Annotated in this window: 59 protein-coding genes, 2 tRNA genes, 2 pseudogenes and 1 riboswitch (2 of these 64 cut by a window edge); of the genes and pseudogenes, 47 read left to right on the top strand and 16 right to left on the bottom strand. The window is 44.5% G+C overall.

Annotated features, from left to right (window positions below; translation table 11 throughout):
* Positions 1-27: the end of a hypothetical protein gene (locus H6G17_RS18280; RefSeq protein WP_192159532.1), read on the top strand. 330 nt of this gene lie to the left of the window's left edge; the window shows 27 of its 357 coding nt (coding positions 331-357); its start codon lies off the left edge, out of view; the stop codon is at positions 25-27.
* Between the two features lie 172 nt (positions 28-199).
* Here H6G17_RS18280 and H6G17_RS18275 read toward each other — a convergent pair whose 3' ends face one another.
* The 5 genes from H6G17_RS18275 to H6G17_RS18255 all read right to left on the bottom strand — a co-directional run bounded on the left by H6G17_RS18275 (position 200) and on the right by H6G17_RS18255 (position 5,098).
* Positions 200-673 (bottom strand): hypothetical protein, encoded by a 474-nt coding sequence (locus H6G17_RS18275; protein WP_192159530.1) that lies wholly within the window; start codon positions 671-673, stop codon positions 200-202.
* A 192-nt stretch (positions 674-865) separates the two neighbouring features.
* On the bottom strand, positions 866-3,415 hold the full coding sequence (locus tag H6G17_RS18270) for a DUF5906 domain-containing protein (protein ID WP_192159528.1): 2,550 nt from the start codon (positions 3,413-3,415) through the stop codon (positions 866-868).
* 90 nt (positions 3,416-3,505) lie between these two features.
* Positions 3,506-3,646, bottom strand: a complete 141-nt coding sequence (locus H6G17_RS18265) for a hypothetical protein (protein WP_192159527.1) — start codon at positions 3,644-3,646, stop codon at positions 3,506-3,508.
* A 72-nt stretch (positions 3,647-3,718) separates the two neighbouring features.
* A complete protein-coding gene (locus tag H6G17_RS18260) occupies positions 3,719-3,877 on the bottom strand; it encodes a hypothetical protein (RefSeq protein WP_192159526.1) in 159 nt (52 codons plus the stop codon).
* A 138-nt stretch (positions 3,878-4,015) separates the two neighbouring features.
* The gene (locus H6G17_RS18255; protein WP_192159524.1) at positions 4,016-5,098 is read right to left on the bottom strand and encodes a tyrosine-type recombinase/integrase; all 1,083 of its coding nucleotides are present in this window, start codon (positions 5,096-5,098) and stop codon (positions 4,016-4,018) included.
* A 20-nt stretch (positions 5,099-5,118) separates the two neighbouring features.
* Here H6G17_RS18255 and H6G17_RS18250 point away from each other — a divergent pair.
* The 4 genes from H6G17_RS18250 (at position 5,119) to H6G17_RS18240 (ending at position 6,850) form a co-directional block, all read left to right on the top strand.
* Positions 5,119-5,208 (top strand) — tRNA-Val (locus H6G17_RS18250).
* Positions 5,209-5,412: 204 nt separating this feature from the next.
* The gene (locus tag H6G17_RS32730) at positions 5,413-5,571 is read left to right on the top strand and encodes a hypothetical protein (protein WP_199316825.1); all 159 of its coding nucleotides are present in this window, start codon (positions 5,413-5,415) and stop codon (positions 5,569-5,571) included.
* 67 nt (positions 5,572-5,638) lie between these two features.
* Positions 5,639-5,878: a hypothetical protein gene (locus H6G17_RS32725; protein ID WP_199316824.1), complete on the top strand. Its 240-nt coding sequence runs from the start codon at positions 5,639-5,641 to the stop codon at positions 5,876-5,878.
* Positions 5,879-6,115: 237 nt separating this feature from the next.
* Entirely contained in the window at positions 6,116-6,850 is a 735-nt protein-coding gene (locus H6G17_RS18240) for a COG4280 domain-containing protein (protein ID WP_192159522.1), read from the top strand.
* Between the two features lie 301 nt (positions 6,851-7,151).
* Here H6G17_RS18240 and H6G17_RS18235 read toward each other — a convergent pair whose 3' ends face one another.
* On the bottom strand, positions 7,152-7,880 hold the full coding sequence (locus H6G17_RS18235; RefSeq protein ID WP_192159520.1) for a GDSL-type esterase/lipase family protein: 729 nt from the start codon (positions 7,878-7,880) through the stop codon (positions 7,152-7,154).
* 267 nt (positions 7,881-8,147) lie between these two features.
* On the opposite strand from H6G17_RS18235, the gene H6G17_RS18230 reads away from it, so the two are divergent.
* The 4 genes from H6G17_RS18230 to H6G17_RS18215 all read left to right on the top strand — a co-directional run bounded on the left by H6G17_RS18230 (position 8,148) and on the right by H6G17_RS18215 (position 12,478).
* Positions 8,148-8,918: a M48 family metallopeptidase gene (locus H6G17_RS18230; RefSeq protein WP_192159518.1), complete on the top strand. Its 771-nt coding sequence runs from the start codon at positions 8,148-8,150 to the stop codon at positions 8,916-8,918.
* Positions 8,919-9,061: 143 nt separating this feature from the next.
* Positions 9,062-10,681: an alpha-amylase family protein gene (locus tag H6G17_RS18225; RefSeq protein ID WP_192159516.1), complete on the top strand. Its 1,620-nt coding sequence runs from the start codon at positions 9,062-9,064 to the stop codon at positions 10,679-10,681.
* Positions 10,682-10,733: 52 nt separating this feature from the next.
* The gene (locus H6G17_RS18220; RefSeq protein ID WP_192159514.1) at positions 10,734-11,699 is read left to right on the top strand and encodes a TIGR03885 family FMN-dependent LLM class oxidoreductase; all 966 of its coding nucleotides are present in this window, start codon (positions 10,734-10,736) and stop codon (positions 11,697-11,699) included.
* A 146-nt stretch (positions 11,700-11,845) separates the two neighbouring features.
* Positions 11,846-12,478, top strand: a complete 633-nt coding sequence (locus tag H6G17_RS18215; protein WP_242038467.1) for a GUN4 domain-containing protein — start codon at positions 11,846-11,848, stop codon at positions 12,476-12,478.
* Here the strand turns inward: H6G17_RS18215 and H6G17_RS18210 are convergent.
* Both H6G17_RS18210 and H6G17_RS18205 read right to left on the bottom strand, forming a co-directional pair.
* Complete coding sequence (locus tag H6G17_RS18210; RefSeq protein ID WP_181245547.1) at positions 12,475-12,624, bottom strand: hypothetical protein; 150 nt, start codon at positions 12,622-12,624, stop codon at positions 12,475-12,477. The two genes, H6G17_RS18215 and H6G17_RS18210, sit on opposite strands and share 4 nt — an antisense overlap.
* A gap of 11 nt (positions 12,625-12,635) precedes the next feature.
* Positions 12,636-12,875 carry a hypothetical protein gene (locus H6G17_RS18205; protein ID WP_192159512.1) on the bottom strand — a complete coding sequence of 80 codons (240 nt, stop codon included), beginning with the start codon at positions 12,873-12,875 and terminating at the stop codon, positions 12,636-12,638.
* A 337-nt stretch (positions 12,876-13,212) separates the two neighbouring features.
* Here H6G17_RS18205 and glpK point away from each other — a divergent pair, with 337 nt between their 5' ends.
* The 3 genes from glpK (at position 13,213) to H6G17_RS18190 (ending at position 15,933) form a co-directional block, all read left to right on the top strand.
* Positions 13,213-14,721 carry a glycerol kinase GlpK gene (glpK, locus tag H6G17_RS18200; protein WP_192159510.1) on the top strand — a complete coding sequence of 503 codons (1,509 nt, stop codon included), beginning with the start codon at positions 13,213-13,215 and terminating at the stop codon, positions 14,719-14,721.
* 90 nt (positions 14,722-14,811) lie between these two features.
* A complete protein-coding gene (locus H6G17_RS18195) occupies positions 14,812-15,168 on the top strand; it encodes a DOPA 4,5-dioxygenase family protein (protein WP_192159508.1) in 357 nt (118 codons plus the stop codon).
* Between the two features lie 111 nt (positions 15,169-15,279).
* Positions 15,280-15,933 carry a cadmium resistance transporter gene (locus H6G17_RS18190; RefSeq protein WP_192159506.1) on the top strand — a complete coding sequence of 218 codons (654 nt, stop codon included), beginning with the start codon at positions 15,280-15,282 and terminating at the stop codon, positions 15,931-15,933.
* 21 nt (positions 15,934-15,954) lie between these two features.
* Here H6G17_RS18190 and pyrE read toward each other — a convergent pair whose 3' ends face one another.
* Complete coding sequence (pyrE, locus tag H6G17_RS18185) at positions 15,955-16,530, bottom strand: orotate phosphoribosyltransferase (protein ID WP_192159504.1); 576 nt, start codon at positions 16,528-16,530, stop codon at positions 15,955-15,957.
* A 213-nt stretch (positions 16,531-16,743) separates the two neighbouring features.
* On the opposite strand from pyrE, the gene H6G17_RS18180 reads away from it, so the two are divergent.
* A complete protein-coding gene (locus tag H6G17_RS18180; RefSeq protein ID WP_192159502.1) occupies positions 16,744-17,109 on the top strand; it encodes a hypothetical protein in 366 nt (121 codons plus the stop codon).
* 282 nt (positions 17,110-17,391) lie between these two features.
* Here H6G17_RS18180 and H6G17_RS18175 read toward each other — a convergent pair.
* Positions 17,392-17,464: transfer RNA gene (locus H6G17_RS18175), tRNA-Ile, on the bottom strand.
* 146 nt (positions 17,465-17,610) lie between these two features.
* Here H6G17_RS18175 and H6G17_RS18170 point away from each other — a divergent pair.
* Entirely contained in the window at positions 17,611-18,333 is a 723-nt protein-coding gene (locus tag H6G17_RS18170) for a hypothetical protein (protein WP_192159500.1), read from the top strand.
* A 254-nt stretch (positions 18,334-18,587) separates the two neighbouring features.
* Positions 18,588-19,985: a hemolysin family protein gene (locus H6G17_RS18165; protein ID WP_192159498.1), complete on the top strand. Its 1,398-nt coding sequence runs from the start codon at positions 18,588-18,590 to the stop codon at positions 19,983-19,985.
* A gap of 45 nt (positions 19,986-20,030) precedes the next feature.
* Here the strand turns inward: H6G17_RS18165 and queC are convergent, their stop codons facing one another.
* Entirely contained in the window at positions 20,031-20,726 is a 696-nt protein-coding gene (gene queC, locus H6G17_RS18160) for a 7-cyano-7-deazaguanine synthase QueC (protein WP_192159496.1), read from the bottom strand.
* Between the two features lie 391 nt (positions 20,727-21,117).
* Here queC and H6G17_RS18155 point away from each other — a divergent pair, with 391 nt between their 5' ends.
* From H6G17_RS18155 to H6G17_RS18105, 11 genes and pseudogenes are all read left to right on the top strand, one after another.
* Positions 21,118-22,176, top strand: coding sequence for a Gfo/Idh/MocA family oxidoreductase (locus H6G17_RS18155; RefSeq protein WP_039713297.1), 1,059 nt, complete (start codon positions 21,118-21,120; stop codon positions 22,174-22,176).
* A 466-nt stretch (positions 22,177-22,642) separates the two neighbouring features.
* Positions 22,643-22,969 carry a hypothetical protein gene (locus H6G17_RS18150; RefSeq protein WP_192159490.1) on the top strand — a complete coding sequence of 109 codons (327 nt, stop codon included), beginning with the start codon at positions 22,643-22,645 and terminating at the stop codon, positions 22,967-22,969.
* A 34-nt stretch (positions 22,970-23,003) separates the two neighbouring features.
* Positions 23,004-23,267 (top strand): hypothetical protein, encoded by a 264-nt coding sequence (locus tag H6G17_RS33150; RefSeq protein ID WP_206757165.1) that lies wholly within the window; start codon positions 23,004-23,006, stop codon positions 23,265-23,267.
* 107 nt (positions 23,268-23,374) lie between these two features.
* Positions 23,375-26,263 (top strand): glycerol-3-phosphate acyltransferase, encoded by a 2,889-nt coding sequence (locus tag H6G17_RS18140; RefSeq protein WP_192159544.1) that lies wholly within the window; start codon positions 23,375-23,377, stop codon positions 26,261-26,263.
* A gap of 673 nt (positions 26,264-26,936) precedes the next feature.
* Positions 26,937-28,283 carry a CmpA/NrtA family ABC transporter substrate-binding protein gene (locus tag H6G17_RS18135; protein ID WP_192159486.1) on the top strand — a complete coding sequence of 449 codons (1,347 nt, stop codon included), beginning with the start codon at positions 26,937-26,939 and terminating at the stop codon, positions 28,281-28,283.
* Positions 28,284-28,387: 104 nt separating this feature from the next.
* Entirely contained in the window at positions 28,388-29,224 is an 837-nt protein-coding gene (ntrB, locus tag H6G17_RS18130) for a nitrate ABC transporter permease (RefSeq protein ID WP_192159484.1), read from the top strand.
* A 93-nt stretch (positions 29,225-29,317) separates the two neighbouring features.
* Entirely contained in the window at positions 29,318-31,321 is a 2,004-nt protein-coding gene (locus tag H6G17_RS18125; RefSeq protein ID WP_192159482.1) for a nitrate ABC transporter ATP-binding protein, read from the top strand.
* Positions 31,322-31,472: 151 nt separating this feature from the next.
* Entirely contained in the window at positions 31,473-32,339 is an 867-nt protein-coding gene (locus H6G17_RS18120; RefSeq protein ID WP_015152992.1) for a nitrate ABC transporter ATP-binding protein, read from the top strand.
* Positions 32,340-33,051: 712 nt separating this feature from the next.
* Positions 33,052-33,252 (top strand): annotated as a pseudogene (locus tag H6G17_RS18115) (SulP family inorganic anion transporter); the annotation flags it as partial.
* Positions 33,253-33,404: 152 nt separating this feature from the next.
* On the top strand, positions 33,405-34,535 hold the full coding sequence (locus H6G17_RS18110) for a sodium-dependent bicarbonate transport family permease (protein ID WP_192159480.1): 1,131 nt from the start codon (positions 33,405-33,407) through the stop codon (positions 34,533-34,535).
* 97 nt (positions 34,536-34,632) lie between these two features.
* A complete protein-coding gene (locus H6G17_RS18105; RefSeq protein WP_039713291.1) occupies positions 34,633-34,965 on the top strand; it encodes a hypothetical protein in 333 nt (110 codons plus the stop codon).
* Positions 34,966-35,044: 79 nt separating this feature from the next.
* Here the strand turns inward: H6G17_RS18105 and H6G17_RS18100 are convergent.
* Positions 35,045-35,560 (bottom strand): annotated as a pseudogene (locus tag H6G17_RS18100) (hypothetical protein).
* Between H6G17_RS18100 and H6G17_RS18095 the strand changes: the two are divergent.
* The 11 genes from H6G17_RS18095 (at position 35,548) to H6G17_RS18045 (ending at position 42,592) form a co-directional block, all read left to right on the top strand.
* Positions 35,548-35,739, top strand: a complete 192-nt coding sequence (locus H6G17_RS18095; RefSeq protein WP_192159478.1) for a hypothetical protein — start codon at positions 35,548-35,550, stop codon at positions 35,737-35,739. The pseudogene H6G17_RS18100 and the gene H6G17_RS18095 sit on opposite strands and share 13 nt — an antisense overlap.
* Before the next feature lie 207 nt (positions 35,740-35,946).
* Positions 35,947-36,426, top strand: a complete 480-nt coding sequence (locus H6G17_RS18090) for a phosphate-starvation-inducible PsiE family protein (protein ID WP_192159476.1) — start codon at positions 35,947-35,949, stop codon at positions 36,424-36,426.
* Between the two features lie 301 nt (positions 36,427-36,727).
* On the top strand, positions 36,728-37,063 hold the full coding sequence (locus H6G17_RS18085; protein ID WP_192159474.1) for an NADH-quinone oxidoreductase subunit K: 336 nt from the start codon (positions 36,728-36,730) through the stop codon (positions 37,061-37,063).
* Positions 37,060-38,505: a cation:proton antiporter gene (locus H6G17_RS18080; RefSeq protein ID WP_192159472.1), complete on the top strand. Its 1,446-nt coding sequence runs from the start codon at positions 37,060-37,062 to the stop codon at positions 38,503-38,505. Before H6G17_RS18085 ends, H6G17_RS18080 begins: the two co-directional genes overlap by 4 nt.
* Positions 38,484-38,876: a Na+/H+ antiporter subunit E gene (locus H6G17_RS18075; RefSeq protein WP_192159470.1), complete on the top strand. Its 393-nt coding sequence runs from the start codon at positions 38,484-38,486 to the stop codon at positions 38,874-38,876. Before H6G17_RS18080 ends, H6G17_RS18075 begins: the two co-directional genes overlap by 22 nt.
* Positions 38,873-39,133: a hypothetical protein gene (locus H6G17_RS18070; RefSeq protein ID WP_192159468.1), complete on the top strand. Its 261-nt coding sequence runs from the start codon at positions 38,873-38,875 to the stop codon at positions 39,131-39,133. Before H6G17_RS18075 ends, H6G17_RS18070 begins: the two co-directional genes overlap by 4 nt.
* A gap of 13 nt (positions 39,134-39,146) precedes the next feature.
* Positions 39,147-39,428 carry a monovalent cation/H(+) antiporter subunit G gene (locus H6G17_RS18065; protein WP_192159542.1) on the top strand — a complete coding sequence of 94 codons (282 nt, stop codon included), beginning with the start codon at positions 39,147-39,149 and terminating at the stop codon, positions 39,426-39,428.
* The gene (locus H6G17_RS18060; protein ID WP_192159466.1) at positions 39,418-39,999 is read left to right on the top strand and encodes a DUF4040 domain-containing protein; all 582 of its coding nucleotides are present in this window, start codon (positions 39,418-39,420) and stop codon (positions 39,997-39,999) included. Before H6G17_RS18065 ends, H6G17_RS18060 begins: the two co-directional genes overlap by 11 nt.
* Positions 39,996-40,655: a Na(+)/H(+) antiporter subunit B gene (locus H6G17_RS18055; RefSeq protein ID WP_192159464.1), complete on the top strand. Its 660-nt coding sequence runs from the start codon at positions 39,996-39,998 to the stop codon at positions 40,653-40,655. Before H6G17_RS18060 ends, H6G17_RS18055 begins: the two co-directional genes overlap by 4 nt.
* Before the next feature lie 349 nt (positions 40,656-41,004).
* Entirely contained in the window at positions 41,005-41,880 is an 876-nt protein-coding gene (locus tag H6G17_RS18050) for a lipid kinase (RefSeq protein ID WP_192159540.1), read from the top strand.
* 106 nt (positions 41,881-41,986) lie between these two features.
* A complete protein-coding gene (locus H6G17_RS18045; RefSeq protein ID WP_192159462.1) occupies positions 41,987-42,592 on the top strand; it encodes an exopolysaccharide biosynthesis protein in 606 nt (201 codons plus the stop codon).
* Positions 42,593-42,721: 129 nt separating this feature from the next.
* On the opposite strand, the gene H6G17_RS18040 is transcribed toward H6G17_RS18045, so the two are convergent.
* Positions 42,722-44,173 (bottom strand): glycoside hydrolase family 13 protein, encoded by a 1,452-nt coding sequence (locus H6G17_RS18040; protein ID WP_192159461.1) that lies wholly within the window; start codon positions 44,171-44,173, stop codon positions 42,722-42,724.
* 428 nt (positions 44,174-44,601) lie between these two features.
* On the opposite strand from H6G17_RS18040, the gene H6G17_RS18035 reads away from it, so the two are divergent.
* Together H6G17_RS18035 and H6G17_RS18030 are read left to right on the top strand one after the other, a co-directional pair.
* The gene (locus tag H6G17_RS18035) at positions 44,602-45,903 is read left to right on the top strand and encodes a glucose-1-phosphate adenylyltransferase (protein ID WP_192159459.1); all 1,302 of its coding nucleotides are present in this window, start codon (positions 44,602-44,604) and stop codon (positions 45,901-45,903) included.
* Positions 45,904-45,923: 20 nt separating this feature from the next.
* Positions 45,924-46,505: an AAA family ATPase gene (locus H6G17_RS18030; protein ID WP_347276448.1), complete on the top strand. Its 582-nt coding sequence runs from the start codon at positions 45,924-45,926 to the stop codon at positions 46,503-46,505.
* Positions 46,506-46,546: 41 nt separating this feature from the next.
* Here the strand turns inward: H6G17_RS18030 and H6G17_RS18025 are convergent, their stop codons facing one another.
* Positions 46,547-46,861 carry a hypothetical protein gene (locus H6G17_RS18025; RefSeq protein ID WP_192159457.1) on the bottom strand — a complete coding sequence of 105 codons (315 nt, stop codon included), beginning with the start codon at positions 46,859-46,861 and terminating at the stop codon, positions 46,547-46,549.
* 39 nt (positions 46,862-46,900) lie between these two features.
* A riboswitch (Glutamine riboswitch) is annotated at positions 46,901-46,980 on the bottom strand.
* A gap of 358 nt (positions 46,981-47,338) precedes the next feature.
* On the opposite strand from H6G17_RS18025, the gene H6G17_RS18020 reads away from it, so the two are divergent.
* The 6 genes from H6G17_RS18020 (at position 47,339) to uraD (ending at position 51,671) form a co-directional block, all read left to right on the top strand.
* Positions 47,339-48,013 (top strand): amino acid ABC transporter permease, encoded by a 675-nt coding sequence (locus H6G17_RS18020; RefSeq protein ID WP_192159456.1) that lies wholly within the window; start codon positions 47,339-47,341, stop codon positions 48,011-48,013.
* A gap of 229 nt (positions 48,014-48,242) precedes the next feature.
* A complete protein-coding gene (locus tag H6G17_RS18015; RefSeq protein ID WP_192159454.1) occupies positions 48,243-48,896 on the top strand; it encodes an amino acid ABC transporter permease in 654 nt (217 codons plus the stop codon).
* Between the two features lie 51 nt (positions 48,897-48,947).
* The gene (locus tag H6G17_RS18010) at positions 48,948-49,832 is read left to right on the top strand and encodes a transporter substrate-binding domain-containing protein (RefSeq protein WP_192159452.1); all 885 of its coding nucleotides are present in this window, start codon (positions 48,948-48,950) and stop codon (positions 49,830-49,832) included.
* A gap of 36 nt (positions 49,833-49,868) precedes the next feature.
* Positions 49,869-50,657 (top strand): amino acid ABC transporter ATP-binding protein, encoded by a 789-nt coding sequence (locus H6G17_RS18005; protein WP_192159450.1) that lies wholly within the window; start codon positions 49,869-49,871, stop codon positions 50,655-50,657.
* A 62-nt stretch (positions 50,658-50,719) separates the two neighbouring features.
* A complete protein-coding gene (gene uraH / locus H6G17_RS18000) occupies positions 50,720-51,079 on the top strand; it encodes a hydroxyisourate hydrolase (protein WP_192159448.1) in 360 nt (119 codons plus the stop codon).
* Positions 51,080-51,170: 91 nt separating this feature from the next.
* The gene (gene uraD, locus H6G17_RS17995) at positions 51,171-51,671 is read left to right on the top strand and encodes a 2-oxo-4-hydroxy-4-carboxy-5-ureidoimidazoline decarboxylase (RefSeq protein ID WP_192159536.1); all 501 of its coding nucleotides are present in this window, start codon (positions 51,171-51,173) and stop codon (positions 51,669-51,671) included.
* 38 nt (positions 51,672-51,709) lie between these two features.
* Here the strand turns inward: uraD and H6G17_RS17990 are convergent, their stop codons facing one another.
* Positions 51,710-53,440, bottom strand: coding sequence for an iron uptake porin (locus tag H6G17_RS17990; RefSeq protein WP_192159444.1), 1,731 nt, complete (start codon positions 53,438-53,440; stop codon positions 51,710-51,712).
* 325 nt (positions 53,441-53,765) lie between these two features.
* Positions 53,766-54,041, bottom strand: a complete 276-nt coding sequence (locus tag H6G17_RS17985; RefSeq protein WP_192159442.1) for a hypothetical protein — start codon at positions 54,039-54,041, stop codon at positions 53,766-53,768.
* Positions 54,042-54,363: 322 nt separating this feature from the next.
* Here H6G17_RS17985 and H6G17_RS17980 point away from each other — a divergent pair, with 322 nt between their 5' ends.
* Positions 54,364-55,044 carry a hypothetical protein gene (locus H6G17_RS17980; protein ID WP_192159440.1) on the top strand — a complete coding sequence of 227 codons (681 nt, stop codon included), beginning with the start codon at positions 54,364-54,366 and terminating at the stop codon, positions 55,042-55,044.
* 501 nt (positions 55,045-55,545) lie between these two features.
* Positions 55,546-56,951, top strand: partial view of a nucleobase:cation symporter-2 family protein gene (locus H6G17_RS17975; RefSeq protein ID WP_192159438.1) — the 5' portion only. 46 nt of this gene lie beyond the right edge of the window; 1,406 of the gene's 1,452 nt are visible here — the first part of the coding sequence; its start codon is at positions 55,546-55,548; its stop codon lies beyond the right edge, outside the window.

Below are 56,951 nucleotides of genomic sequence, written 5' to 3'. Positions count from 1 at the left end.
AAGCGAAACAACGAGCATCTCAGCTAACCAATCTCAGCTTGAGAAATGTCCCGCTACAGCTATGTGCGGAATTCCGCAGATGTGGTGACGCAAAGGTGACGCAAAGGTGACGCAAAAAATCGGCTGCAAGCTAGACTAGGCGAGCATTACAGCCATTATGGTGACGCAAAATAAAAAGGTGACGCAAAATTTTGCAGCATCAGCCTTTTTTGTTTTTACTGTCGAAGAAGGGGTGAGGCATGATGTAGAACCAGTCTTTTTCGACAGGGAAGCCCAACCGCAACACTATGTAGATATCTCCCATAGCTGAGGAGATTATCTTGTCATCGCCAGGAAATGTCTTCAGCAATTGGTCCACTGTTAAGGGGTTGTGTTTGGTGCTGAGCAGTAACCTTTCGACCCTGGCTGTTTTGCGGAATGCCTCGAAGATTTCCAGCTTGTGTTTCTCCAAGCCAAGAAGCACCTTCTTGTTTGGAGCTTTCAACGACAGTACCCTGAAGCTACCGTCCAACTGCTCAAACCAATAAACAGTGATAGCGCCTGCCAACTCTGTTGCTTCCACATAACGTCTGGAGTCCCAACCCAAATGTTCTTTTGCTATCTCATAAGCCGAGGCAAAAGTTTCATCCTTGGTTATGTCCAACTCCGTCGCTCGGTAAGGTCGTTTAATCATGGAAAAACTCTTATTGCCCCTGTCTCAACTATAAATTGATTCGAGGGATGTTCGTGGAAATTTGCGTCACCATTTAGATTTGCATCACCAAAATGGCTAGAAAGCTCACACAGTAAAAGCCTTAGCGAAAAAATTTGCATCACTTTTGCATCACTTTTGCGTCACCTTTGCGTCATTAACTTTTGTAACACATCAGGTTAAACGTCCTTTAGGTTTGTAGGAGGAGGTATCATTAGCTGGAGCTACTCGGCGCAGTCCTTGAATGATAGCTCCTTGTTTGTTTTTATCCGACTTCTTGATTTGAGGGTTTAGTTCTTCTAATTTTGGTGCAAGGCATCTCGAAGCTTTCACATAATCAGGGCTTTGGTCGTGCCACCTCAGCACTTTTTTGCTGCTGTCCAGTTCGCAAATCCCCTGCTTGGCATACCATTCCAGCAGTGCTATCCAGATTTCGTTGAGCAAGATTTCTGCACCAGGCTCGACGACAAATCCACTGTCATCTAGGAACTGGTAGAGATGGTTGGAGTCATAACGTAGCTGCTGCATTTCATCTTGGATTGGGCAGTAGTCAATACCTTCATTCATCAACTCCAACAACGCCGCTAGCACTTTGTTTAAGAATGCTGGCATCACTTCTTTACAGAGAAATTCTCTATCATACTTAAATCTTGGGTCTGCTAGTAATTCTCCACGGCTGAGGTCTGGTCTGGTCTTAAAGACTTTCTCCAGCTTCAGGATTGCGTATCGCGACTCAATAGCTTCGCTTCCTCCAGTAACCTGCGGTAGTTTATTGAAGTTGAAAAAGAATATAGCTTTGGGGTTGAAGGCTTTGGCATCTACGTTCTTCCTTTCACATTGGAGCGGGTCGCCAGTAATCGCGGCTTTTAAACTCTCCAACCCGTCTATTCTTTGAAATCCGGTATTCTCACTACACCAATTAATTTTGGAGTGGATTAGTCCGCTCAAAGCAAAATACCTGCCCTGGTCATACTGCCTAAAGGCGCTCATAGAGAGCGAAGTCATACCTTGATTTCCGAACAACAATTCTACCATCGTTCTTAAGGTGTCCTTACCATTAGCTCCACCACCAACCAATAACAATGTTTTTACCGCTCTACCTTTGTATCTTCTTACAGTGTCGATGTCCAGTGCAGCAGCTACCGTTCGCAAGAATATCGACTTTTGTTTATCCTCTAGCGCAAGTAAAGCACGGTCGCATTCGGATTCGTCAGCATTCAGATTGCGCTCAAACAGCGGCTCATAAGTACAGTAGATAGTTGGAGTGTGCGGTATCAAGTCCCAATAAGCAACATTGTCTTCCCAATTGAGCTTTACATATCCATTGGTACAGTTTAGAATTCCATCGTCTACCTGGTTTGGGCTGACATATAAATGTATTGCGCTCCAGTCTTTTACTCTAGTTACTGCCGCTGGGCTAGCCAGCGGATACACCATCAAATCTTTTTTAGCATCATAGACAGCGTAGTTTCTACAGTAGTGACCTATTCTTTTCAGCTCTGAATCTAAATCAACCTTCTTGTAGTACTTGCCTGTCCAGCGATAAAAATCGCCTCCAAAATAAATTGTCGGGTCTTGGTTCCCCTCGTATAAATCTCGAAAAGCTTGTTCAACATGAGGAATTTCAACGCCGCTTTCACTCTTCTCTAAATCTTGGAGGTAGCCTTCAACTCGGTTCCTTATAGTTTTGGGTGACAGCGAAGAATCCCTTGGCTCTTTGCTGGCGCTTCTCCAAACATTTTCTAGTTCTGTTTCGTCTAGCTTGTCTTTGCCTTTGCATTTTTCCGAGAACTGCCTCAGCAGCTCCATCGGTTCATCTTCGTCATAGGAGTAATAATTATCCTCTAGCCAATCTGCAATAGCTTTGATTTCTACTGCGATTTTAAATGCAGTACCATTCCGTTCGCCCTCTTTAACTCCTTTGTCGAGTAGCTTGCGCGTGTTTCCTGGTAAGATTTGCCGGATGGGAATTATTATTCCATCGGTATCGCTGTCTTGTGTTTCCTCAACTTCGTTCTCTTCAGTAACCTCTCGATGTACACGAGGGGGTTTCTTCTGCTCCCTTGGCTTGATAGCCGAGCGCAGTTCATCGAATGTGTAAGTTTTATCGCTGACCTCGACAATTTTGGAAGGACTATAGATAAATCGATTAGCTTCTTGGTCGTAGGATACGTGGTAGCAGCCAGCTAACCGCATGAGCCTAGAGGGATTTTTACATTGCTTGTCCAATCCAAGTTGCTCAATTAAATCTAAAGTTAATTCTTTCCAATCTTCCGTACTAATATATTCGCTGGGGCTGAAGGCATAATACCCATGTAGTGATTTGCCACCGCTCCATACTGCTAATGTTAGTGGTAGTCCTAGTTGCGCCCACAATCTTTGCTGTTGCTCTAGTCCTTCAACTTCATCCGATTCACCAAAGAGAGCATGGCATCTTGTAACTGATTGGTCATCATGTGCGCGATTTGGAACAATATAAATTCCGTATCCTTTACATTGCAACTCTGCGATTTTGTCTAAGTTTATGTTCCCTGCTTGCATCTCAAATCTTTCAGCTTTGCTACCTTGGGGATGCTTTTTGCAGGTGATTGCTCTTAGAAAGACCGTTTCGTGTTTGTCGGTATAGCCTAGAGCTTTGAGGTGTGCGTGAATCTGCTGAATGTCTAGTTGTGAAGCTGTTACAGATTCTTTACATTCCGAAACATTACCTGTGTCTTGTGTCATAATTTTCCTAGTAGTAATCGAAAGTGATTGCTCGAACGTGAAATTTATTTTTCTTCTGAACCTCGCGTACCAGGCGGGGTTTATCAATTTTTATGACGGATTAAGGAGTGATTCAATTCGCTGCTCGATTTCTCTCCTTAAATCCTGCTCGTGTACTACGTGCCAAAAAGCCTGCTCCCAAGTGGTAGTTGGGTTAGGCTTTTCTACCGATGGTCGATTGTTCTCAGACATGATACATTTGAACTCCTAAGAAATTTTGATGGTGTGGGCAGGAGTTCACAGCTCTTGCCTATTTTTGCTTTGTTATGCTGGTTTGTTCGGGTTGTATTTCAGTGCTTTGGTCAGCAGAGATTCACAAGTATGTGCAAGCGACCATTGATTCTTGGCTGCTCGTTTTCTCAATAGTTCCATTACCTGTGGTTCGAGATAGATTGTCGTCCGTTCTTTAACTTGAGCTGACATAATTTTGCAGTTGAAATATAGAGGTAATTTACGTCACTTTATATCTATATTGTGGCATACAAAAACTAGATTTTTTGAGCCGCACTTTCAGGCAAACACTAATGCTTTCTATGTAAAAAGGCAGAAAAAGTATCAAACTCAAAACAATTCCGGTAATGAAGCTTGAGTAACTAAGCCTGTATAATGCCGATAAAGCACTTCTACGTTATGCCCTGTAATTGCAGCCGTTTCTACAGGCGTTAGACCATTCTGTAAGGCGTGAGAAACAAAAGTAGCTCTACAGTTGTTCGGTCTTCTGTAGCGCACTCCTGCTAACTTTAAAGTCTGTTTCCAAACTCTATTGGCGAAATTATCTTCATCTATTGGTCTGCTTGTTGGAGTTGTGAAAATTAGCTCGTTATGATTTTGGGTGCAATTGAAATTTAGTAATTCCCTGAGTCGTTCGTTGATGGGAATTATCCTGGCTTTGTAGCACTTAGCTGGTCTGTTCTCCCCATGCGTCAAACACTCACCTATCCAGATTCCTGACTCTGTTATGTGTTCCCACTTCAACGCTCTGGCTTCACCAGTCCGCACACCTGTTAGCAGTAAAAATTTTACAAATTGGACGTAGTGAGGGTTTACTATAAAAAGTGCCTCTAGAATTGCTTGCACCTCGGTCTTGGTGAATGGTGTTACTGGCATCTTGGGATGAGGCTTAATGCCTCTAATTGCTGCGTCTAAATATCTATTCTCAATTCCTTTCCACTCCAAGCAAGCACGTACAAGCCTTAGCCTTTCTTTTACGGCTTTGAGTTGACATTGCTTCTTGAGATATCCGATTAATTTAGCGATGTCAACTTCGCTCAAATTTGTTGCTAGTTTGTTTCCTATGCCACTATCAGTTATGTGTTTGGCTAAGGCGTGATATTTTCCTAGAGTCCTGCAATAGACTTGCGACTCCTTAAACACAATAAAACCTGCAAACAGACAGCTTAGAGTTGCTGCTGCTTCAGGTTTGTTTTTATAACGAGTTAGTGAGGGGTCGAAGCCGTTTGTAGCTAAATCAAATTCTACTTGCTTAGCTATCAGTGCTGCTTTTTTGCGGTTTTCTCGCGTGTCACTTAAACCTGGATGGAACGCTTTCTGTCTCCCATCTAAACTAAATCTTAGTCTAATGGCGTTGCCTACAACCTCAACGCTGCAAGTACCATGACAGGATTTCTTTCTCTTTTTCGCCACTTTTAGTACACCATAAGATAGGAGTAAAAGTAGCGGCATCACTTAGCTGGTAGGTGTTTCAGCCTACGTTGACATCGTAGAGGTCACTGGTTCGAATCCAGTTACGTCCATAAGCCGAAACTCCCTCCAGCAGAGGGTTTTGTCATTTCTATCCTTTGCAGTTGGAACGAACTCATTCTTAATAAGCAACGCCAAATTGGTTATTTTTAGGCATGGCTGGAGCCAAAATTGAGATAAGTTCGAGATACGAATTTCCAGAGTAATGAGGCAAGTCTCAGCAGTCATTGCTGCGGTTCCAATCTTTTATCAGTGCTATGCGAATTATGGAAAGCGATCGCCAAACCCTAAAATGGTTAAAAGCGATGAAAGCCAATGGTGCGAAAACTTACGACGGGAACTCGGCGATCGTCGAAGCTTTGGGACGAAGAGAGATTGCTTTAGGCTTAGTCAACAATTACCAAAGACGAGCCTAACTTTCCTGTAGCAATCCACCACACGCAGGGCGATGCAGGAGCGTTAATTAATGCCGCAGGCGTAACAGTGTTGCAAACGACCGACCAAAAAAACAATGCCCAGAAGTTTGTTGCTTATCTACTCAGTCAAGAAGCGCAACAATTTTTGACGCAACAATTTTACGAGTATCCGCTTGTACGGGAAATTCCAGTCTCCCAAAAACAAGTTCCCCTACAACAGCTGCAACCTCCCAAGATCGATCTCAGCCAATTATCCGATTTGAAAAGAACGTTGGGATTACTTCAGGAGGCGGGATTGTTGTACTGAAAATGTCTCTTACAGCGACGCTGCGGCTGCCTCTTTAGTGATGTTAGTAGTTTCTATAGGCTCGACGTTACTATTGTTATCTCAAACCAGTTGGAGAGAACTAATTACTGAAACCCCTATTTTAGGAAGTAGATTAGAGGAAAAGTCAAAAGTTAAAAGTCAAAAAATAGGAGACAGGAGAGGACAAGGAAACAGAGGAGCAATTACCAATTACCAATTACCACTACTCATTAAAATATGAATTGGGAAATATTTCTAGGAAGTTTTGCCGGAGCTTTTATTGAGTTCGTTGAAATTTTGGGAGTCGCGCTCGTTGTTGGTAGGGTAGCAGGTTGGCATAATGCGCTGCTGGGTACAATTGGCGGAATTAGTCTAACAGCGATCGCCTCCCTCGTTTTAGGCAAAAGTCTGACGCTCATTCCTCTCGATTTGCTCAAAATTGTCGCAGGAGGATTTTTAATCACCTTTGGACAAAAATGGACGCGATCGGTGGTGCGATATTATGGTGGTATCCTCAAACCAAAAGATGACGAAGACGAACAGTTAAAGCAACAACTACAGACAGAAGTATCATCGGGTTGGAATTGGTTGGCAATCGTCACAACTTTTAAAAGTGCGCTGCTGGAAACTTTGGAAGTTGCGATGGCGATTGTGGCGCTAGGCGTAGCGGCAGGAAAATGGTTAGATGCGATCGCGGGAGCGGGAACTGCGGGATTGGGATTGCTGGGATTTGCTTTTCTGCTGCGCCATCCCCTAAATCAAATTCCCGTGAAGCTAATGAAATTTTTCGCCGCCATATTGTTGATGGGATTTGGCATTTACTGGTTAGGGGAAGGACTAGATTTCCACTGGTATACGGGTAGCTTGGCAATGCTGTGGTTGCCTTTGGTTTGGGGTCTACTGATGGTTGCTGCGGCTTCAATTCTGCGCTGGCGGACGGGATTGCAGGAACAAGAAAAGGCGATCGGATAAATCTCACGCAAAGACGCAAAGTCGCCAAGGTTGCTTTGCGTCTTTGCGTCTTTGCGCGATCCAAATCCATATCTGTACTATTTTGCTAACTTCTCAAAATCGTAAAGTAACCTTATCTTAGTTTTCTCTTAATGAGTTAGTAGAAAGATGAACAAGGGAATCCGTGCAGATGAAACACTTGTTACGTGCAGCCCAAGCTGAGTATGTCAAATTGGAGAAACCTTTGACTGATGCAGAAGTAGGTAGTTGGACTCGATCTGAAGTTTAGGTGAAGGTAGCGTATTTACAATTAGTTTATCTGTTATACATACTTTTCTATAACATGCTTCCAAATCGAGTAAGCTTGACCGTTTAAATGCACTCCATCTAGCGTGTAACATTCCTTTAGTTGATGCTGTTCGTCCGAGAGATAAGAATATAAATCGACATAGGTGAGTGAATATTCTGTTGCTAGTTTTTGGAGAGCAGAATTTAATTGTAAGATCTCGCGATCGCTGACATTCAACCCAGATTTAGCCCGATTGATTGGCAAAACACTTTGAATAAATACTTCCGTATTAGGACTGCGATCGCAAATCTCAACGATAATCTTTTGATAATCTACCAAAATTTCTACTGCCGCTCGCTGGTAATGAATAAAATTGTTAATTCCAATCATTATGAAAATTTTGGCTGGCTGAGAACTCACAATGTCCTCAAGACGATTTAACACTCCCATAGTAGTATCGCCAGAGATACCGCGATTTTTAACATGAGGATTTTCTAACAACTCAGACCATTCGCATTCATCAGTAATACTATCTCCCAAAAACACAATATCTGAATTGAATATTGGTGCAAGTTGGAATTGACTAACTCTTTGCAAGTAATAGACCGGATTAGCAACTTGAAGACGAAGGCAATCGCGCTTCTTTTTAAGCCTTGAAAATTTAAGCTGTAAATAAGAAATACCACCTTTTTTAGCGATAAATAATGTTGTTAACACTAAACATAGAACATTAAATCCGAGAGAAAAAAATAAAATTTTCATTGGTAATGGGTAATGGGTAATTTGTTGATGTTTGACAGTAAACGCGGCACTACGCTCGTAAACGCGCGGCGCTACACTCCGTGAAGACGGTTGCTCCCCTGCTCGATCGCTCGATCGCTCCCCGAGAACTGATTCAAAAACTCTATAAGTAGTAGGATGACATTGAGAAAAGAAAAGCTACAGAATCTAACGAGTAAAGATAGAGAGCAATTTGCTCGGGTTGGTTGGCTTGGAGATTGTGTTGTAGCTGTTTCTCCCAATTTGCATATGATTGAGACTTCTAGATCTGCTCGTCGTACTTGGTATTATCCAGTACTTGGCTCGATAGCTGCATTAGGTGTTAGTGTAGGGACTCCCGAAGTAGCCTTATCGGTTCCGTGGACAGAATTATTCCAGCAAGGAACGCAAGTCATCCAACTTTACAGGATTTCTGACCAAGATGAAGTAGAGTTAGGCAAGCAAATTAACCAACAACTCCTTAACACTCAATTTCAACCCGTGCGCGATCGCTCCTTAAACGACAAAGTTAACCGCATCGGTCAAAAATTAGCTCAAACTAGCTCTCGTCCCAATATTCCCTATACCTTTCAAGTAGTACAGGATAAAAGCATCAATGCTTTTGCCACTGCTGGGGGTTTTGTTTACGTCACCACAGGCTTACTAGAAGCCGTAGACAACGAAGCACAACTTGCTGGCGTGTTGGCTCACGAAATCGGACATATTGCGGCGCGTCATACAGTAGAGCAAATGCGACAAACTGCGATCGCTCAAGGGTTAGCCAATGCCGCGGGAGTCGATCGCAACAAAGTCGTAGCCTTGGGAGTTGAACTCGGCGTGCGCCGTCCCCGCAGCCGTCAAGCAGAATTTGAAGCAGATCGGCTGGGATTTGAGAATATGCAACGAGCTGGCTACGACCAAAATCAGATGATTGCCTTTCTAGAAAAATTACGCAGCCAATCTTCAGTCCCAGCCTTTTTGAGTACCCACCCAGCCACCAGCGATCGCATTGCCAGACTCCAAGGCGACGACGACGATTAACAGCGACCAGTGACCAGTGACCAAAACAACTAACACCCGACTCCTGTACGGGCGGGTTTAGCAAAAGAATCATGGCTGACGGCAATAGATCTTCGCTCAAAACCCGCCCCTACGACTTCCAATCCTTCACTACTCACTTCATCATGCAAAATCTCTGGTACAAAAACGCGATCGTCTATTCTCTCGATGTCGAGACATTTATGGACTCGGACGGCGATGGAGTGGGTGATTTCCCAGGACTGACCCAAAAGCTAGATTATCTTGCAGGGTTGGGAATCACTTGTTTGTGGTTGTTACCTTTTTATCCCTCGCCTAACCGCGATAACGGCTACGATGTGATGGACTATTACAGCGTCGATCCTCGGTTGGGGACGTTGGGTGATTTTGTCGAGTTCATGCACAAGGCGAGGGAACGGGGAATTAGAGTCATAGTCGATCTTGTCGTCAACCATACATCGATCGCGCATCCTTGGTTTCAAGCTGCAAGGAGCGATCGCAACTCCAAATATCGCGATTATTATGTATGGTCGGACAATCCCCCGCCAGCCGATCCCAAGCACATTGCTTTTCCCGATGTGGAAGATAGCCTTTGGGATTATGACGAGCAAGCAGGAGCGTATTACCTGCATCATTTCTACAAAGAACAACCAGATTTAAACATTGCCAACCCAGCAGTGAGGGAAGAAATTTGTAAAATCATGGGCTTTTGGTTGGAGTTGGGGATTTCTGGCTTTCGGATTGATGCTGCGCCTTTTTTAATTATGGGAATTGGCATTCCCGAGGCAAAGGCGGAAGACTTAGAAGAGTTTTTGATCGACATGCGAGCATTTCTCGTCTCGCGGCGAGCTGATGCGGTTTTACTTGCTGAAGCTAATGTCGATGCAGACCAAATTCCCGTATATTTTGGCAATGGTGACAAAATGCAATTGCTATTCAGCTTCCTGTTGAACCAGCATATGTTTTTGGCATTGGCGCGACAAGATGCAGCGACTCTGATTGACGGACTCAAGACTTTACCCGACGCTCATCGTAGCTGTCAATGGCTCAACTTCGTCCGCCACCACGACGAATTAACGCTCGATCGCCTCAACGAATCCGAAATCCAAGAAATCTTTCAAGCTTTTGCTCCCGAAGAAAATATGCAGATGTGGGGGCGAGGAATTCGGCGCAGGCTACCACCCATGTTTGGGGGCGATCGCCAGCGAGTAGAACTCGTCTACAGCCTGCTATTAACCCTGCCTGGTACGCCAATGCTGCGTTATGGCGAAGAAATTGGCATGGGTGACGATCTCTCTTTAGAGGGTCGCGGCAGCGTTCGCACGGTGATGCAATGGTCAAGTAGAGTAAACGGTGGATTCTCTTCTGCACCAGCAGACAAATTAGCGCGTCCGGCGATCGCCACAGGAGAATACGGCTACCAAAAACTCAACGTGACTTCCCAACAGCGCGACCCTAATTCAATTCTCAGTTGGATGGAACGGGCGATCCGCACCCGCAAGCAATATCCAGAATTTGGCTCTGGTAAGTGGGAAATTATCGCTACAGAGGAACCAAGCGTATTTGCTCACAGTTCTCAACACAATGGAAATACAGTTATTGCCGTTCATAATCTATCCGCGCAGTCATGCACTATTAGCTTGAAATCGGCAGAATACCCGCATCTGTTGGATGTATTTAGCGATCGCCCCTACGAACAAATGGATTGTAATTCTCAAGCGATCGAGGTGTCGGGTTATGGCTATCGTTGGTTCCAGGTGAATTAAATAAATTTGAGCGATCGCGGTGCGTCCCTACTCCCTACTCCCTACTCCCCCAATGGCAAAAATCGGATATCACGCTTCCCACGAACAATTCAAGCCTAGTGAATTGTTGCAATACGTGCAAATAGCTCAACAAGCAGGCTTTACCCATGCTCTTTCCTCCGACCACTTTCACCCTTGGAGCGAACAACAAGGTCAAAGCGGTTTTGCTTGGTCTTGGTTGGGTGCGGCGATGCAAGCGACTCCTGCATTAAATTATCGCGTGGTCTGCGCCCCAGGACAGCGATACCATCCGGCAATTATCGCTCAGGCGGCGGCTACATTAGCAGAAATGTTTCCCCAGCGTTTTTGGATAACTGTAGGTAGCGGTCAGGCACTTAATGAAGCTATTACAGGAGATAAGTGGTTATGTAAAAGCGATCGCAATACTCGCTTAAAAGAATGCGTCGATATTATGCGGGCTTTGTGGCGCGGAGAAACCGTGACTCACAGAGGTCTAGTTTGCGTTGAGGAAGCAAAACTTTATTCGCGTCCCGAAATGCCACCCTTAATTATCGGTGCTGCTGTTACGGCTCAAACTGCCGAATGGCTGGGAAGTTGGGCAGATGGGTTAATTACGATTTCTCGTCCACCAGAGAAACTCAAACAAATCGTCGATGCCTTTCGTCGGGGTGGGGGAGAAGGTAAACCCATGCTGCTGAAAGTTCAGCTATCCTACGATCGCGACGAGGATATGGCAAGGCAAAAAGCTCATCAGCAATGGCGCAGTAATATTTTCAAAAATATTCTCATGACTGAATTGCGATCGCCCCAGCAATTTGATGCAGCTGGCGAGTTTGTCAAACCAGAAGAAATGAACGAACACGTTCGCATCTCTGCCGATCCGCAGCAACATATAGAATGGTTGCAGCAAGATGTAGAGTTGGGATTTGATGAATTGCTGCTACACAACGTCAACTGCGAACAGCAACAATTTATTCAGGTTTTTGGCGAGAAAGTGTTACCCGTGTTTGGTCATTAAATTTATCCATAAATCATCACTTTTAGCTTTAAATTTTTGCCGATCTATAGAAAGATATAGAAAGCTCATTTGACTGCCTTAGCAACCCTGAATGGTTCATCACAACTGTCATTCGTCACTAGTTGTCTCCCAATGACAAATGACAAATGACAAATGACAACCTAATTGTGAGGTTTTCCATGTCTAGTGAAATTAAAGAATCGGAAGCGATCGCCCGTTTAGCAGCAATAGAGGCACAATTAGCACAAATGTCTCAAATGCTATCAAACTTGGGCGATCGCCTCGCTCGGTCGGAAGACAATTTTCTGCTAGTAGCTGATGTCTACCGCTACAAAAAGCTACAAGAATTGCTAGCTGCCGGAAATTTCCATGCAGCGGACTGGGAAACGATTCGCCTCATTCAAGCTGTGACGGGAGAGTTAGAACTAGAATCCATTACCCCGGAACAAATCAGAAGTTTTCCCTGTAACGAACTACAAGTTATCGATAATCTGTGGTGCAAATATAGTAACGGTCGCTTTGGCTTTAGCGTCCAAACGCGAATTTATCAAAGTATTGGCGGCTCTATAGAAACTACAATTAACCAAGATTATCAAATCATTGAGTCCTTTGGCGATCGCGTCGGCTGGCGATCGAATCGCAAATGGCTCAAATGCGACGATCTTGACTATACCCTCACAGCACCCATTGGTTGCCATCCCTCCCGCTGGTGGAATTCTCCCTTTGGGGCAAAAATGACCAACTATTTCTTCAATCGGTTAATCACCTGCCAGCTTTAACCGTGCTTTCTCATTCCTTTGGACAAATAAGCTAGCAAGAATACAGCGATCCCAGCCATCCCCAAGTAAGAGTAGGATGTAGCGAACGTTGCTGCTGTACCAATTGCCAGCAAGCCGATTAAGCTAAATTTTAGTTTAGGGGGCATATTCGCTCTTACTACTCCGTCTCTCGATCTCTTTCTGCCTTGAGTTGGCGAACGCACTCTTGTCCCAACCCCACGGCTAAACCTACGCTAGCACCAACCAAAACATATTTGTTTTGCATTCCTTCATAATGTTTCCCCTCAAACCTCAACTGATTAAAGTCACGTTGACCAATTCTCGCCGCAGCTAGACCAACGACTGCACCGATTGCGGCAGTTACTACAGATGAAAAGATAATTGCTTTGAGGTTCATGGGAGAGTGGTAATTGGTAGTTGGTAGTTGGTAGTTGGTAGTTGAGTGGTGTGTAGCAACTGATAACTGACAACTAATACTCGTATTTTGTCAAGATCGCTGCATGTTATGCCAAAAAGTGACAAGATAATTCATAAATTAGAATTTGTCATTTGATAATTGATGTAGGGGCGGGTTTTGGGCAAAGATCGATCGTAACCAACCGTGAATCTGTTGATATAGGGGTGGGTTTTGGGCAAAGATTGATTGCTTGGACTGGTAAATCTGTTGCTAAACCCGCCCCTACGATAACCGTGAATCTGTTGCTAAACCCGCCCCTACGATAACTGAATAACTGATGCAATACATTCTAGGATTAGATCTAGGCACGACAGGAAATCGAGCAATTTTATTCGATGCTGAAGGTGCGATCGCTGGTCAAGCCTATAAAGAACTGACGCAATATTATCCTCAACCTGGCTATTTAGAACACGCTCCTGAAGAGATTTGGCAGGATACTTATACTTGTATACAACAAGTTTTCAAACAAATAGGTGTTTCAGCAAGTGCGATCGCGGCAATTGGGTTATCGGTGCAGCGAGAAACCTGTTTGTTGTGGGATAAGACAACAGGTAAACCCTTGCATAAAGCAATTGTCTGGCAAGATCGGCGTACCGCGTCTATGTGTCGGCAATTACAAGCAAAAGGACAAGCAAAGACAATTCAAGCACGGACTGGATTGATTGTCGATGCCTACTTTTCGGCAACTAAATTTGCGTGGTTGCTCGATTGGGTACGGAATCAAAATCTAAATTTGGATAATATTCTGGCTGGGACGATCGACACTTGGATCTTATGGAAATTAACGGGTGGCAAGATTCACGCTACCGATCGGAGTAATGCCAGCCGCACGATGTTGATGAATCTAGCGCAAGGAAATTGGGACTCGCAACTACTCGATTTATTTCAGATTCCCGATCGCCTCATGCCGCAAATTCAGCCTAGTTTGGGCATGTTTGGCGAAACCGATCCGCAACTACTGGGGGAAGCAATTCCGATCGCAGCGGTATTTGGCGATCAACAGGCAGCGCTATTTGCCCACGGGTGCGATCGCTCTGGTATGGTGAAATGTACGTATGGGACGGGATGTTTTTTAATCGCCCATACAGGTGAAGAACTGACGCGATCGCATCACCAGTTATTGTCAACTGTTGCCTGGACGCAAGTTTTAGCAAACGGAAGAACGGCGACGAGTTACGCTTTAGAAGCGGCTATGTTTACGACAGGTGCTTGCATTCAGTGGTTGCGAGATGGTTTGAAGCTGATCGATTCAGCTGCCGAAACCGAACACCTGGCGCGCCAAGTTACAGATAATAACGGTGTTTACTTCGTCCCAGCATTAAGTGGATTGGGTGCGCCTCGGTGGGATATGAGCGCCAGGGGTGCTTTTCTGGGAATTACAGGCGGCGTACAGCGCGAACACATGGTTAGAGCCGTTTTAGAAGCGATCGCCTATCAGGTAAAAGAGGCGATCGAGGCGATGAATCGAGATTCTAGCAAAGCGATCGAAGTGTTGAAAGTTGATGGGGGGGCTTGTCAAAATGACTTTTTAATGCAGTTTCAAGCCGATGCACTCGGAATTCCGATCGAGCGTCCAGTCGTGTTAGAAGCAACGGCTCAAGGTGCAGCCTTTGGTGCTGGATTGGCGATCGGTTATTGGACTGATTATCAAAAGTTGTGTCGCAGTCGGAAAATCGACCGAATTTTCGAGCCAGGAACGGGTGCAGTTCAAGCACAGGAGAATTTTCACACTTGGCTTAAAGCTGTCAACCGCGCTCAGCATTGGATTGATGAATCTCATCTCTGAGTTTATGCTCTGATTTGTTGTTGCGATCTTTGAGCGATCCCAGTTCTTGATTTGTCAAACTAGTATTAAGTATGAGTGGAGCGAAAAGCGATGCTAGAAGATACAAAGGAGATAGCAGATTTTCACGCTCATGTCTATTACGATCGCCAAAGTCGCGAAGTAGCAGCGCGTGTACGTGAAGAATTGAGTACAAAATTCGACGTGAGGCTTGGGCGCTGGCATGACAATCCTATTGGTCCCCATCCCAAACCTATGTATCAAGTTGCCTTTTTACCAGAACAGTTTGGTGCGATTGTTTCCTGGTTAATGTTGCATCGTCAAGGATTGGATATTTTAGTCCATCCAACAACAGGTAATGATGTTGCAGACCATACAAAACATGCTCTATGGTTGGGAGAAAAGTTAGAGCTAAATATAGAATTTCTTCGAGCCATTAAAACGACTTAATTTTAAGAGAAAATACAAATTTTAGAATACAGATAAACTCAAAATGGTCATATTATATCAATTTGATATGCTGACATTTGCCTGTTTTACATCAAACGAATTTAACCAGTAATGAGTAGAATTGGCATGGCTTTTGCAGAAGGTTTAATCGCCTTTATTGCTACAAATATCGATGATATTATTGTCTTGCTACTCTTTTTCTCTCAAATAAATGCTGATTTTCGTCGTCGGCATATAGTTATCGGTCAGTATCTCGGTTTTACAACTATTGTTTTGGCTAGCTTACCAGGTTTCTTTGGTGGTTTAATCGTACCGCGAGAATGGATTGGTTTATTAGGACTCTTGCCGATAACAATTGGGGTTAAGCAACTCGTGGATCGCGACACAGAAGCCGCACAAGTACAAACAGTAATCAGCTTTGAAAATTCGAGCGATCGTAATCCCACATTTTCTTTTCTTTTAAGTCTTCTGAACCCTCATACTTATAAAGTTGCAGCAGTAACAGTTGCTAATGGTGGCGATAATATTAGTATCTACGTTCCGTTATTTGCTGGTAGTCAAATTGCTAGTCTAGGGATAATCCTTGCTGTATTTTTTTCGATGGTAGGAGTTTGGTGTGCGATCGCCTATTTATTAACTCGCCAACCCACCATTGCCAATCTTTTAAGTCGTTACGGTCAACCGATAGTTCCTTTCATATTGATTGGCTTAGGTTTATTTATTCTGTATGAAAGAGGCACATTCGGGCTAATATTTTCAGCTTGAACTAATAATATTTAAGCAATTTTAAGAATTTATTTGCTGATATCGCGCTTGAAGCTCCTCAATCGAAAATAATGTCCGAAACTTCAATCCTTGCGCTGCATATAACTCAGCACCACCTTGTTTTCTATCTACCAACGATATAACTTCCTCAACTTTGTAACCCGCCTCTCTCAATCTTTCAACTGCTTTCATTGCCGATTGTCCAGTCGTGACAACATCTTCTAGAACCACAACCAAAGCACCATCTGGTAATACTGGACCTTCAATATAGGCTCTCGTACCATGTCCTTTAGTTTCTTTACGAATAATCAAAGCTGGTATGGGACGATTTTCAATCGCAGAAACCACACTCACGGCACTAACAATGGGATCGGCTCCCAGTGTCAATCCTGCCACTGCTTGCGTGTCTGGTGGTAGCAGAGATAATAACAAACGACCGATCGCCAAAGCACCTTGAGGATGTAACGTAACTAATTTGCCATTAATGTAATAAGAACTGCGTTGACCAGAAGACAGGACAAAATCACCCTCTTTGTAGGCAAGTTGACAGAGTAGATCGAGTAGTTCTTGGCGTAGTGCAGTTAAATCGGTTGTCATAAATTGAGGGAACAGGGAGCAGGGAGCAGGGAGCAGGGAACAGGGGGGAGAAGAGAGCTAAGGGAGCAATTCTAGCCACTAGTCACCAGCTACTAGTCACTCTCTACTAATAACTGATAACCGATCGCTAATTGATAAAACGGGGAAGAATAGGCTAAGACTGATGCAACAGTTCAGTATAAATCAAAATTGCAACAGTATAGAGGACATTCTATGCCCATCAAATTCAACCGCTTCAGTGCTATTCTACTCGCGATCGCTGCTGTCTCTGGATTTCAGGCTAGCGCGATCGCCCAACCAAGCAACCGTACTCTTGCCGATCGCTTTGAGCAAGCGATGTTCACTAGCGGTCGTGATTTCTTCCAAAATCGTTCCTTCGGACGACAATTTGATTGGCTGTTGGGAACAAACGGATTTCCCGACAACGAAATTAATCGCGATGCGAAACGGACTGATGACCTGTACCGCACTGCACTAGAGCAGCAAGTCTCTAGCGATCCGGTCATCCGCACGCGAGATCTGCCCAATCCATACAGAACTTCAGTTTTGGAGTCTAAGAAGTCTAGTAATCCAAAGTAATCTGCCAGTCGGGAATCAATACTGCTAGGTTAGAATTCGATCCCTCCAACCTCCCTTAAAAAGGGAGGCTAAAGACAGCTTCATTTCCCCCTTTTGAAGGGGGATTAAGGGGGATCTTCCAAAGGCTGTGCAATCATAACCGAGAAGTATTGAGTCGGGAATAGGGGAGCGCTCTAAATGCCCACATGCAATCATAGATTCTGTAGCGATCGCCACTCATTACCAGTAGCCAGTCTGGTAATTTCTGCTTGGTAGTTTTTGCTGAGTGTTGACCTTTAAAAATCCAGGGTGCAGGAGTTGAACCTGCCTAACGCGAATTATGAGTTCGCTGCCTCAACCGCTCGGCCAACCCTGGAGGAGTTTATATTGTAACTTAGATTGTCAAGGTAAACTGTTTAGTCTCAATATTTAATATCGCCACAAGACAAATAGTACATAATTTACATAACCGCAATGATATAACTAGCTCATTCGTTAGTAAAAAGCTGGTGTAAGGAGTCAATGCTTTGGATTAAGCGAGCATCATTAAGAAAAGTCAATTCAACCGTCGCCCTGACGTTGATCTTATTGCTTCTGATGTTGATCGGGGGTTACATAAGTGCAATCTGGGGATATGCGATCGGACATGAAGCGATTGAAGGCGTAAATCAACCCGATTCTCGTCCCGCCGGGAAAATCGGATTTCGCAAAAATAAGTCTCAACAGCAGCAAGGCGTGGTGATGCTCAAAGAAGCCGATGTCTTAGCTGCCGTAAAAGCTAGAATTGACGGCAAAGGAAAAAAAGCCAAGCCGGAGAAGCCGTTAATTGAAAATCCGCAGAACGACAAGCGATCGTCTACAAAATCAAAGTTGGTGGCTGAGAGCGAGTCTTCTCAGCTTGGATTTCCGATGATTCATAAAACCGAAGGAGTGTCATTAGAAATTGCATCTGCACGTTTTTCTGGCGGGGCATTACAGTTGAAGATGAACTTCAAAAACGAAGGAGATAGAACCGTGAGGTTTCTATCTAGCTTTTTAGACGTAACCAACGAACGAGGACAGACACTCAGCGCCAACACGGAAGGCTTTCCTGAGGAATTACCAGCTAACGGCAAAACTTTTGCCAGTACGCTCAGCATTTCCACTGCTCTACTCGACAACGTACAGAAAATTTCTTTACATCTGACCGATTATCCCGAACAGCGATTGCAGTTACAAATGTTAAATATTCCTGTAGTTAGGTAAATAACGGGACAAGGGGACAGGGGAGACAAGGAGGACAAGGGGGACAAGGGGGACAAAATCAAGTCGCAATTTACACTCTTACGCTGCGCTACACTACCCCTACGGGATCGCCTCGCTACGTGTTAGCCTCTCGCGTTGCGTTCAACGCAGTGTAGCGCAGTGTTTAGCGTTACGCAATTCGCAATTAATGACTCCCTACACCCTACACCCTACACCCTACACCCTTTTCCGACTCCCGACTCCCTCCATCAAAGATGAGTGCTTTCCCTCCCCTGAATTGGGCAGATATTTGGCTCAGATTGTTATCTGTGCTGTTGTTGATTGCCATTAATGCTTTTTTTGTCACGGCTGAGTTTTCCCTTGTTTCCGTGAGGCGATCGCGGATTTATCAGTTGGTAGAAGCGGGAGACTGGCAAGCGCTGACAGTGCAATCGCTACAGCGCAGTCTCGAGCGCGTCCTCTCTACTACCCAACTCGGGATCACTCTTTCTAGTCTTGCCTTGGGTTGGATTGGCGAGAGTACGATGGGCGTACTGGTTGCTGCTTGGCTAGAGTATTTACCCCTATCTAGGGGAGATCGCGCTTTCGTTACCCATGCAATCTCAATAACCGTTGCTTTTTTTCTAGTTGCCTACTTGCAAATTGTGCTGGGAGAATTGTGTCCCAAGTCAGTCGCGCTGCTCTACTCCGAGCAACTAGCGCGGTTGTTGGGTTCACCCCTCAAAGCGATCGCCCGCATTTTTACGCCCTTTGTCTGGATTCTCAACCAATCTACGCGCTTTCTGCTGCGGTTGGTGGGTATTCAATACACGGGACAAGCTTGGCGACCACCAGTTACTCCCGAAGAGTTACAACTGATTATTTCTACCGAGCGAGAATCGACTGGCTTAGAGGCAGAAGAACGAGCGTTACTGAATAATATTTTTGAATTCGGTACGGTCAAAGTTGGGGCAGTCATGGTACAGCGCCCGCAAATTATTGCTTTATCCATGAACGCTACGTTGCAAACTCTATTGCAAGCAGTTGCGGCTACGGGACACTCTCGCTACCCCATTATCGGTAAATCGTTGGACGAAGTACGGGGCATTATTCACCTCAAAGACCTAGCAGAACCACTCGCTCTAGGAAAAATTTCCCTATCAACAGAAATTTATCCCTGGATGCGTCCTGCCCAATTTGTACCGGAACACACCTCATTAGGCGAACTTCTGCCCGTTATGCAGCAAAGCTTGAGACATTCCATCCGTGCGGAACGAGCCACGATTATAGTTGTCAACGAGTTTGGCGGAACCGTAGGACTAGTCACGCTACAAGATTTAATTGCCGAGATTATTGGCGATGCAGGGGCGATAGAAAGCATCGATGAGCTGTTGATCCAGAGTTTGGACGATAGAACATACTTGGTACAGGCACAAATGAACTTAGAAGACCTCAACAAGTTATTGAATTTAGATTTACCTCTGAGACAAGATTATCAGACCTTGGGAGGATTTATTTTGTATCAACTACAAGAAATCCCCGCCGTCGGCACAACCTTAAATTATCAAAACCTGGAATTTACTATCGTTTCTGTTGAAGGACCCCGCCTTGACGAGATTAAGATTCACCTTTTGCAGGGAGCGGGGAGCAGCGAGCAGAGGAAAGAGAGCTGAGGGAGCTGAGGGAGGGAATACCACGCACCACGCACCACTCACCACTTATTCCCGACTCACTACATAAGGCAAAGGATCTTCCAGCCCTAGAGCAGCAAATGCAGCTAGGCGCAAACGGCATGAGTCACAAACACCGCAAGCAAGTTCGTCGCCTGCGTAGCAAGACCAGGTTTTTTCCCAAGGTACGCCCAATCGATCGCCCAGTTGGATAATTTCTGTCTTTTTGAGCTGAATCAGAGGAGCAACAATTGCGATCGCGTTTCCTTCCCGCCCTTGTTTCGTACCTAGACGAAATACCTCTTGCATAGCTTGGATGTAATCGGGACGACAATCGGGGTAGCCGGAGTAATCGAGGGCATTTACGCCAATGTAAACGCGGCTGGCATTTAAAGTTTCAGCATAAGCGAGGGCAAAACTCAAAAAGATTGTATTGCGGGCTGGTACGTAGGTAACGGGTATATTTTGCGCCATTTCGTCGAGCGATCGCGCTTGGGGTAAATTGATGCTGTCATCAGTTAAAGCAGAACCGCCCCACTGCCGCAGATCGAAAGATATGAGTTTATGGTCAACCACTCCAGCCGATCGCGCGATTGTCTTAGCTGCCTCTAATTCTCGGCGATGTCGCTGTTGATAATCAAAAGAAATCGCATAGCAATCATAGCCATCTGCCCGTGCCTGGTACAGCACCGTTGATGAGTCTAATCCCCCAGATAGCAAAATTACAGCTTTGTCATTGGTCATTGGTCATTGGTCATTGGTCATTGGTCATTGGTCGTTTGTATTTCTTCTCCCTTGTCCCGCTTGTCCCCCTTGTCCCCCCTCTCCCCCCTGCTCCCTGCTCCCTGCTCCCTTCAAAATAATGGACGGGAAAAAAAGTGACACAATACCGCTATCGCAGAGACATCGGTAAAATCACAATTAAAAAAGGTATAACCGTAACAAAATCAAGACAATCTCAAAAAAAATCTAACAATCTTTGAGATTCTACACAAAGACAAGAATTATGGTATCATCTGGCTGAATTCTAACAGTTGAGAGATGAAACCTTAATAACTGGAATGTAGATTACAGAAGCAGTGCAGTAGCGACGATAAATTTTGGTGGTGGAGGAGAAGACTGAGTGCAAAATACCATGTCTAAGGGGCAAGTAGTCCCGCAGATGCAGCGCAACCAACCTGAAGCAATTAAGATTGGCGTGGTTGGAGTGGGCAATATGGGGCAACATCACGCCCGCGTCCTAAGTTTGCTCAAGGACGTGGAACTGGTGGGTATAGCAGATATTAATGTCGAGCGAGGACTCGATATTGCTAGCAAGTACAGAGTGCGTTTTTTTGAAGACTATCGAGATTTACTGCCTCATGTCGAGGCAGTTTGCGTAGCTGTCCCCACTCGCGCCCATTATGCTGTTGGGATGACCTGCCTAAAAGAAGGGGTTCACGTCCTGATTGAAAAGCCGATCGCTGCTAGTATTTCTGAAGCAGAATCTCTAGTCAATACAGCTGCTCAAGCTCAAAGAATCCTTCAAGTCGGTCACATCGAACGCTTCAGCCCAGCATTTCAAGAATTAAGCAAAGTTTTAAAGACGGAGCAATTGATGGCAATCGAGGCTCGTCGCATGAGTCCCGCTGCTCAAAGAGCCAACGATGTCTCGGTCGTCTTAGATTTAATGATTCATGACATTGACCTATTGTTAGAATTAGCTGACGCGCCAGTAGTGAAGCTAACTGCTAGCGGTAGCTGTGGTTCTGATTCTGGATATTTAGATTACGTCACGGCAACTCTAGGTTTTGCGAATGGAATTGTAGCAACGCTGACAGCTAGTAAAGTAACTCACCGCAAAATTCGTCGCATTGCTGCCCATTGTAAAAATTCTTTGACTGAGGCAGATTTTCTGAACAATGAGATTCTGATCCACCGTCAAACAACAGCTAACTGTATGACAGAACACGGTCAGGTACTTTACCGTCAAGATGGCTTGATTGAAAAAGTTTACACGAGCAACGCCGATAAACTTTGCGCCGAGTTAGAACATTTTGTTAGCTGCGTGCGTGGTGGTAGCCAGCCTTCTGTAGGAGGAGAACAAGCATTGAAAGCTTTGCGCTTGGCAAGTTTAATCGAGCAAATGGCTGTAGACGGTCATGCTTGGAAGCTACCAGAACGGGAGTACGAGTATCCGATTGTTGCCGTTTAGCGAGCAAGTTTAAATAGCACGTTTTTTGGTAAAAGCACGCGGATGCGTGCTTCTTTTTTATGTATGAAGATACTGCGATCGCCCTGATTGATAGCGGTTTTCGAGTGGGTAAAATACGCGATCTGTAGGGGCGCACAGCTGTGCGCCCCTACAAATGTCACGCACGCAATCGAGAATTGCTATGAAATATAAATCTACGACGATCGCTCTGTAAATTTATGGCGATCGCTCTAGCTTAAATATCTTAAATCAATAACACTCTTAGATATAGTCAATAACCTGAAGCTGTGCCGTAGGATGGGGAGCCACTACGCCGAACGGGTCATTTAGCTTCAAGTAAGTCGCATTTAAGAATTAAAACCTGACTTTTTCAGAACTTTCTTGGGTTGAGCGCTTATCTAACCCAATCTATAATTATACATAACTAAACGGTATTGTATTTAAATATCTTGAAAAACTAAAAATAATGATCGCTTTTGAAGTCTATCTAAACGGAGAAAAGCTCTGTACAGCAGGTTTGAGAGATTTAAGCGTTCTTACAGCAATTTTGAACTGGAGGCAGCGTCAAGCAGATGCTTCAGCTGCAAACCCTGAAGAGTTAGAGGCTGAAGATTTCAGATTGTACGTGGGAGGGATGTTGAATATTGCAGAAGGTAGTCGAGAATTTCTCAGATGGCTCGATCTCAATCTCGAAGTCGGTAATGAAATAACCATCAAGATTGTAGATGCAAATACTGTAGATATACCAATTAGACGGGAGAAAGTAGAGCTAAATTTCAGTCCTCGAAAGTAGGAACGAAACTGATTATTTTAGGTTATCTTAGGCTTTGCCAGGTAAAGCAAGCGGACTAAGAGGATTATTCTACGTTATCATCAAGCCAAATGAAAACAGAAAGACTAAAATCGAATACGGAGATTTTAGCATTCTTAACACAGGAGGATTTACATCAAGTATGTCCGACTTGAACCGAGGAATTATGAAGTTCGATGGGGCAGATAGCCCCAAAGTCGTGATTATTTCTACCGTACTACTATTAGGAGCGATCGCCGCCTTAATATTTTGGGCGCTACGAGTAGCTTATGCTGTTTAGTTATTAGTTATCAGTGGCTAGTGACTGGTGACTAGTGGTTAGACCAAAATAAGAATCTAGCCACAAGCCACTAACCACTAACCACTCATTAGCGATCGATGACTAACATGCAGCAAGTTTGGGGTGTACTTGCGATTTTCATTCTCTGCCCCTTATTGGGCGGACTACCGTTAATTGCTTGGATAACTCGTGCCTTAACGGGGCGACGACTGGAGCGGATGGGAACTGGTAATATCAGTGTCTCAGCCGCTTTTTATCATGGTGGTAAGTTAGCGGGCATTTTAGCGGTGCTATCGGAGGCATTGAAAGGTATTGCCGCAGTTCTGCTAGCACGGGCATTTTTCCCAACTCAACCAGCGTGGGAATTAATTGCCCTAATTGCCTTGGTCATGGGTCGCTACTGGGTTGGGAAAGGCGCGGGAACCACAAATGTCGTTTGGGGTTATGTCGTCCATGATTGGCGAGTCGCGCTGCTGGTATTTTTAATTGGGGGCATTAGTTTTACTCTGTTGCGGGAAAAAGAGCTGGGAAGATTTGGCGTATTATTTCTCTTTCCCACAATTACGGCACTATTACACTTAAATGATTTTGGTAGAATTGTCGCCGCGATCGCCTTAGCAATATTAATTGGCTGGATTTACAAAAAGATTCCCGACGATCTAGATTTATCTCCAACAGCAGGACAAGCCGGATCTGAAAAAATGTTTCGTTTTTTTCGTGGTGATAAGGCAATTGTGTCTCTCGACGACCGACTCGATCCTCAAAAAGTCGGCGATAAGGCAGCTACTTTATCTCAACTGAAAAGCTGGGGTTATCCCGTACCGATGGGTTGGGTAGTCGTGCCAGGAGACGACCCAGAACCTTTAATTCAAGCTTTGCAACCTTCAGCTACCCAACCGCTAGTAGTCCGTTCCTCAGCAATTGGAGAAGACTCGGAACAAGCAGCGGCGGCGGGACAGTATGAAACCGTACTGCAAGTTACCAGTCGTTCTATGTTAAGGCAGGCGATCGCCCGTACTCAAGCTTCCTACGACCTGCCAAATGCAGTCGAGTATCGTCGTGCCAGGGGGCAAATCGATACAGCAATGGCTGTGTTGATTCAAAAGCAAGTTCAGGGAGTTTTTTCTGGCGTAGCTTTTAGCCGCGACCCAATTACCCAGCAAGAGGATGGTGTTGCGATAGAAGCTTTGCCCGGTGAAGCGCAACAGGTGGTTTCGGGACGATTGACTCCAGAACAGTATCGGGTTGTTATTACAGATGTAGAGACATTAAATGTAACGTCTCTACAAATGGATGGTGAAGGAGACGTACCGCTAGAACTGATTAAACAAGTTGCCCTTCTCGCCCGCAAAATCGAAGATCGATATCACGGTATCCCCCAAGATATTGAGTGGAGTTACGACGGGAGCCAATTGTGGCTGCTGCAATCGCGTCCGATTACAACTCTTCTGCCAATTTGGACGCGCAAGATTGCGGCTGAAGTGATTCCTGGGGCAATTCGCCCGTTAACTTGGTCGATCAACCGTCCGCTAACGTGTGGCGTGTGGGGGGAGATTTTTACAATTGTTTTGGGCGATCGTTCTCAGGGATTAGACTTTAACGAAACGGCAACGCTGCACTACTCCCGTGCCTATTTCAATGCGTCGTTGTTAGGACAAATTTTTCGATTGATGGGTTTACCTGCGGAAAGTCTGGAGTTTTTGACCAGGGGAGCCAAGTTTAACAAACCGCCTTTAAGTTCTACGTTAAAAAATGTACCTGGGTTGCTGCGGTTGCTGGGTCGTGAATTGAGTTTAGTACGAGATTTTCAACAAGACGAGCGGCAGTATTTTCGTCCTGGTTTGGCAAAATTAGAACAGCGATCGTCGCAAGAACTTTCAACAACAGAATTGCTAGAACGGATAGAAGGAATTTTATCACTCCTCAAACGGGCAACTTATTACAGTATTTTGGCTCCTTTAAGCGCTGCCCTACAACAAGCAGTATTTCGAGTTCGGGATGACAAAATCGACAACAGCAAAACGCCGGAAGTAGCCGCATTGCGCGAAATTGCAGCTTTGGCAAAAAAAGCGAGAAAAATCGCGCATCTGACTCCAGAACGAGCATTCGAGCAGTTAGAAGACACTGCGCCCGGGAGAGAAATTTTGCAGCAGTTCCAGCAATTGCTCGATCGTTATGGCTATTTAAGTCAAGTAGGGACAGATATCGCGGTTCCCACTTGGAAGGAGGAACCGCAGGTAGTACGGGAATTATTTGTGCAGATGTTGAGCCTGGAGGAAGGCGGTTTTAGAAGCGGCTTAGAAGTACAACGTGGCGCGACGAGAGTGCAGCAACGCATAGATCTTAAGGGAAGAGTTACGCAGGTATACAGCCGCTTATTAGGAGAGTTACGCTGGTGTTTCGTACGGCTAGAGGAAATATCTTTGCAGTCAGGGCAATTATCTCAACCTGGTGATATTTTCTTTTTAGAATTTCCTGAAGTGCAGCGAGTTGTTGCTGAAGATGTGGAGTTTAGATCTCAATTAAAGCAATTAGTCGAAGCGAGGCGATCGCAATTCGATCGAGACAGCCAACTCAATCCCATACCCCCCCTCATTTACGGCAATTCTCCTCCTACACCCCACACCCGTACAGGCGGGTTTGGCAACCCGCCCCTACAGATTCCCGACTCCCTCTTAAAAGGCATTGGTGCTAGTTCCGGTCAAGTCACGGGAACGATCGCAGTGTTGCACGATTGGCAAATGCTGCCAGAGATCGATAAAAACACAATTTTAGTCGTACCTTACACTGATTCGGGTTGGGTAGCCGCGATCGCTAGGGCTGGAGGTTTGATCGCCGAAGTCGGAGGAAGATTATCTCATGGGGCGATCGTCGCGCGAGAGTATGGCATTCCTGCGGTGATGGATGTGCGCGACGCGACTCATTTATTGCGCGACGGTCAACAGGTGCGGCTCGACGGTCAACAGGGTACGGTGGAGATTCTCGGCAGCGAATGAAATAGTAGACCTGACTTGAAAATCGATTATCAAGTCAGGTCTGACGAATAATGTCTTTTGTTCTGAATCGCCGTATACATAGTTATAAAACTTAACTTTATATGTGATTTTACGTTCGATTTAGTATTGAGCGTAAATTGTCAACTTCTAAAAGTTTAAGGAATTTAAAAACCTAATCTCAGCAATTATACTCAGTCAATTCCAATTAATGCTCGACAAGCAAAAATATATTGGGATCGACTGATAGTTATGATAAACAACTTGCACTGCTAACAGAAATAAATAGGCGATCGCAGCGGTTGTTCAGCGATCGCCAATGTTAACTATAGATAGTTCAATAGGCAATTGAAAAACCATAAACTTTTGCTTATCAAAGCGATATTAGATTTATTTAACTATCAGTCGTTAAAAGTTAACAAATTTTGCACTAAAAGCTGTAAGCTTATTAAAACAACATTAATTTTGGTTTTCGTTGTCTCTTAGGGACTCTAATCGCATGTAGCTAAGTTGTGAAATTTCAACTTTGCAACTCCCCAGCTACGACCACCTAATTTCGCTGAGCCAAACCAGTATTTTTAGATCGAACCATGCATTTTAAATGCAAGAAACTCCACAGTTTCGTTGCATAGATTTGCCTTGATATAAACCATTGAATGTGCTTGAGGAAGGTTTTATGACGGAGTTTTCTCGCCGGAAATTTATCATAACTGCTGGTGCTTCTGCGGTTGGTTCGGTGTTTCTGAAAGGTTGTTTGGGAAATCCACCAGATTCTTTGACTGGTACTCAGGTGCAACAAGTTGCAGCAGTGAATGTTAGTCCCGAACAAGCACCAGAAACAACAAGAGTCAAGCTGGGATATATCCCCATTGTTGAAGCAGCACCTATAGTAATTGCTAAAGAAAAAGGCTTCTTTGCAAAGTATGGCATGACCGATGTAGATGTTTCCAAACAAGCCTCTTGGGGTTCGATGCGAGACAATACAGAAATTGGTGCGGCTGGTGGTGGCGTTGATGGCGGTCAATATCAAATGCCGATGCCACATCTAATTACAGAAGGGCGGATCACCAAAGGCAACAAGCCGATTCCAATGTATGTGTTAGCGCAATTAAACACGCAAGGAAATGGCATTGCGATCGCTAGCAAACACCAAGGCAAAGGTATAGAACTAGAACTAGCCAAAGGTGGCAAAAACTTATTCGGTCAACTCAAATCAGCTAATACTCCCTTCACTGCTGCCTATACATTTGCTCAAGTCAACCAAGATTTTTGGATTCGCTACTGGCTAGCTGCTGGCGGTGTCAACCCTGATAGCGATGTCAAATTAATTCCCGTACCAGCCGCCCAAACTGTTGCCAACATGAAAACAGGCACGATGGATGCTTTCAGTACGGGCGACCCCTGGCCCTACCGCATTGTCAAAGATAAAATCGGTTTCTTGGCAATGCTAACTGCAGACATGTGGGAGTTTCACCCAGAAGAATATCTGGCATTGCGAGCAGATTGGGTTGACAAGCATCCCAAAGCAACTAAGGCGCTACTCAAAGGCATCATAGAAGCGCAACAGTGGTTAGATAACTTCGACAACCGTGAAGAAGCCGCCAAAATCCTCGGCGGACGGAACTACTTCAACTTGCCAGCCGAAATTCTTGCCGGACCATTTGCAGGTAAATACGACATGGGCGAAGGTCGGACAGTTGACGATCGCAACAAAGCCGTACTTTACTGGAAAGATCCTAGAGGTAGCGTTTCCTATCCCTACAAGAGTCACGACCTTTGGTTCTTAACAGAAAGCGTCCGCTGGGGCTTTTTACCACCAGACACCCTGACAAAAGCCAAAGCATTAATTGATAAAGTTAACCGCGAAGACTTGTGGAAAGAAGCAGCTAAAGAATTAGGCGTTGCAGCTGCCGATATTCCCACCAGCACCTCCCGTGGTGTAGAAACATTTTTCGATGGAGTCAAATTCGACCCCGAAAATCCCGCTGCCTACTTAAAGAGTTTGAAGATCAAAAGAGCCTAACGTCTAGAATTCGGAATTCGGAATACCCCTTCGGGGAAGCAAGCTACGGAATTCGGAATTAGCAATTACTAACTATCCATGTAAATCTGAGGAACAGACGACCGATGACTACATTTTCCCCTAGAAGACGGGCTAGCACAGATAACAGCTTTTTAGCAGGCTTACAAAAAAGACTACCTGACTTTTTACCACCATTTATCGCGATCGCCATCTTTTTAGCAATTTGGCAACTCTTTTCTCTCACGCCAGGAGCCACATTACCTGGACCTATAAAAGTCATTCAAGACACTTGGATATTAATTTTCTGGCCCTTCTACGACCGAGGTGGCACGGATAAAGGCTTATTTTGGCAGATCTGGGCAAGCTTACAACGGGTAGCAATCAGTTATACCCTAGCGGCAATTGTAGGAATCGGCTTAGGAATCTTAATTGGTACGTCGAAAGTGATGTCCAAAGCACTAGATCCACTCTTCCAATTACTCAGAACAGTACCACCTCTAGCTTGGGTTCCCATCTCTCTAGCTGCTTTAAGACAAAACGAACCTGCTGCCTTATTCGTAATTTTCATTACAGCAATTTGGCCCATTTTGATCAACACGGCAGTAGGAGTCAAAGAAATTCCCAGCGATTACAACAACGTCGCCAAAGTACTGCAATTAACTAAAAAAGAATACTTTTTCAACATTCTCATCCCTGCGGCACTACCCTACATTTTCACAGGGCTACGAATTGCGATCGGTCTAGCTTGGCTGGCAATTATCGCTGCTGAAATCGTCATGTCCGGTATTGTCGGAATTGGTTTCTTCATCTGGGAAGCCTATCAAAACAACAACGTCAGCGAAGTTATCCTTGCCCTCATCTACATCGGTATTGTTGGTCTGTTACTCGACAAACTTATGGCTTGGATACAAACGCTGATTCTGCCTGCAGAACAGAAATAGCTAATGGTTAATGGTTAATGGTTAACGGTTGCTCGCAATTAACTATTAACTATTAACAACTACCAACTACCAACTACCAACTACCAAATAGCCATGTCTGTATTCGTTGCTGTCGATCAAATAGATAAGGTTTTCAATCTCGTCGGTGGGGGACAATACATTGCCCTCAAAGGCATTGACCTTCAGATTAAAAAGGGTGAGTTTGTATCGCTGATCGGTCACTCTGGCTGCGGTAAATCGACGCTACTCAACATGATTGCAGGATTAGACCTGCCCACAGAGGGAATTGTCACTCTGGAAGGTCAGAGAATTACCAAGCCGGGACCAGATCGGATGGTGGTGTTTCAGAACTACTCTCTCCTACCTTGGCGGACGGTACGGGAAAACATCGCCCTGGCTGTAGATGCTGTAATGAAGGGCGCACCTGCGGGAGAACGCCGCACCATTGTCGAAAAGCACATCGATATGGTAGGTTTGCGTCCCCATGCCGATAAGCCACCAGGAATGCTATCGGGGGGACAAAAACAACGGGTGGCGATCGCCCGTGCTTTAGCCCTGCGTCCGAAGTTGTTGTTACTCGACGAACCCTTTGGGGCGTTAGATGCACTGACGCGGGGTAACTTGCAAGAACAGCTGATGCAAATCTGCCAAGAAAACCAAGTGACAGCCGTGATGGTGACGCACGACGTAGATGAAGCTGTATTGCTGAGCGATCGCATCGTCATGTTAACCAACGGACCCGAATCGAAAATTGGAGGCATTTTAGAAGTAGATATCCCCAGACCTCGTAAGCGGATGCAGGTTGTAGAACATCCCAGCTATTACAGTCTGCGGAGCGAAATGATCTACTTTTTAAACCAGCAAAAACGAGTTAAGCAAATTCGGGCGCGGAAAAAGACCGCTGTTGCCCGTCACGGGTTGGAAAAAGTTAATTTGGAAATCGGCTTCGTTCCCTTAACCGCTTGCGCACCACTGGCGATCGCTCAAGAAAAAGGTTTCTTTGCCAAGCATGGCTTAGATGAAGTCACCCTAGTACGGGAAACCAGCTGGCGCGGGATTGTCGATGGAATTGCAGGCGGCTACATCGATGCTGCCCAAATGCCTTCAGGGATGCCAATGTGGTTGACTTTGGGTGGTCATGAGAATAAACCGATACCCACGATTACTTCTTTAACCATGACTCGTAACGGCAACGCCATCACCTTATCAAAACGCTTTTACGACCAAGGAGTTTACAACCTCACCGACTTCAAACAGCACTTGCTGCGTACCCGCGACCAGCGGCATACGATGGGGGTCGTACATCCTTCCTCAATGCACAGCGTCCTCTTGCGCTACTGGCTAGCCGCAGGTGGTATCGACCCCGATTTAGATGTTGACGTTCACACCATTCCCCCAGCCCAAATGGTTGCCGACCTCAAAGCTGGTAGTATTGATGGATTCTGCGTTGGCGAACCTTGGAACTACCGCGCTGCTGAAGAAGGAATTGGCTTTACCGCTGCTACCGATTTAGAAATTTGGCTGGGACACCCAGGAAAAGTTCTGGGCGTGGGGGAAGAATGGGCAGCAGCCTATCCTAACACGCATATCGCTCTAGTCAAAGCACTTTTAGAAGCTTGCTACTATTGCTCTTTGCCAGAAAATGCTGAAGAAATTCGTCAAATTTTGGCACGGCGGGAATATGTCAGCACCAGCGTCGATTATATTCAGTTGCTAGACCCCGATAGCAGCAGTTGCGATCTGAGTAGTCCAATGCGGGAGTATGCTCACCACCAATTCTTTTCTGAAGCTGCAATCAATCGCCCCAGTCGCACGGAGCAAACTTGGATCGTGACTCAACTAGCACGTTGGGGTCACACTCCCTTCCCTAGAAATTGGGTGGAAATTATCGAACGGATCTGCCGTGTCGGAGTCTTCAGTACAGCTGCCAGAGAACTCGGCTTAGATGTCAGCTACACCCGCCAGCCGCTCAAACTCTTCGATGGGACTGTATTTAATGCCGACGACCCACTCGGATATCTCAACAATCTAGCAATCAAACGTGACTTCTCCGTAGCCGAAGTCATTCTCGACGCACCAATCCGCAGAGCAGCCTAGCTGAATTGGTAATGGGTAATGGGTAAGTCGTAAGTCGTAAGTTGTAAGTCGTAAGTAGAGAAGAACTTGCCTCTCAGCAACTACCAACTACCAACTACCAACTACCAACTACCAACTACCAACTACCAACTACTAACTACCAATTACGATAATGAACAACGCTTTTGCTTATACAGACATCGCCAGAAATCGTTTAGGCAAGCCACTCTCTACAGTGCAGTCTAATCGCCAAGCTTTCGTACAGATTAAGGACGTTTGTAAAGTCTATCCCACCAAAAACGGTCCCTTCACCGTCCTTGATGGGGTGAATCTCAGTGTCTATGAAGGGGAGTTTATTTGCGTGATCGGTCACTCCGGTTGCGGTAAGAGTACGCTGTTAAATATGGTTTCGGGTTTTGCTCATCCCACTTCAGGAGATGTTTTAGTTGATGGTAGTCCCGTGACTAAACCAGGTCCAGATCGGATGGTGGTGTTTCAAAACTATGCCTTGCTCCCTTGGCGGACTGCGTTTGAAAATGTCTATTTGGCAGTGAATGCCGTACATCCCAACAAGCCAGAAGCAGAAAAGCGGGCGATCGTGCGGGAACATTTGGCAATGGTTGGACTCGCAGAAGCCGCAGATAAGAAGCCACCGCAACTATCTGGGGGAATGAAACAGCGGGTTTCGATCGCCCGTGCTTTGGCAATTCGTCCCAAGGTGATGATTTTAGACGAACCTTTCGGGGCGTTGGATGCAATTACCAAAGAGGAGTTGCAGGAAGAGTTACTGAAAATCTGGAACGACCATAAATGCACCGTGTTAATGATCACCCATGATATTGACGAGGCGCTATTCTTAGCCGATCGCCTAGTGATGATGACCAACGGTCCTCACGCTAAAATTGGCGAGGTGTTGGATATTCCTTTCGCCCGTCCCCGCGATCGCGCTCGCATCATGGAAGATCCGCAATACTATCAACTCCGCAACTACGCTTTAGACTTCCTCTACAACCGTTTTGCCCACGACGATGTAGGTTAGTTATTAGTAGGGTGGGCGATGCCCACCCTACTGAGAAAGAAGTAATAATCGGCACAATAATTAGATTCAATAGATTTAATAATAGGTTCTAATTATATGGGTAAATTCCCTCCATAGAAGCTAGTAGAGTCGCTTGCGTATAGGATCTTATCTATCGAAACCATATAAGATTTATTCAATATTTATTTCATTAAATTAACTAAATTTGCTCTAAAAGTTGTAATCTATTTTTAATGTAACTTTTCAAGCAGATCCAAAAGCTTCAAAGCACATAGTTTTTGAAGTCGATGACTGCCTGAAACCGAGATAAATACCTGGCGATTAACTCGTTGTTAATTGTGGCTTATACCTGGAATTGCATTTTGGTTTTGACCTTAGCCGATCCAGTTTCAAGTTACTTGCAATTACTTTAACCTCTCAAAACAAGATACGGTGACTATCGCCATGTGGTTGAAAAAAACATGCATTTTGCTTTGTTTTTTAGTTGCAAAGTAGCAATTTATTATTCAATCAATCTACTGTGGAGATTTTTCAAAGAATGCAACTTTAGATATTGAATTTCAAAATCCGATATCTAACCTTGGATATATTCTAACTCGGCAAGTTGTTGTTAAAAAATCTACCCAGCATCAAATTATTTTCATGGTTGTAAATAGCTTTGACTCTATGTCATCAGGTCGCTTAGTTTGCTGTTGTCTTTCGTCTCTTTCTCATGCAAATAACAAACAAAATTCACTTCAGAAATTTACGAGGCGATTTATTTGGTGGTTTAACTACGGCGCTCGTTTCCTTGCCCCTAGCATTGGCATTCGGCGTTGCCTCTGGTGCTGGAGCCGTTGCTGGGCTTTACGGTGCAGTCTGCGTTGGTTTTTTTGCAGCGTTGTTTGGCGGTATCCCAACGTTGCTCTCTAAACTGATCGAGGCAATAACCGTAAGCCCTGTTTATAGGTTATCGTGCAACACCTGTGTTGTAGTGCCTCGCTCTTACTCTCTTTAACCCTTGAAACGTTCGTTTAGTTCACTTATTGCAATACTCCTCATCAGAGGAGGCACAAGGAGGTATTCGTGGATTTTTGGTCCTTTTTTGTAATGGACTTCGTCAAGCAGTTACAGTCCCCAACACTCGCCTTTTTGATTGGTGGGATGGTCATTGCTGCTCTCGGAAGCGAATTGGTAATTCCTGAGTCGATTTGTGCGATCATCGTCTTCATGCTGCTCACCAAAATCGGTCTGACCGGTGGAATTGCCATCCGTAATTCCAACCTGGCAGATATGGTGTTACCCATGATCTGTGCTGTAGTAGTAGGGATTACTGTTGTATTCATCGCGCGTTATACATTAGCCAAGCTGCCGAAGGTCAAAGTCGTCGATGCGATCGCGACTGGGGGGTTGTTTGGAGCCGTGAGTGGCTCCACTATGGCTGCTGGTCTGACGGTACTGGAAGAACAAAAAATTTCATACGAGGCTTGGGCTGGCGCACTCTATCCCTTCATGGACATCCCAGCGCTCGTAACTGCAATTGTTGTAGCCAACATTTATCTTAACAAGAAGAAGCATAGGGCAGCAGCCAAAGCTACCAAGCAGGAGTATCTCAGCAAGCAGCCCATTGCTGCGGGCGATTATGCCGATAAACAGGATTATCCCAGCAGCCGCCAAGAGTATCTCAGCCAGCAGCAGGCTCCTGCGGATAATCGGGTCAAGATATGGCCGATTGTCCAGGAAAGCCTTCGGGGTCCTGCCTTATCGGCAATGTTGTTAGGTCTCGCTCTTGGCATATTCACCCAGCCGGAAAGTGTCTATAAAAGCTTCTACGATCCCCTCTTTCGCGGCTTGCTTTCGGTCTTGATGCTAGTCATGGGTATGGAGGCTTGGTCAAGGATTGGCGAACTGCGCAAGGTGGCTCAGTGGTATGTCGTGTATAGCGTGGTGGCACCGTTTATTCATGGGCTGCTCGCCTTCGGTCTCGGCATGATTGCCCACTACACCATGAACTTCAGCATGGGCGGCGTTGTGATTCTAGCTGTCATTGCCGCCTCTAGTTCAGACATTTCAGGTCCGCCCACGTTGCGAGCTGGCATCCCGTCAGCCAATCCCTCCGCCTATATAGGCGCGTCCACAGCCATCGGTACGCCAATTGCGATCGGCTTGTGCATCCCGTTCTTCGTCGGTCTCGCCCAAGCGATCGGCGGACTCTAATCCTAGACTGGTCGCGGTCTGTCGGCGCTCCCTCGATCCGGCAGATCCAGTAGCTCAATGTATAAGATTGATATAGATAGGTAAGGAGGTAACTAACATGGCCAAGCCAGCCAAAAAGCTCGTCATCGTCACGGAAAAGGTTCTGCTGAAAAAGATCGCCAAGATCATCGATGAATCTGGAGCGACCGGTTACACGGTGGTGGAGACTGGCGGTAAAGGCAGTCGCAACGTGCGATCTTCGGGACAACCGATCGTTTCTGACACCCAGGCTAATGTGAAGTTCGAGATACTCACCCCCGATCGGGATATGGCCGAGGATATCGCGGATCAGGTCGCAGTGAAGTTTTTCCTCGATTATGCGGGCATGATCTACATCTGTGATGCGGAGGTCCTGTACGGGCATAGTTTCTGCGGGCCAGACGGCTGTTGAATCGAGACGACACCAACTCAAAAAGCTGGGTCATGACCCCGGATTTTTGGTGTTCAAGCGGAGTTTTATGGATAGTGACTCAGCAAAGCGTGGGATAAACTGCTATATCTTTCCAAGTCCAAGGTTCTGAGGTTAGGTCTGCCCTTTGAGCACCAGAGAGAATTAATCCACTCAACTGAGCTAGACTTAGGGCTATCCAACAGTCTCCTGCTTCAAGTTCTTCGGGCAAGCAGTGATGAAGTGCTTTTTTTAATAAATGACCACAATTCATCCGCAGTAACGGCATCCGGATCGACAGCTTGTACTTCAGCATTATGAACTAGTTGGGCTTTTTGACGCTTCAGCTCGAACCAAACTAACTCAATAGTTGTAGGAAAGTCCACTCACCCGACCAATACCTCGTAAGCTAGTTCCCTCACAATGCGACTGTAAGACAATCCGTACTTCCTCCTCTGTGACTTGCCGCCCTGGGTAAATTGTGTCAAAGGTATCAGTAAATGTTTGCACTTCTGTTTGGGCAACAATAGCGTTGACTACCCTTACTCGTTTTTCCGTGTTTATGAGTTTTGGGATGACTACACAATGGACACTGCATGGTTTTTTAGGACATTTTACTATGCTCTAGTCTCACAAACCCACACTTGCCTGAGTCACTATCCTGCATTGCAACAAGCAGTTGCATTTGTAAATGGTAACGATAGGGTTACTGCCGATGTTGGAAATGCCTCACGCCCTGATTTGAGCGATTTCAGCGATCCGGCACTGCAACAATAACTTTAATGTCATTTGTCATTTGTCATTGGTAAGTAGCTGGTAGAACCAGATTTCTAGTTGTGGTTTAGCCACTGGTCAGGCGATAACTGACAACTGATAACTGATTTCTCAGGCGATCGCTATGCTGATGCACCGAAACAATGAGATATTAGTTAGTATCGGTAGGCAGAAACGCGATCGCCTTCCATCTAATGCGAGTTCAAGAGCATGATAAGTCCTTGGAAAAAACTAGCAATTTCAACTAAAGCGTTATTTGCAGATGAAGCTTTCCTCAAAAGCATTCACCTGATTGAAAACCTGGTTTCAAAAGTTTTGTCACTCGCTCTAGTAGGTGTCATATTAGTTTCTTTAGTAGATCTAATTATATTTTTATATCAAGATTTATTTAGAGAGCCAGTCGGCTTTTTTAATAAGACTCTAATTGAAATTTTCGGAATGTTCCTGAATATTTTGATTGCTTTAGAATTGTTGGAAAATATTACTGCTTATCTCAGAAAACATGTCGTCCAAGTTGAACTCGTAATTGTCACTGCTTTGATTGCTGTAGCTCGCAAACTAATTATTTTTGATTTTAGTAAAGCTACAGGTATAGATTTAATTGGTCTAGCAACGGCTAGTTTTGCCCTCTCAATTAGCTACTGGCTCATTCGACAAATGAACAGAAAGCATAGAGAAGATCGTAGGTAATATATAGAAAAGAAGTATACATCTTAGTAAGCTTGATGTTGGTTGAATTTGAGCGCGATCGCCACTATTTAAACAATTTACATAATTTACAAAAAAAACAAATTAATATTAACATTTAAATATAGTCAAGTGGTAAGGTGGGCAATGCCTACCTGACTAGAAACACTGGCAAATACTTGCGATCGCTCGTAAATTCTGGTGTCATGAAGTGTGAAGTGTGTTGGGACAATTGACAACATTTAGTTGAAATCTGTATTGCAATAAACCTCTACGATCGACCTTTACTCAACAGGCAATCCTCGTGTTAGAAGCGTGCGTATTAGCAACAATATTGTGTGGATTTTTCGGCATTATCTTCAAAAAGAATCTTGTGATGAAGATCGTCTCGATGGATGTCATGAGTACGGGGGTCATCTCCTACTACATACTGATTGCATCGCGAGATGGCTTGTTCGCACCGATTATTTCAGATGTCAAAAATGTCGCTTACTCCGACCCGGTTCCTCAAGCAGTCATATTGACAGCGATCGTCATCGGCTTTTCGATTCAAGCTGTGATGCTAGTCGGTGTCATGAAATTGTCGCGCGATAATCCGACATTAGAAAGCAACGAGATCGAGAAGAGTAATACGCCATGAGTACCATTTCGATCGCCTGGATCGCCCTACCATTTTTTGTCGGATTTGTCGCTTCTCTAATCCCCAAACTCGATCGGTATCTTGCATTGGGCATGGCTTCTGCTTCTGCCGCATATGCATTGTTATTATTTAACTTACAGTCACCGCTGACACTAAATTTACTAGATAATTTCGGCGTTACATTGGCAATCGACCAATTAAGCGGCTACTTTATCTTGACAAATGCGCTGGTAACGGCGGCGGTCATTCTCTACTGTTGGCGCAGTGGGAAAACGGCTTTTTTTTACGCCCAAACTATCATTCTGCATGGCAGCGTCAATGCTGCGTTTGTCTGTACGGATTTTATTAGTTTATATGTAGCGTTAGAAGTCAGCGGGATTGCCGCATTTCTCTTAATTGCCTATCCTCGAAGCGATCGCTCGATTTGGGTTGGCTTGCGCTATCTGTTTGTCAGCAACGTGTCAATGCTGTTTTATCTAGTTGGCGCGGTGCTGGTCTATAAAGCACATCATTCGTTCGCGTTTGCAGGATTGCGCGGCGCACCTCCAGAAGCACTTGCCCTGATCTTTTTAGGACTCTTGGTAAAAGGGGGAGTTTTTGTATCTGGATTGTGGTTGCCGTTAACTCACTCCGAATCGGAAACGCCAGTGTCGGCAATGCTGTCAGGAATTGTGGTCAAAGCTGGTGTCTATCCGCTAGTGCGTTGCGCGCTAACCTTGGAAGAGATCGATCCGATAGTTAGGATCTTCGGAGTTGGGACGGCGCTGCTAGGAGTGTTCTATGCGGTTTTTGAAAAAGACACCAAGAGAATGCTGGCATTGAGTACAGTTTCGCAGTTAGGCTTTATCCTGGCTGCGCCTGAAGTGGGTGGCTTTTATGCGTTGACACATGGGCTAGTCAAATCGGCACTCTTTCTGATCGCGGGTAATCTGCCAAGCCGCAGCTTTAAGGAACTGCAACATCAGCCGATCGACACTACAATTTGGATTGCTCTGGTTTTGGCTAGCTTTTCAATTTCAGGCTTTCCCATGCTGTCTGGCTTTGGGGCAAAAGTGTTGACGACAAAAAATTTGCTGCCCTGGCAAGCGATCGCGATGAACGTTGCGGCTGTAGGAACGGCAATAGCATATGCCAGATTTATATTTCTACCCCACCAGCGACAAGAAGGGCAAGAGGCAAAACCTGGTTTTTGGACGGCAATAGTATTGTTACTCGGTGCGCTGATTGTGGCAAACGTCGTGTATTACAAAGCTTACACCGTTGAGAATATTGCCAAAGCACTAGCGATCGTTGGCGTTGGCTGGTTGGCATATTTTACGGTCTTTCGACGCTCAGTCCTCAAGCTACCGCGTATGCTCGAACAATTCGAGCATCTCATCGGTGTGATGAGTTTGATGTTAATCCTGCTTTTCTGGATGGTATGGACACGATCGGTTATCTAAATCTAATATTACGACTGGCTATCTGGTTTTTGCTGACTGCCAATTTTAGTGTGGCAAATATCATCATCGGCGTTGCCGTTGCCTTCCTGTTGCCAGGAAGCCCCAAATCGCGAGCAGCATTAAAGGATTGGTTGCGGGCGCTGGGGAAGATTATCATAGCGATTCCGCAGGCGTACATTGAGGCATTTGAAATTATCTTTCGTCCGCATAACGAAGAAGAAGTCACCCTAGAACGAGTCCCACCGCGACGGACACCAGGTTTGATATTTCTAGATATTTTCCTGATTACCTTTACGCCAAAGACGATTGTTTTGAAATACCGCGAAGATGGCTGGTACGAAGTACATCATGTTCGACGGAGGAAGACATGAACCTGGTACTAATTGCAATGATTTTGGCGTTGCTCATCCCCATCTACGTAGCGTGTAAGGATGACGATATCTGGCAGACAATGTTGGCTTTTGCTAGTACAGCAACTAAAGCATCAGTCACGATCTTGGTTGTATCCGTCTTGCGTGACGATTGGTGGATTGGTGTGGTAGGAGTCATCATTCTGAGTGTGGGGAATGCTTCACTCATGCTGCTGGCACAAGTAATCAAACGAATGAGCGATGTATCAAATGGATGATATGGCGATCGACATAATCGACATAATTAGTTATACCTGCATAGGCATAGGAATCTTTTTCTGGTTTTGGGGAACCTTCCCCCTGCTAGGCAAGCGATCGCTATTATTTAAGCTACATGGTCTTTCAGTTGCAGATACGCTCGGATCGATGAGTATCATCATCGGGCTGCTGTTGCAACGACCCCGCGAATCGCCGTTACTGATCCTTGCCATTATCTCCCTAGCGATTTGGAATACAGTGCTGGGGTACGTGTTGGCATACTGTTCCACTAGTGGGGGTAGCAATGATGGATAGTTATATCTATTTCTTAGTCGCTCTGCTACCGCTGTCCGCGTCGATGGTAGTCTTTCAGGTCAATCCATATCATGCCTTGGTGATTCGTGGCATCTTGGGAGCCGTGGCAGCAATGGTCTATGCAGTGTTGGGGGCAGCAGATGTGTCTTTGACCGAAGCATTAGTCGGTACGATGCTAGCGATTACTCTCTATGCAGTGGCGGTGCGATCGTCAATGGTGATGCGTCTGGGCGTACTTGCAGAAGGCGCGATCGCGACAGACAGCGAAGGCGATCGCCATTTTGGGCAACTGCTAGATGACTTACGGGCAATTTTGGGCAAACGTCACATGCGACTTGAGTTAGTGACCTACAAAGATTCACAGGATTTGTACCAAGCGCTGATGGAGAAAGAAGTACACGCAACTTGTACGCGACCCGAAGATATAGATTGCACAACGCCTGATGCGGAAAAACAACCCTACCATACCGTCACCAGAGTGCAGCGGATCTATGACATCATGCAAGCCGAACTTTCATCACCTGCAATAAGCCTTACCTATGTCAGCGCGCCAAAGGAGAAGCATTCATGAAATGGGTTTACATTGCCGCAGGAATAGCCTTGTTTGTCAAAATCCTCATCATGTCCAATCCCGCACCAGATTTGTCACTGTCAATTGTCGAATCGGTCGTTCAAGATAGTGGAGTACCCAATGCGGTTTCTGGGATTATTTTTAGAAATCGGCTGTACGACACCATCTTTGAGGTAGTCGTATTTACGATCGCAATTATGGGCGCTCATTTTTTGCTAGCGAATGAAAAGCCACCCACCAAAGTCTATCGTTTCACGGATCAGCCATCAATTGTGCTGGCACGATTAGGGGCGACAATTGCAGCTTTGGTAGGGATCGAACTGGCGATTCGGGGGCATTTAAGTCCAGGCGGCGGTTTTGCGGCTGGGGTAGCGGGAGGAACGGCGATCGGTCTGGTGGCGATTACTTCATCACCAGAGAAGATGCAAGAGATCTACAAGCGCTGGCACGCTGCTACATGGGAGAAAGTTTCGGTACTGATTTTCGTTGTCCTAGCGGCGATAACTCTGTCTGGATACGAACTACCGCACGGAGAGTTGGGCGCACTTTTCAGCGGGGGAGTTCTCCCCATACTCAACTTTTTAGTAGCAGTCAAAGTCGCCTTGGGTTCTTGGGCGGTTATATTAGTTTTTATTCGTTATCGGGGCTTGTTGTGACCAGTTGTGTAGGGTGCGTTAATAACGTACCCTACTACCGAATATGAAATCATTTTTATTTAAAGCGGACAACGGCATGTCTCTCGAAAATTAAAATGAATGCGGTTTCATCAAAATCGTTCAGGTTTTATATATCTATCAGAAATTAGAAGAATAGTAAGGTGGACGTTGCCCACCTTACTATTTATTTATGTCAGATATTGTGAATTAAATTGCTTTTAACTTGTCTTAGAGCAAAATATGTTTATCAAAAGATTTAATTTAGATAAAATTAGTATTAAGCCTTAGCCGCGATCGCCTCCCAATGCGCGTTCAAAGGCATGGCAGCAACCTTCACCTGCAATCGACCGTGAAACAGCGAGCCTTACTGCTAGTCAATCATCATGCCCGTCACGGACAGCAGCGGATCGCCGCTGCCATAGAACAGTTACAGCAGTTAGATTTAGAGTTATTAGAAAAGCCAATAGAACATCCTCGGCAATTACCCGAACTGATCCGCTACCATCGCCATCAAGTAGACTTAGTAATTATTGGTGGTGGAGATGGTACGCTCAACGCAGCAGTAGATGCGTTAGTTGAGACTAGATTGCCTTTAGGAATATTACCTCTAGGGACTGCTAACGATCTAGCTCGAACGTTGGAAATTCCCAATTCTCTCCCTGAAGCGTGTGAGATTATTGCAAATAAAAAAGTCCGTTGGATTGACTTAGGTTGGGTGAATGGCAAGCATTTTTTTAACGTTGCTAGCCTTGGTCTGAGCGTCCAAATCGCTAAAAAACTGACGAAAGAGTCTAAACGTCGTTGGGGAGTTTTAGCCTATGCAATGGCAGCAATTCAAGTTCTCTGGCAATCTCGACCCTTCAGAGCCGAAATTCAGATAAATAATCAAGATGCGATTCGAGTCAAAACCGTACAAATTGCCGTTGGTAACGGACGCTATTACGGTGGTGGCATGGCAGTCACTCACGATGCGGCGATCGACGATCGCAGGCTAGACTTATACAGTCTGGAATTGCGTCACTGGTGGCAGATGATTCCTTTATTACCCACAATGCGTCAAGGTAGGCATACAGCTTTATCTGGAGTTCGTACCTTACACGGTCAAAAAATCCGCATTTCGACTAGAAAACCCCGCCCCATTAATACCGATGGAGAAATCACCGCTTACACCCCCGCCGAATTTCGCGTCATTCCCCAAGCTGTAGCAGTTTTAGTACCAGATTAGTACTGGAGCGATCGAGTAAGGAAAATTAAGACAGCAAAGAGCAGCGAACAATGGCACAAGTATTGAGTGGTTTTATTTCTAATTTACGACTTACGACTTAGCTAACATGCATTTAAAATTTTCGCAAGATATTAAATCTTTACTAGAAAAACTATCTCAACAACCTTTAACTTTAAGCGATATTTTGGTGGGAACTTCAGAACGAGGTTTTAGCCTGGTTATTGCCTTACTTGTATTACCATTTTTATTTCCTCATCCGCCTGGTTTCACTGGCATACCTGGAACAGCCTGCTTAATTTTATCGCTACAAATGGCATTAGGTAGGCGATCGCCTTGGTTGCCGAAAAAAGTCGCTCAATTCAAATTTCCGCGCTGGTTTGCTCAGCAATTGTTACAAAACTTGAAAAGGTGTACCAGATTGCTAGAAAGAATTGTTCGTCCTCGCATGTTGAAAATAGCGGGAAATTCTTATATTTGGCAATTTAACGGACTTTGTATTGCTTGGTTGGCGATTTTATTAATGTTACCAATTCCCCTGACAAACTCTTTTCCGACGATTGGCATTTTAGTATTGGCAGTAGCAACGCTAGAAGATGATGGATTATTGATGTGTGTTAGCTATATATATACTGTTTTCATTACTTTAGCGTTTGCCTTTTTAATTTATGCCTTCTGGCGCGGTTCTAGCCTATTGCCAAGTTTATTTCAGTAAGAATCATTTTTTTGAACGCCAATATTACTGTAGGACGGATTTACCAAGGTGTAGGGGCGCACCGCTGTGCGCCCCTACAAACGCATTGTATTCAAATGCCAAACGAGATCGTAAAACTCCTCTGCATTTTTATACCAAAATACCACCTGCCCTTGGGGGTAGATTCAAATTCATTTGCAATCCATCAGCAACAGCCTCGATTTCTGCACTACCAAATAACAACTTGCTGGGGTGCGATCGCAACTTACTTATGTCCAAGCTAACGTGCGCGGAGTCAGTACCAGCATTGACAGCTACGACAATTTCTTCTGAGCCTAAAGTTCTAGCAAAAACATAGACTAAGCCGTGTGCGTGTAATACTTGATAATCTCCCGTACGCAAGGCAGGATATGCATGGCGTAAGGCAATCAACTGACGGTGGTATTCGAGAATTTCCCGATCCCAAGTGGCTTCGAGGGGAAAACCGCGCCGAGAGTCTGGATCGATTTTGCCTGGTAAACCAACTTCGTCACCATAGTAGATGCTAGGAGCGCCGGGAAATGTTAGTAACAGCAGGGTAGCAAGTTCAACACTAGGGCGATCGCCTCCAGCAATAGAAATTAGTCTCGCCGTGTCGTGGCTGGCAAGTAAATTCAGCTGCGTTAACTGAATTTCCCAAGGATACAATTGCAGCAATTCTTGCATTTTTGTGGCATATTCAGCCGCAAACAGGGGCGGATAGGGATAGTAGGAACGGTCTTGTACTTGTGTCATATCCACGCGATCGCCAGCCGTAAAAGCGATTGTCGGTGCGGCAAACAAGTAATTCATCACGCCGTCAAATTGCGTACCGTCCAGCCATTCTCGCGAATCTTCCCACACTTCGCCGACAATATAAGCATCGGGGTTGATGGCTTTGACGCGATCGCGAAACTCTTGCCAAAAACCAGGAGTTCTAATTTCAAACGGCACATCTAACCGCCAGCCGTCGATGCCGAATTTCAGCCAATATTCGGCAATCTCCATGATGTATTCTCGCACTTCTGGATTATCGTGATTGAACACGGGTAAAGCGCGATTTCCCGCCCAGCCTTCGTAATTAGCGGGGCGATCGCCATCATAGGGACACAAGGGCCATTTTTCAATCTTGAACCAATCTACCCAAGGAGAGTAGGAACCATTTTCGAGAATGTCGTGAAAAAAGAAAAAGCCCCGACTGGCATGATTGAAGACTCCATCCAAGACAACCTTAATATCGCGGCTGTGACAAGCTTCTAGCAATTCTTGAAAAGCTTCATCTCCGCCTAACATCGGATCGACTCGATAGTAGTCGTGGGTGTGATAGCGGTGATTGCTAGCAGATTGAAAGATTGGGGTGAAGTAGATGGCGTTAATGCCTAACGTTTGCAAATAATCTAATTGCTCCATCACACCCCAGAGATCGCCACCCTTGTAACCTTGAAGAGTGGGCATTTCTTCCCATTCTTCCCAAGTAGCGTTTTTTAACAGCCGCTTGCGGGGTTGTTGACTCTTAGCAAAGCGATCGGGAAAAATTTGATAGAAAACAGCGTGTTTTACCCAGTCTGGGGTGGTAATCTCCATAGTCACTTTCTAGCCCTTCATTGACAAGGTACAAATACTCTTCATTCTGTGGCTCTAACCAGGGGGTGAATGTCGCGATCGCTTTTTGACAGTTATGCCCCTCTACCCCTCTGCTCCCCCAGCTCTCTTCTCCCCTGCTCCCTGCTCCCTACTCCCTAAAGATGGGGAAAACTACGACTAGCGGTAGCACCACACCAAATTTTACGATCGTTTTGGAGTTTGGGAAGTGCGTTAGCGACGCTTAACGCAGTTGTCGCTGCTGCTCAACTGCTCTATGCCTGCCAAAGCCGAGCTAACCGCGATCGCCCCAGACTCCCAGGAATTCTTCATGTGTAGTGCTGACAAATTTCTGCCTCTAGATTCTTAACAACTTTTACACCTAGTCCTCTACACTAATTTTGGGAACGAAAGGCAGTCGGGAGGAATTTGTGAAAAAAGTACTAGGAATTATTCTCGGTGGCGGTGCTGGAACTCGTCTTTATCCGCTGACTAAGCTGCGAGCTAAGCCAGCCGTACCATTAGCAGGGAAGTACCGCTTAATCGATATTCCTGTCAGTAATTGTATTAACTCAGAGATCTACAAGATATACGTTTTAACACAATTCAACTCGGCTTCACTCAATCGCCACATCGCCCGTGCATACACCTTTTCTGGTTTTACTGAAGGCTTTGTAGAAGTCCTGGCGGCTCAACAAACGCAGTACAGCACTAACTGGTTCCAGGGTACGGCAGATGCAGTGCGTCAGTATCTTTGGTTGATGGAAGAGTGGAACGTAGACGAATATTTGATCTTGTCGGGAGATCACCTTTATCGCATGGACTATCGCCAATTCGTCGAGCGTCACCGCGAAACTGGTGCTGATGTGACTCTTTCGGTAATCCCGATCGAACAACGTCGCGCTTCTGACTTTGGCTTGATGAAAATTGACAGTGCGGGACGGGTGATCGACTTTAGCGAAAAACCCAAAGGTGATGCACTGCTGAAAATGCAAGTTGATACTACAGTATTGGGGCTAGATCCAGAAGAGGCGAAGCAAAAACCATACATTGCTTCGATGGGGATTTATGTTTTCAAGCGCGATGTCTTAATCAAGTTGCTGAAAGAAGCGCCAGAACAAACTGATTTTGGGAAGGAAATTCTGCCAGCTTGTGCGAAAGAGTACAACATTCAAGCCTACTTGTTTAACGATTACTGGGAAGACATCGGAACGATTGAGGCGTTCTACGATGCTAACTTATCGTTGACAAAGCAACCCTATCCAGCTTTTAGCTTCTACGAGGAAGAAGCACCAATTTACACTCGCGCTCGTTACTTGCCTCCTACTAAAATGATGGATTGTCAGGTGACAGAATCAATCGTTGGCGACGGTTGTATTTTGAAAAACTGTCGCGTACATCATTCAGTCTTAGGCGTGCGATCGATCATCCAAGCAGGCTCGATTGTAGAAGATGCGCTACTCATGGGGGCAGATCTCTACGATCCCCATATAGAAGAAAGACAGACAGTCTGTGCAGATGGCGAAATCGAGAACGTTCCCCTGGGAATTGGTGCTAACACCATTATCCGGCGGGCAATCATTGACAAAAATGCCCGGATCGGCTGTGATGTCCGCATCATTAACAAAGATAGGGTTGAAGAAGCAGATCGAGAAAGCGAAGGCTTCTATATCCGCAGTGGCATTGTAGTCGTGCTGAAAAACGCCGTGATTTCGGATGGGACAGTGATTTAGTGGTGAGTGGTGAGTAGTGAGTGGAAGCACGATCCCCCAACCCCCTTAACAAGGGGGCATTAGATCAGTCGTACACGGGTTTACTCTCTACTCCCTACTCTCTAATTCTGCTCGTTGGTTTACCAGGGAGTGGAAAATCTACTTTAGTAGGACAACTGGTAGCAGCAGACCCAAAGCTACAACTCATCTCAACTGACAAAATTCGAGAACGCCTATTTGGTAATGAGGTGATTCAGGGGGAATGGTTGCTAGTTTGGCGCGAGGTGCAACGGCAATTTCAAAGCGCTGCGATTCAAATTTCTCGCGGCGAAGTTAGTACGGCAATTTACGATGCGACTAATGCCCAACGCAGACATCGGCGAGAAGTCATCGTTTACGCTCGTGCTGCGGGGTTGAAGCAGATTGTAGGTCTGTGGGTCGATACTCCTGTATGGTTGTGTCTAGCGCGAAATCGACGGCGCGATCGCCAAGTTCCTGAAGAGGTCATATTACGGATGCATCGTCAGCTGCGCGATGCGCCACCGAGTTTATCTGAAGGATTAGACTGTTTGCTGCGTTTCAGTCAATTATCTGTTTGCACTTCAACCACTTTACCACAGTAGGGTAGTGGGAACGCATGGCTATGCGTTCCCATCAATCCTGACTAGCTGCAAAAGGGTCGGAAGCATCTTTCTCCCACTGGCGGACGATTGTATGATTCTTCAATCCAAGTTCTGATTTCATTTTCTGAGTTAAAGTCAAACGTTTCGCCTGTTATCGGGTCGTAAAGCTTCCACAACGAACGACCTGTTTTATCTTCTGTTTTCCACACTCGCATTTCTGCATTGTGACTCCAAGCTGTAACGAGCGATCGCCACATCTTTTTCAACCACGATGTGCGAGTTGGTTGATTGTGTTGCGGTTCTGGTTTGTAGTTGTAAATTTGTTCTAGTTTTTGAATTTTTTGTTGATAATTCATCACGATCTCGCCTCCTGAAGGAATCAGGTAATAACTTCGCGTGCGTTCCTTCTGGATATCTCCTTACTTCCGTCTCTCTCAGCATCTGGTGAAGAGTGTTTTTAAGAGAGATGAACGATTTATTTTCTGTATCTATTGTAACTAAATTTTCTGAAAATCGGTTGAAATCTCAGTTTAATAGTCACGAAATTCTGACAAAATAGCGAACAAGCATGGAATTACTCCTCGCAGCTTCAGATTCTTCTACATGATTTCTGCTTTCATAGCGGCTTTCAATTGGGTAAAACACGCAATCGAGAATTGCTATCAAGAGTGACTTGTATCGACCTACACAGAACAAAAGACGATAATTGTATACAGTATTCAAAGTTATGTAACTGACTTAAAAGTTAGCATTACTATTGCTAAGCTACTGCAAGTATTTGGCGCGATCGCGCTAACTTTTGACTTCTAACTTTTGACTTTTGACTTGCTACTATGAGCTATACCTTTGATTTTTCAGTTATTTGGAATAACATAGGTTTGTTTACGGCAGGAGCATTTGTCACCATTAGGTTATCGTTAATTGCGATCGCCTTTGGATTGATTATTGGCATCGTTGGAGCGTTATTTAGAACCTCTGAAAATCGGTTTTTGAACTGGTTGGCGATCGCCTATGTTGAGGCTATCAGAAATACGCCATTTTTAATCCAACTTTTCTTTATATTTTTCGGATTACCGAATTTAGGTATTAAGCTAACAGCAGAACAAGCAGCAATTTTATCACTAGCTGTCAACTTTGGGGCTTATTCTACAGAAATCGTCAGAGCAGGTGTAGAAAGCATTCATAAAGGGCAAGTTGAAGCAGGCTTGGCACTAGGATTCAAACCCTTATCGGTGTTTCGCTATATTGTTTTAACTCCGGCATTATCAAACATTTATCCAGCTTTAGTTGGTCAAATTATTCTGGCGGTTTTATTTACTAGCGTTGTCTCTCAAATTGCAGCTGAAGACTTAACATTTGCTGGAGACTATCTGAATTCCCGAACTTTCCGCAGTTTTGAGATTTACTTCACGATTTCTCTCATTTATCTAGCTATTGTTTGGTTAATTAAAGGATTGACTTACGCTATAGAAAAACGATTTTTTGAATTTGCCAAATACAGACGCTAATCCATCATACACATAACATCTTGGCTGGTGTACGGGCGGGTTTGTCCAACACTTAAGACTACGGCAAATATTTATGATAAAAACCCGCCCCTACGAATGCATGACTTTTGACTGGTGTACGGGCGGGTTTGTCCAACACTTGAGACTACGGCAAATATTTATGATAAAAACCCGCCCCTACGAATGCATGACTTTTGACTTTTGACTTTTGACTTTTGACTTTCTAAAAATGGATGAATTTACTATACCAATCATTTTGAAAAACCTCATAATTGCTACCCAGTGGACGCTGATTTTATCTGCGATCGCATTTATTGGTGGTGGAATTATTGGTTTTCTCGTCATGTTGATGCGGATTTCTCCGAACCAGTGGATTCGAGGCATTAGTTGGATTTACATTGAGTTTTTTGAAGGAACGCCGCTATTATTACAATTGTTTCTTGCCTTCTTCGGACTCTCTGTGGTTTTCGGAGTTAATTTGTCACCATTACAAGCAGCAACTCTAGCTTTAACGGTTTTTACTAGTTCATTTTTAGCAGATATCTGGCGGGGTTCTGTGGCTGCTATTCCTCAAGGACAATGGGAAGCAGCATCAGCATTAGGTTTTGGCTATTTTAAAAAACTTAGATTGATTGTCTTACCGCAAGCACTCAAATTATCGATCGCACCAACCGTAGGATTTGCCGTACAAGTCATCAAAGGAACTTCTTTAGCTTCTGTAATTGGCTTTACTGAATTATCTCGCGCAGCAGCGCAAATTAATAATGTTACTTTGCGATCGCTGTTGGTATTTTCAATTGCAGGTTTAATTTATTTCTGTTTGTGTTATCCTCTTTCCGTTTTAAGTCAAAGTTTAGAACGGAGATTGACGTATAAAGCTTGAAAAAATTAGTCTAACGGCTAGTTCCGACTCCCGACTCCCTATTTACTTCAAATGAACGCAATTCCTAAAAAGTGGCTGCAATTCATCACGCTGTTTTTCGCAAGTTTGTTGATGACGGTGAGTGTTGCTGCTTGTAACTCGTCAGAATCATCTTATGTCAAATCGATGTCGGTGACATCTGGTACTGCGTCAGCTGCTAGTTTACCTGGTGTAAATCCTGGGACAACGTTAGAACAAATTCAATCTACTGGTAAGGTAAGAGTTGCTGTTCCAGATGATTTTCCCCCGTTTGGTGCTGTAGGTCCAGATATGCAAGTGCGCGGCTATGACATTGATGTAGCACGGGAGATAGCTAAAGGTTTAGGGGTGGAGTTGGAATTAATACCCGTGGTTGGTAATTACCGAATTCCGTTTTTGCAAACAAATCGGGTAGATATGGTGATTTCCAGTTTGGGTAAGAACAAAGAACGAGCCAAAATCATTGATTTTTCCATACCATATGCTCCTTTTTTCTCAGGGATTTATGGCAGACAAAATGTTAAAGTTGCTTCTATGGAGGACTTGAAAGGTCGTACCGTAGGTGTTGCTCAAGGCTCTTTAGAAGATTTAGAACTGTCTAAATTGCCTGCTGGAATTCAAATGAAACGTTTTGCTAGTAATAGCTTGACTGCATCAGCGCTAGTATCGGGACAAGTAGAACTGATTGCAACTGGCAACGTGGTAGCTGCTAAATTAATGCGAGATAACCCCGATAAACAAATTGATAACAAGTTTGTACTAAAGAATTCTCCTTGTTACATTGGCGTGCGACGTGGCGATGCCGATCTTTTACAAAAAGTCAATACGATTGTTACAGATTTAAAAAATTCGGGAAAATTGAATAGTTTTTCTCAGAAGTGGTTGGGAGAACCTCTATCTGAATTACCTACCGTATAAAAAGTCAAAAGTCAAAAGTCAAAAATAAGAAATATCATGACATACGATCGCCCTACAACAGCTTTAGATGATATTACTACTACCGAGTTGAGACCAATTATTATTGCTAGAAATGTAGAAAAATGGTATGGCAATAATTTCCACGTCCTCAAAGGAGTTAGTCTCACGGTTAATCGAGGTGAAGTTGTGGTTTTGATGGGACCATCTGGTTCGGGTAAATCAACTTTTATTCGGACTTTCAATGGTTTAGAACCTTATCAAAAAGGTAGTATTGAAATTGATGGAACGAAGATTTCTCATAATCTCAAAAATATCGAAGTCGTACGTCGAGAAGTGGGAATGGTGTTTCAACAATTTAATTTATTTCCTCATTTAACTGTACTAAAAAATGTGACTCTTGCTCCAATTCATTTGCGCGGAATGACAAAAGCCAAAGCTGAAGAAATGGCAATGCAACTTTTAGAAAGAGTCGGAATTGACCATCAAGCGAATAAATATCCAGGACAACTATCTGGCGGACAACAACAGCGAGTTGCGATCGCTCGCGCTTTGGCAATGAACCCAAAAGTCATGTTATTTGACGAACCAACATCAGCCCTCGACCCAGAAATGGTACAAGAAGTATTACAGGTCATGCGATCGCTGGCTAATTCTGGGATGACGATGGTTTGCGTGACTCATGAAGTTGGTTTTGCTCGCGAAGTTGCCGATCGCGTTATCTTTCTAACTGATGGTTATTTAATAGAAGATACCACACCATCGGAATTTTTCAATAACCCGAAAAAAGAGAGAACCAAAAAATTTCTATCGCAGATATTGCACTAAATTTCTGTTAAAATTTGAACGACACATCAGCGCAATCGCCATTTTTATTTACATTTATAACTATGGTAGGCAAACTTACCACTCATGTCTTAGACACAGCTCAAGGTTATCCCGCTCGACAAATGAAAGTTGAATTGTGGTTACTTGGCTCGGACGGAGAAAGACAACTTTTAAAAACCATTCATACTAATAAAGATGGTCGTACAGACACACCATTATTAGCTGATGAAGAACTTAAAACAGGTATTTATGAACTCATCTTTTCGGTCGGTGATTATTTCGCCAAACATATAGATAACCTACCTCAGCCAGCTTTTCTCAATCGCGTACCGTTACAATTCGGAATCGCCGATCCTAATTCTCACTATCACGTTCCCTTACTCGTTTCTCCCTGGTCTTATAGTACTTATCGAGGTAGTTAAGCTTAATTTGGATCGCGCAAAGACGCGAAGGCGCAAAGAACACTTTTGCGTCTTTGCGTCTTTGCGCGACAATTCTCTTCTAGGTAACTTGATAATGATTTCTCTAACAGAACTTAACAAAATGAGCCAAGATGAGTTTGTAGAAATTTTAGGAGCAGTGTTTGAAGATACACCTGCGATCGCCTATCATGCTTGGTACGAGCGACCGTTTAAAAACGTAGCGCAATTACATCAAACAATGGTAGATGTTGTCAGAACTGCCAGTCAAGACGCACAAATAGAACTCATTCAGGCACATCCTGACTTAGGTAGTAAAGCAAAAATGGCAATGGCATCGGTACAAGAACAGGCTGGTGTAGGATTAGATCGTCTTACACCTGAAGAATACGATCGCTTTTTATCTCTGAATCACGCTTATAAAAATAAGTTCGATTTTCCGTTTATTATTGCCGTTAAAAACCACACAAAAGATAGCATTCTTGTCGCTTTTGAACAACGGTTGCAAAATTCTATTGACATAGAAAGAAACCAAGTGCTGGAAGAGATTTTTCAGATTGCCAAATTTCGTTTAGATGCGATCGTATCACAGTAGGAGCGCACAGCTATGCACCCCTAACAATGTTTGATTTTTTAAAACTTGAACTGAGCGCGTAAATTACCTACGTAAATATTAGGATTATCGCTAAAATTATTCGGATTCGCAATCAAATAAAATGCGGGAACCAGAGCAATGTTATCTGTAATTGGATAATAGTAAGTTGCCTCAAACTCATATTGTACGCCGCCATCACCACCACCAGAAACTAAAAAGTTTCGACCATCCAACACGGCAAATGGTCTGAGATATGAAAATGTTAACAGCGCTCCTTCTTTACCTAAATCGGGAAAAGCCAATCCTGCTTGAATTGCCTGTACGTCAACTTCTCCATTTAGTCGTCCGGCGGTTGTGGGTTTAATATCAGTGCTGGCATAGGTATAACGTCCAAATAAACCAATGCCTTGAGTTACTAACCAATCAAAGTTAAAGTTCAAAGTGTCAGCTGTGGCATCTTCAATTGAACCGCCAAACCCATCATCGACAAAACCATAAATCGGTTCGCCAATTGCGCCACCTACCCGTCCGTTCACTGCTTGAATATTAGAACGGTTGTAGAGAAATCTCAGGTTAAGATTCTTGCTAGGAGCAAAGGTTAATTCTGCTGTAATTGTGTTAGTTGGTTTAAATAAACCTTGGCTAGGATTACTAGAAGTATTGAACGCAGAACCAGAAAGAAATTCTGTATTCTCGCCTAAATAACCAGCAGTTAACTTAAACTGGTCGTTGATTTCCCAAGCTACGACTGCTCCCGAACCTCTATCGACGGAATTGAGTAGAGTACTACCAATCGAGTTGTAGCTACTTGCTCCGGTTAAATAAAAAGTGAAGCGGTTGTTATCAAAATGACGAAACCAGTTAACGCGAGGACCAACTGTAAATTGTAGACTTTCCCCAACCGGAAAACTATAGAATAATTCGCGCACGACGACATTATTATCCGCTCCCGTGACACCTTTTTGATCCGTGTAAGGTACGCCAAAGGTATTAAATAAACCAGCGGAAGCAAATGTATTTGCAGGAGAATTCCCATTCCCGGCTACGAGTTGGGTGACGAGGCTATCCTTACCTGTAAATGAAGTGTTGAAATTGAGGAAAAGGTAATCGCTGAAGGTAACATTCGGGTCATCGGTAATCGTCCGGCGTACAGGTCTGCCATCGGCTCCTCGCGCTGGAACAAAAACACTGGTTCCCTCTGCTGTTATGTCTCCGTCGGCAAAAGCTCCAGTCACGTTGAGGAAGATATTAGCAGTTAGTTTTGTCGTCGTGGAAAATTGATTTGCTTCTAATTCTGCTGTTTGTGTTTCCAAAGCATCGACACGACGGCGCATAGTAGCAATTTCAGCTGCAAATTCTGCTTGCAGAGCTTGCAGGGTATCTAAGTCTTGTTTACTCACCACATCGGCGCTGGCTGTAGCAATGAGTTCGTTAACCCTGTCTAAACAAGCATTCAACCCAGCCGCAAATTCATAACGAGTTAAAGCACGATTACCGCGATAAGTTCCATCAGGATAGCCAGCAATGCAACCGTATCTTTCTACTAAAAATTGTAATGCTTGAAATGCCCAATCTGTAGGCTGTACGTCTGAAAGCTGAGAGACAGATGTGACTTGTGCCATTGTCTCTGTATCGGTCTGAGATAATTCTAAATTATTCTCATTTGCCTCTACTGGTAACACGCCGATTGAAAAACCTACCACTAATAAACTCGATCGCAAAATTATTTGAGCTGTCGCTTTAAATTGACAAACACAAGCTGAATTCATAACTCCTCACACACACAAATCTAGCAATAACAGATAGTATTCTGTCTTGCTACAACCAAAATTAAAATTGAAAAAACAGTTTTAGAGTGGCGATCGCACTCTATAATTAGACTTGTTAGAATGTCTATTACACATCCTTAAATTTTAGCTTTCAATACCCGATCGGGTTGCAATCATACTGTATACGCTAGTGTAACTTGAGTGAAAAAATTGTAATTTCAACTACAAAAAAGTCTAGATCGCCGTACGAACTTTCGATCTAGACATGATTGTTATTTCAGAATTGCTAACTCAAAAAATCTCATTTGGCAGACGTTGAGAGATTTTAATTCATCAGCAGCCAAAGTTTTTGCAGCGAACTGGTGGAATTTTCTTGTTGCTCGAATTCCTTGTTAGCCCAGCACCGTTCAATATACTCTACTTGTTGTTCGCGATCGACTAATTCATCGACAAGTAAGGAAATTAGGACTCGCCAAGCAAAGTCCAACCCAAACTTAAATGTAGAAGCTTTACCATCTGGATTAGGAATTCGGCTGGGAATGAGTTCTAATTTTTGGTAGTTTTCCCACTGAGAGTTGCTTGTTTGGCTGAGAGTTTTCACAATCGTCCTCCTCAATTTCTGTCATTGCAGGAGGCACTTCTAAACCTGTCACCACAACGCTTGACAATTACCCAAGTTACAGTTGTCCGGTTTGTGAGCGTATGTCCGAATCTTTTTCCGTGCCTTAAGATACATTTTTATTATACAACATGATGAACTCTTGTTACATATCTGTTTTTAGAAACATTTTTGCTCTGTCAGCTCTCTCTTTGAGCAGAGATAAAAGCTGTATTCAGCTAGCTAAAAACCTTTCTGGAAAAGAATTTCGCTCGAAAATGCTAGTTTGAAATATGGCACGATTTTCTACTCTTCCAACTAGCTAATGTTCAACTCAGATGACGAGGAAATTTTTTATTCCAGCGTGGCGATCGAATACATTGTGCCACAGGGGAAAGAAGCTGTTTTTCTCAAATGGCACGATCGCTTAGTGAGTGCTGCCGCACATTACGAGGGGTTTACTCGCACAGATCTCTGTCCGCCTCTGGAATGTCGCGATGGAGTCGTCAAATGGTATTCCATCATGCACTTCGATACACCGACTCGGTTAAATCGGTGGCTGCAATCAAGCGATCGCGATCGCGTGATGGAGTCAGGACGAGAGATTTTCCAAATTTACAAATTCAAGTCATTGACGACTGGCTTAGAGGGATGGTTTTCTCTCCAGTCTGGTATAGAGAAAACGAGTTTGGGTCTCCCAGCATGGAAGCAAGTCTTGTCGGTAGTTCTGGGATTGTATCCCACAGTCATGACGCAATCGAGAGTATTTGCTGCTTTTGGTATCATGCAGTCTTGGTCGCCTGCTAGTTCGATGTTGGTGAATAACCTGATAACATCCTCAATTTTGACGTGGTTGGTGATGCCATTGGTAACGCGGTTCATGAGATTTTGGCTACAACCTGCTTTTCGTTTAAGTTCGGTTAAAACCGATTTAATTGGAACCGCGATCGCGTTGATTGCACTGGGAATGATGGCAATATTATTCGAGCAGTTGTCCAAATCATAAAACGCATTCATCGCACTTCGATCGCACCACTTAATATTTCAGATCCGCAGCAGGCTTGTGTTGTTAGAAGTTTTAGTATACTGTATACCATATCTATCGAGTTTATGTTTAGACTGCAATGCTCGATGCCTGCAATTTCCTGACTACGTGACAATCCTAGAAGTAATTTAACAATTTTAGACAGCGACCAAACGAACATTTTTGTAAATTGATGTTTTGTAGCCAAAAATACAGAATATTAAATCTGGAGACAATTTGTATTTCAATCGCTAAATAATTTCAAGTCGGCGAGTCAAGAGAGGAGAGACAAACGCTCGTGAATTGTATTAAATAATGCAAAAACTCGCGAGAGAGTTGAGATTTAATGACAAATTAGTAGTAAAAATCGACTAAACTCCAGCAGGGGATCGTTGGGAAGAAAAGAGGCGATCGCGCGTGCATGACAATAACGAAAATAGTTTTATAAACCTCGTAAATAAGCGCTGAATTTGAGGAATCCTAATGGCAAAAGTGAGTGTTCAATCGACTCCGCAAACTGAGGAGCGCAATGCTGTAGCACCTGTCAATAGGCTAATCTACGGACTGAACGACAAGCCTCCATTTATCGAAGCAGTGCTAGCAGCTATGCAGCACGTTCTAGCGATCTTTGTCGGTATTATTACTCCTCCGTTGCTGATTGCCAACGCTTTAAAGCTGAACCCAACTGACACTAGCTACGTCGTCAGTATGTCACTGTTTATTTCGGGAGTCTCGACATTCATTCAAGCTAGAAAAATTGGACCGATTGGTTCGGGATTGCTCAGCATTCAGGGAACTAGCTTCTCTTTTCTAGTGCCCATTATCTCCGCAGGGACAGCAGTAGTCGCAGCCGGAGGAACCCCAGAAAGCGCGTTGAGCTTAATCTTTGGCTTATGCTTCTTTGGCGCGTTCATTGAAATAATCTTGAGCCGCTTCTTACACCTAGTTAGAAAAATTATCTCTCCCCTAGTCACGGGTACGATTGTTTGCGTCATCGGTCTGACCCTGATCAAAACGGGGATTATCAGTATGGGTGGAGGGGTAGCAGCGCAAAGAAACGGTACTTTCGGTAGCTTGCAAAACATAGGCGTTGCCACATTGGTACTGCTGACCATCATCGTGCTGAACGTGAGTAAAAAGCCAATGCTGAGAATGGCTTCAGTTGTCATTGGACTGCTAGTCGGCTACGCTGTGGCAAGCGTGTTAGGTATGGTTAACTTCAGCGGTTTGGGAAATTTGCCGTTAATCGCCTTGCCAATTCCATTTCGTTATGGACTGAGCTTTGACTTTGCTGCTTTCGTACCATTTATTCTGCTTTATATCATCACCACAGTAGAATCGATTGGCGACCTCACAGCCACGTCAGCGGTATCTGGAGAGCCAATTAAAGGCGCGACTTACATGCGGCGAATCAAAGGGGGAATTTTAGGAGATGGCGTAAATTCTCTGATTGCAGCATTATTCAATACATTTCCCAACACAACATTCAGTCAGAATAATGGCGTGATTCAAATTACAGGTGTGGGTAGTCGCTATATCGGCTACTACATTGCAGCCATACTTGCCTTTTTGGGTCTATTTCCAATTGTTGGTGGGATCTTTCAAACCTTACCGCAAGCTGTGTTGGGTGGTTCCACGATTATCATGTTCGGCTCAATTGTTGTCGCCGGGATTAACATTCTCTCATCAGTAGAACTCGATCGCCGTGCGATGGTAATTGTCGGTACATCCTTGGCAATGGGGTTAGGGGTGACTTACACGCCGGAAATTGTTGATGCATTACCACTAGCAATTAAAAACGTTCTCTCTTCTGGAATTTCTGCCGGAGGACTGACAGCTATCTTATTAAATTGGTTGTTACCTTACGATCGAAAAGAAGGAGCTACCGA

Source organism: Chroococcidiopsis sp. [FACHB-1243] (assembly GCF_014696895.1).
Lineage (GTDB): Bacteria > Cyanobacteriota > Cyanobacteriia > Cyanobacteriales > Chroococcidiopsidaceae > Chroococcidiopsis.
This window is presented reverse-complemented; position numbering and strand designations above follow the sequence as displayed.

What these genes read in the sequence shown, in the direction of transcription:
- H6G17_RS18005 (WP_192159450.1), top strand. Translation starts at nt 49,869, where the DNA reads ATGACATACGATCGCCCTACAACAGCTTTAGATGATATTACTACTACC.
- H6G17_RS18240 (WP_192159522.1), top strand. Translation starts at nt 6,116, where the DNA reads ATGAATTGGGAAATATTTCTAGGAAGTTTTGCCGGAGCTTTTATTGAG.
- H6G17_RS18190 (WP_192159506.1), top strand. Translation starts at nt 15,280, where the DNA reads ATGAGTAGAATTGGCATGGCTTTTGCAGAAGGTTTAATCGCCTTTATT.
- H6G17_RS18140 (WP_192159544.1), top strand. Translation starts at nt 23,375, where the DNA reads ATGCAGCAAGTTTGGGGTGTACTTGCGATTTTCATTCTCTGCCCCTTA.
- H6G17_RS18090 (WP_192159476.1), top strand. Translation starts at nt 35,947, where the DNA reads ATGATAAGTCCTTGGAAAAAACTAGCAATTTCAACTAAAGCGTTATTT.
- H6G17_RS18075 (WP_192159470.1), top strand. Translation starts at nt 38,484, where the DNA reads ATGGACACGATCGGTTATCTAAATCTAATATTACGACTGGCTATCTGG.
- H6G17_RS18025 (WP_192159457.1), bottom strand. Translation starts at nt 46,861, where the DNA reads ATGAATTATCAACAAAAAATTCAAAAACTAGAACAAATTTACAACTAC.
- H6G17_RS18010 (WP_192159452.1), top strand. Translation starts at nt 48,948, where the DNA reads ATGAACGCAATTCCTAAAAAGTGGCTGCAATTCATCACGCTGTTTTTC.
- pyrE (WP_192159504.1), bottom strand. Translation starts at nt 16,530, where the DNA reads ATGACAACCGATTTAACTGCACTACGCCAAGAACTACTCGATCTACTC.
- H6G17_RS18220 (WP_192159514.1), top strand. Translation starts at nt 10,734, where the DNA reads ATGGCAAAAATCGGATATCACGCTTCCCACGAACAATTCAAGCCTAGT.
- H6G17_RS18170 (WP_192159500.1), top strand. Translation starts at nt 17,611, where the DNA reads ATGCTTTGGATTAAGCGAGCATCATTAAGAAAAGTCAATTCAACCGTC.
- H6G17_RS18215 (WP_242038467.1), top strand. Translation starts at nt 11,846, where the DNA reads ATGACAAATGACAACCTAATTGTGAGGTTTTCCATGTCTAGTGAAATT.
- ntrB (WP_192159484.1), top strand. Translation starts at nt 28,388, where the DNA reads ATGACTACATTTTCCCCTAGAAGACGGGCTAGCACAGATAACAGCTTT.
- H6G17_RS18275 (WP_192159530.1), bottom strand. Translation starts at nt 673, where the DNA reads ATGATTAAACGACCTTACCGAGCGACGGAGTTGGACATAACCAAGGAT.
- H6G17_RS17980 (WP_192159440.1), top strand. Translation starts at nt 54,364, where the DNA reads ATGTTCAACTCAGATGACGAGGAAATTTTTTATTCCAGCGTGGCGATC.
- H6G17_RS18235 (WP_192159520.1), bottom strand. Translation starts at nt 7,880, where the DNA reads ATGAAAATTTTATTTTTTTCTCTCGGATTTAATGTTCTATGTTTAGTG.
- H6G17_RS18265 (WP_192159527.1), bottom strand. Translation starts at nt 3,646, where the DNA reads ATGTCTGAGAACAATCGACCATCGGTAGAAAAGCCTAACCCAACTACC.
- H6G17_RS18155 (WP_039713297.1), top strand. Translation starts at nt 21,118, where the DNA reads ATGTCTAAGGGGCAAGTAGTCCCGCAGATGCAGCGCAACCAACCTGAA.
- glpK (WP_192159510.1), top strand. Translation starts at nt 13,213, where the DNA reads ATGCAATACATTCTAGGATTAGATCTAGGCACGACAGGAAATCGAGCA.
- H6G17_RS18055 (WP_192159464.1), top strand. Translation starts at nt 39,996, where the DNA reads ATGAAATGGGTTTACATTGCCGCAGGAATAGCCTTGTTTGTCAAAATC.
- H6G17_RS18270 (WP_192159528.1), bottom strand. Translation starts at nt 3,415, where the DNA reads ATGACACAAGACACAGGTAATGTTTCGGAATGTAAAGAATCTGTAACA.
- H6G17_RS18020 (WP_192159456.1), top strand. Translation starts at nt 47,339, where the DNA reads ATGAGCTATACCTTTGATTTTTCAGTTATTTGGAATAACATAGGTTTG.
- H6G17_RS18095 (WP_192159478.1), top strand. Translation starts at nt 35,548, where the DNA reads ATGGACACTGCATGGTTTTTTAGGACATTTTACTATGCTCTAGTCTCA.
- H6G17_RS17990 (WP_192159444.1), bottom strand. Translation starts at nt 53,440, where the DNA reads ATGAATTCAGCTTGTGTTTGTCAATTTAAAGCGACAGCTCAAATAATT.
- H6G17_RS18120 (WP_015152992.1), top strand. Translation starts at nt 31,473, where the DNA reads ATGAACAACGCTTTTGCTTATACAGACATCGCCAGAAATCGTTTAGGC.
- H6G17_RS18225 (WP_192159516.1), top strand. Translation starts at nt 9,062, where the DNA reads ATGCAAAATCTCTGGTACAAAAACGCGATCGTCTATTCTCTCGATGTC.
- H6G17_RS18165 (WP_192159498.1), top strand. Translation starts at nt 18,588, where the DNA reads ATGAGTGCTTTCCCTCCCCTGAATTGGGCAGATATTTGGCTCAGATTG.
- H6G17_RS18210 (WP_181245547.1), bottom strand. Translation starts at nt 12,624, where the DNA reads ATGCCCCCTAAACTAAAATTTAGCTTAATCGGCTTGCTGGCAATTGGT.
- H6G17_RS18150 (WP_192159490.1), top strand. Translation starts at nt 22,643, where the DNA reads ATGATCGCTTTTGAAGTCTATCTAAACGGAGAAAAGCTCTGTACAGCA.
- H6G17_RS18180 (WP_192159502.1), top strand. Translation starts at nt 16,744, where the DNA reads ATGCCCATCAAATTCAACCGCTTCAGTGCTATTCTACTCGCGATCGCT.
- H6G17_RS18080 (WP_192159472.1), top strand. Translation starts at nt 37,060, where the DNA reads ATGAGTACCATTTCGATCGCCTGGATCGCCCTACCATTTTTTGTCGGA.
- H6G17_RS18135 (WP_192159486.1), top strand. Translation starts at nt 26,937, where the DNA reads ATGACGGAGTTTTCTCGCCGGAAATTTATCATAACTGCTGGTGCTTCT.
- H6G17_RS18230 (WP_192159518.1), top strand. Translation starts at nt 8,148, where the DNA reads ATGATTGAGACTTCTAGATCTGCTCGTCGTACTTGGTATTATCCAGTA.
- H6G17_RS18125 (WP_192159482.1), top strand. Translation starts at nt 29,318, where the DNA reads ATGTCTGTATTCGTTGCTGTCGATCAAATAGATAAGGTTTTCAATCTC.
- H6G17_RS18045 (WP_192159462.1), top strand. Translation starts at nt 41,987, where the DNA reads ATGCATTTAAAATTTTCGCAAGATATTAAATCTTTACTAGAAAAACTA.
- H6G17_RS18205 (WP_192159512.1), bottom strand. Translation starts at nt 12,875, where the DNA reads ATGAACCTCAAAGCAATTATCTTTTCATCTGTAGTAACTGCCGCAATC.
- H6G17_RS18105 (WP_039713291.1), top strand. Translation starts at nt 34,633, where the DNA reads ATGGCCAAGCCAGCCAAAAAGCTCGTCATCGTCACGGAAAAGGTTCTG.
- H6G17_RS18040 (WP_192159461.1), bottom strand. Translation starts at nt 44,173, where the DNA reads ATGGAGATTACCACCCCAGACTGGGTAAAACACGCTGTTTTCTATCAA.
- H6G17_RS32730 (WP_199316825.1), top strand. Translation starts at nt 5,413, where the DNA reads ATGCGAATTATGGAAAGCGATCGCCAAACCCTAAAATGGTTAAAAGCG.
- queC (WP_192159496.1), bottom strand. Translation starts at nt 20,726, where the DNA reads ATGACCAATGACAAAGCTGTAATTTTGCTATCTGGGGGATTAGACTCA.
- H6G17_RS18015 (WP_192159454.1), top strand. Translation starts at nt 48,243, where the DNA reads ATGGATGAATTTACTATACCAATCATTTTGAAAAACCTCATAATTGCT.
- H6G17_RS18260 (WP_192159526.1), bottom strand. Translation starts at nt 3,877, where the DNA reads ATGTCAGCTCAAGTTAAAGAACGGACGACAATCTATCTCGAACCACAG.
- H6G17_RS18195 (WP_192159508.1), top strand. Translation starts at nt 14,812, where the DNA reads ATGCTAGAAGATACAAAGGAGATAGCAGATTTTCACGCTCATGTCTAT.
- uraH (WP_192159448.1), top strand. Translation starts at nt 50,720, where the DNA reads ATGGTAGGCAAACTTACCACTCATGTCTTAGACACAGCTCAAGGTTAT.
- H6G17_RS18070 (WP_192159468.1), top strand. Translation starts at nt 38,873, where the DNA reads ATGAACCTGGTACTAATTGCAATGATTTTGGCGTTGCTCATCCCCATC.
- H6G17_RS18060 (WP_192159466.1), top strand. Translation starts at nt 39,418, where the DNA reads ATGATGGATAGTTATATCTATTTCTTAGTCGCTCTGCTACCGCTGTCC.